Origin of the sequence: Trinickia violacea, from assembly GCF_005280735.1 — a bacterium.
GTDB classification, from domain to species: domain Bacteria; phylum Pseudomonadota; class Gammaproteobacteria; order Burkholderiales; family Burkholderiaceae; genus Trinickia_A; species Trinickia_A violacea.
Genome location: NZ_CP040077.1, coordinates 3,256,617 through 3,314,287 on the forward strand (window position 1 = coordinate 3,256,617; position 57,671 = coordinate 3,314,287).

A 57,671-nucleotide genomic window follows, 5' to 3' on the forward strand; every position below is an offset into this window, starting at 1 on the left:
AGGCCGGCAAAGCCGCGTCCATACGGCTTGACGTTCTCGCCGCGCAAGAAGGCTTTCAGGTCCATCCCGGCAGAAAAAGTCCCGCCGGCCCCCGTGAGGATCGCAACCTGGATGTCGTTGCGCCGGTCGATCTGGTCGGTCGCGTCGGCGATCGCGAGGGCCACCGCCGCGTTCACCGCGTTGCGGGCTTCCGGGCGGTTGATCGTGATGGTGGCGATGCCGTCAGCCACCTCGAAAACGACTTCGGACATGTGCGGGGCTCCTCAGCGCGGCGGCATGCGGATCGCGCCGTCGAGGCGGATCGTCTCGCCGTTCAGCATGGAGTTCTCGATGATGTGCGCGGCCGTGAGCGCGAACTCCGACGGCTTGCCGAGACGCGACGGGTGCGGCACGGCCTTCGCGAGCGACTCGCGCACCTCGGGCGCGACGCGCTCGAGGATCGGCGTGTCGAAGGTGCCGGGGGCGATCGTGCAGACGCGGATCTTGCGGCTCGCCAAGTCGCGTGCGGCGACGATCGTCATGCCCACGATGCCAGCCTTGGCGGAGGCATAGGGTATCTGCCCGATCTGCCCTTCGAATGCGGCGACCGATGCGGTCAGCACGATGACGCCGCGTTCGCCGTCGACTTCCTCCGTTTTCGCCATCTCAGCAGCAGCCAGCCGCAGCACGTTGAAGCTGCCGATCAGGTTGATGCGGACGATCGTCTCGTAGTGGTCGAGCGACCCGGGCACGCCGTTCTTGTCAACTACGCGCAGCGGGCCGCCGCGTCCGGCGCAGTGTACGGTCGCGCGCAACGGACCCAGCCCCGACGCTGCTTCGAAGACTTGCAGCATCTGTTCTTCGCTCGTGACGTCAGCCGGGACGAAGCGGCAGTTCGGGCCGAACTTGTCGGCCACGGCGGCGCCGTCGGAGGTCGGCAGGTCGGCAATCACCACCTTCGCGCCCTGCGACAGCAGCTTCTCGACCGTTGCCCGGCCGAGACCGGATGCACCGCCCGTGACGACGGCAGACATTCCCTGGATGTTCATATGGCTCTCGGCTTCCTTAGAGTCGTTCGATGATGGTGGCATTGGCCAGGCCGCCGGCCTCGCACATGGTCTGCAAGCCGTAGCGGCCGCCTGTCTGTTCGAGCGCATGGAGCATCGTCGTCATCAGCCGCCCGCCCGATGCACCGAGCGGATGGCCAAGCGCAATCGCACCTCCGCGCGGGTTGAGCTTCGCGGGATCGGCATCGAACTCGCGCAGCCAGGCGAGCGGCACGCTGGCGAACGCCTCGTTGACTTCGAAGTGGTCGATATCACTGACTTTCAGTCCCGCTTTCGCGAGCACGCGGCGCGTCGACGGAATCGGCGCCGTCAGCATCATGATGGGGTCATCGCCGATCACGTCGAACGCGACGAACCGCGCGCGCGGCTTCAGGCCGAGGCGCTTGGCCGTCTGCTCGCTCATCAAGAGCAGTGCCGAGGCGCCGTCGGCAAGCTGCGACGAATTGCCTGCGGTGACACTCCAGTTGATCTCCGGGTAGCGCGCCTTCATCTCATCGTTGACGAAAGACGGCTGCAGCGCGGCGAGCCCTTCGGCTGTCGTGCTGTCGCGAATCGTCTCGTCGGCACTCAAGAGAGCGCCGCCTTCGCCGATCGACACGATCTCGGCATCGAAAGCGCCGCTATTGCGCGCCGCGGCCGCGCGCCGGTGCGACTGTGCCGACAACGCATCGAGTTCCTCACGCGAAATCTTCCATTTCGCCGCGATGCGTTCGGCCGCAATGCCCTGCGAGATGAGTCCGTCGGGATAGCGTGCATAGAGCATCGCACCAAGCGGGTCCTTGCCGATGCGCGCAGTGAACATCGGGACCCGGCTCATCGATTCGACACCGCCGGCCACCACGATGTCGTAGGCGCCGGCCGCGATGCCCTGCGCGGCGAAGTGCACGGCCTGCTGGCTCGAGCCGCAACGACGGTCGACCACCGTTGAGGGCACGTGTTCGGGAAGCCCCGCGCCGAGCCACGCAATACGGCCCGGCGACCCGGACTGTTCGCCGACCTGGCTCACGCAGCCGACGATCACGTCGTCGACGCTGCCCGGGTCGACATCGTTGCGTGACATCAGCCTCTTGAACAACTGCCCCAAGAGATCGGTCGGATGCAGCTCCGACAACGCACCGCCCGCCTTGCCCCGGCCCATGGGTGTCCGGATGGCGTCCACGATTACCGCACTGTTCGTCGTCATATTTGTGCCTTGTATTGCTGAGAGTGCAGCCAGTATGTCGCCCGCTCGTAAGGCCGGGTTGTCCCTTGCCGCAATGGGACTAGCTGCAGTCCGGAAAGAATGCGGGAATCAGCGCAGCCCAAGTCCGCGCGAGATGATGCCGCGCAGGATCTCGCGCGTCCCGCCACGCAAAGAGTAGGAAGGCGCGTTCATGACCGACTGCGCAAGCACCGCGTAGAAGTCCTGGTTCAGAGCCGGGCCGGCAGCCTCGTGCGCGAAGAGTTCACGCGCGAGTTCGGGCAGCTCCTGCTCGAACACGGCGCCGAGATCCTTGACGATGGACGCCTGCAGTTGCGGATCCACGCCTTCCTCGAGCATCGCGGTCACGCTTTTGGACAGGTGCCGCAGCGTCACGAGGTGGGCAGCGAAGCGGCCGAGCGCCACCGCCGCACGATCGTCCGGCGCATTGCCGAGCACCCGCACCAACTCCACGAGCACCCGATATGACGAAAGGAAGCGTTCCGGTCCGCTGCGCTCGTAGGCGAGCTCGCTCGTCACCTGCGCCCAGCCATCGCCCTCCTTGCCGATCAGCGCGTCGGACGGCAGGAAGACGTCCTCGAAGACGACCTCGTTGAAATGGTGGCGACCCGTCATGTCAACGATCGGCCGAATCGTGATGCCGGGCGTCTTCAAATCGACGAGCAGCTGGCTCGTGCCGCCCTGCCGATCCTCGCGGCTGCCGCTCGTGCGACAGAACAGCACCATGTAATGGGCCTCGTGGGCATAGGTCGTCCATAGCTTCGTGCCGTTGACGCGCCATCCTCCGTCGACAGGCTGCGCACGGGTCTGCACCGCGGCAAGGTCGGAGCCCGAGTTCGGCTCGCTCATGCCGATGCAGCTGAAGCATTCGCCGCGCGCCATGCGCGGCAGGAGCCGGGACTTCTGCGCCTCGGTGCCGAACTTCAACAGCAGCGGTCCGGTCTGCCGGTCGGCGAACCAGTGGGCAGCTACTGGCGCACCGGCGGCGAGCAGTTCCTCGAGCACCACATAACGTTCGAACGCGGTGCGCCCGTGGCCGCCGTACTGCTTCGGCCAAGTCATGCCGATCCAACCGCGCTCGCCGAGCCGACGGCTGAAGGCCGCGTCGAAGCCGCTCCACGATTCGCCGCGCCGGAGCGCGGTCCAGGCCCGTCCCTCCTCGGCAATGAAGGCGCGCACCTCGTCGCGCAGTAGCTCGACAGCCGGCGAGCGATTGAGTCCGGAAAAAGAAAACTGAGGCATCATGGACGTCACCCGTCAAATCGCTGTGAGGAAGGACCAGAGCACATCGGCGCCGGTGCGCGCGACCCGCAGTCCGATCTGCCGGTTCCAGTACGCCTCCCCGCCGCCCTCGTCACGGCAGGACCAGAGCAGTTTGGTGAAGTAGTGCAGCCGGTGCTCGGCAGTGAAGCCGATCGCGCCGTGGATCTGATGCGCGAGGCCACACGCGATGCTCGCTGCTTCGCCGGCGCGCGCCTTGGCAATCGCGATCGGCAACACGTCGCCCCCGGCGGCGAACGCTCGGGCGGCGAGGTCCGCCGCGGCGGCGGCCGCGCATGACTGGCTCGCGAGCACCGCGAGGTTCTGCTGGATCACCTGGAACTTGCCGATCGGCTTGCCGAATTGCACGCGGTCCCGGGCGTAGTCGACCGTCAGCGACAGCACGCGTTCGAGCGCCCCGGCGATCGTCAGCGCCCGCGCGGCGGCCTCATCCGCCGCATAAATCGCACGCCCGTGCGGCGCCGGCAGGGCCGCGCCCGGCGCAAGGTCGGCATCGATGTGAAGCGTGTCGCGTGGTGCGCCGGCGATATTCGCACCGGGCTCGCTTGTCCAGCCGCCCGCGGGTGCCGAAACCAGATAAAGCCGATCTTCGTGCCGCGCCAATGCAGCAAGCCGAGCCGCGTGCCGCCCCCACGGAACGCGCGTGCACGTGCCGCGCAGCCGCCAACCGCGAGCCACGCGTTCGAGCGCCAGGACATCGTTGCCCACGCCAGGCACAAGCACGGTCACGCCTGCGCCCGGCTCGAAACCGGCTTCGCCGAGGCGGCGGTTGGCGATCATCGTTTCGGCCAGCGGCAGCGGCAGCGCGTGGCAGCCGGCCAGGCGCACCAGCGCCAGCGCGTCGAGCGGATCGACGCCGAAGCCGCCGGCCGCTTCGTCCGTCAGCGCAAGCGGAAGGCCGAGGTCCTCGACGGCCTGCCAGTGTGCCCCCTGCCATTCGCCCTGCTCCGCCCGCCGCAGCGCCTCGTCGGAGCACAGGTCGGAGAACAGGCGCGTCGCCGAGTCGAGCAACATCGGGTCGCCTGAGCTCATCGCTGTTCCTCGTAGTTAAAGGCTGCGTTGTCGAGGGAGAAGGGCTTGTTCAATTGAATCGCGGACATGTTGACGTGCTTTCCGGCTGGCTCTGGCGCTCCGTTGAGTCGATAGCGGCGAACGGCGCGGGGCCCGTCGCTGAAATCGAATCTAGCAAGCGCCTGGATCGCCAGCTTGTCCGCCTCGGCAATGGAAGTGGCCTTGAACACTTGGGCGCGTGTCCCGGGCGGGAGCGGGTCAGGCTCAAAAAGCGGATATCGATTGCGGTCGGCGTGCGACGAGCAAACCCTTGCGGCTCGATTGCATCACTTCCGCTGCATCGTCAAGCATCCGTCGACTGACACGACACGTGTATAGTCGATACTGTTTGACCGACCTATTGGCGACGCTTCCTCCGGCGTCGTGGCATAACGTTTCTGCTCCAGCGAGCACAGCCGAAAGAGAGCGTTTCTGGATGGATACTGACGAGATTCAAGAGCGGCAGCGTGCCGGTTCCGATGCAAACAAAAATGCCGGCCGCCCGTCGATCCGCGAAGAGCAGAAGCAGCGCACCCGCGACCGGATCCTCGACGCGGCCTTCGAGATATTCCAGGAGGTCGGGTTCCGCGCCGCCACCGTCGATGAAATCATGAAGCGCGCCGGGGCCGGCCGTGCGACGTTCTATCTCCACTTCAAGGACAAGATGGAGATTGCGGCCGGCATCGGCAGACGCTCGGGCGTAGTGGTTGCGGAACGATTCCGGCGCCTCGACAGCCTCGTTGCGCCGACTCGCGCCGACGTGCGGGCCTGGTTGGAGGAGGACGTCGCCGAAAGGCGAAACAACGACGTCCTCGTGCACGTGATCCATGAGGCGATGACGACCGATCCGGGTTTCGGGCAGGAATACCTCGATTATTGCGGGCGCATCGCGCAGCGCGTCATGGTCAATACCATCGCCCGCTGGCCTGAAGAACGGCAGGCGCTGGCCCGCTCGAGATTCGTGTGCCTTTTCATCATGCTGGATCGCGTCGAATTCCATATGCTTTGCCAGGGCCTCAACTTCGGCGGCTGCGATCCGCTGGACGCAGTCGCCGAGATTTTGTGGAACGAACTGTTCGGCAACGCAATGTGATTTGCCCGTGGAGGCTTTGGCCTCACGTTCGCCCTGGCCGCCGCATAGCGAGGCCAATTTCTGCCCTAGACTCCCAGCACCTTCTCTCACACCGACACAATCGGAAGGAGCCTAAATGGGACGTCTGCAAGACAAGGTCACGATCGTCACCGGCGCCGCGCGCGGACAAGGCGAGGCCACCGCCCGGCTGTTCGCGGCCGAAGGCGCACGCGTCGTGCTGACCGATGTGCTGAAGCACGAAGGGGAGCAGGTCGCGCGCAGTATCGGCGAGTCCGCCATCTTCCTCGAACACGATGTCTCCGACGAAGCCGCCTGGGCCGCGGTCGTGGAGTCCACGCTCGAGCGCTTCGGCCAAGTCGACGTGCTGGTGAATAACGCCGCAGTCTGCCTTTTCGCCCCGCTGATGAACACCGGCAAAGCCGACTTCGACAGGATGTTGTCGATCAACCTGCTCGGCTGCTTCCTCGGCATGAAGGCAGTGGTGCCGGCGATGCAGGCCGCCGGGCGCGGATCCATCGTCAACATCTCGTCGGTGAACGGCCTGCGCGGCACGATCGGCATGAGCGCCTACGACGCGGGGAAGTGGGCAGTGCGCGGCATGAGCAAGGGCGTGGCGCTCGAGCTGGCGCCGCTCGGCATCCGCGTGAACACCGTGCACCCTGGCGCGATCGACACGCAAATGCTCAACCCTGGCGATGCACTGGACACGAGCAAGATGGCCAAAGTCTTCGGCATCGCCTTCGGCCGTGTCGGGCGGGCCGAGGAAGTGGCGCATGCCAGCCTCTTTCTCGCGAGCGACGACGCCTCCTACATCAGCGGTGCGGAGCTGGCTGTCGATGGCACGTGGTCGGCAGGATTACTGACTAATATCACCGATATGTAATAGGCTATCGCGGCGACTTCGCCAGAATCGAGATCTGCTTTCCGTGCAGATCTCGACGTAACCTGGAACTCATGCCTTGCGCAGCGTGCGCAGCACCTCCTCCCCGAGCAACGTGGCGGAAATCTGGAAGTTGCCGTCCGACTCTGCCAGGCCCTGGTCGAGGATCGAATAGTAGGCCCACCAGACTTCATCCGGCATGTGGCCGCGGTCGTGAGCAGGCAGCGACCGTAGCGCAGTCCGCTCGTTGGCAGTCAGCCGTGCCGCGATATTTGAAGGATCAGGTTGGTTCATCTCGTCAAGTCTCCAGGTTTCCGGTGCGGTGCGGCTCTGCACCGTGCGGCGCGTCCTGCCATATCGGCTCGTCCGGGCCTCGAGTGCGGCAGGCCGGTGCGACAAGTACCGTTAGAGGAACTTCAGCAGGCGCTCGGGGTGATCCGTGAAGTCGCGACGCGTCCCTTCCAGGCGGACCGCAATCGCAATGCGTTCGTGGCCATAGCCAAAGCAGAGCCCGGTGTTGTGCTGCTGCTCGGCAGCGGAGAGCGGGCCGCTCTCCAACACGTAGCGGCGCGACTGCGCAACGAAGCAGCCCTTTTGCAGCACAAGGATCGCCTCCAGGTCGTCGCCCTCGAAGTTCTCCGCCGCCCAACTCGTGAAGCCACGGAAAAGATGACGGCCGGCGAAGGGTTCGGGGTCGAGGACGGTCGAATTCTCGAGCCGCCACTGCAGCACCACGTCGCCGTCGCGGTGCAGCGTCGACGGCCGGCATTCGGCGTTATCGTCAGGCATCTCCATGAGGTAATCCCGCACCGTCTCGCCGCGCGTGGCGTGGGCCACACCGAGCCGTGCGAGGTCGAACATGTGCGTGCAGTTCTGCCGCGCTCGCCCGCCGGCGTAGAAGTTGGCAAAGGGGCTGCCGATAGGCGTGCCAACGACGGCCTGCAACGGCTCGCCGGCTCCGGTGCACGTGTTCATCGGAATACGGCGGAACTCGGGCCTGAGCGCGGTGACACGTTGTCCATCATGCTCGACGACACAACGCATCCCATGCGCGAGATCTTCCATCTCCACCACGACCTGGTTCTTCCGGCCGATCATCCGGATACGCCGCCAGGCGGTCTGATGCCCGTAGTCGGCCGCCGGCGAAAAAACGCTGGAAAGACTCATGTGCGGGTCCCTTTCCGGTCAGGCCGCCGCGCCGGCGATATGGCCTTCGCGGATCGCCGCTTCCAGGAACCGCGGCGAATTGGCGTCGCCAACCACGCGCACATCGTGATGGCGCCCCGCCAACTCCACATGAAGCTCGCGGTTTGGCCGATTGTGGCTGACGAACACCACAGTGTCGGCCGGAACAAGCTCGGTGTCGGTCCTATCGTCGGTCAGGTGGGTCGGGCCGACGATGACGTTACGGCCCGTGACTCCGATCGCGCGGGTGCGAATCTTGAAACGGAAGGGCTTGCCCTGCATGCGGGTCAGGAACGGCTCGTTCATCAGCGCCAACTGGACCGCCGGTGCAAATTCCCGAAGCCGCGAGACATAGGTGACCGACAGCCCCTTGCTGATCAGATGCTCGGCCGCTGCCAATCCTTCGTAATGGCCAACGTCGTCGATCACTACGGCCGTCTTGCCGAGGTCTTCCGGCGGCGCCAGGAACAGTGCGGTCGACGAAATCACATGGCGCTGCTCGATGCCCTGTAGCGGCTGGCCCGGATGCGAGCCCTGGATGCCGTCCATGCGCGGCGTCGAACCCGTGGCGAGAATCACCGCATCGGCATTGGAGGCGAGCACGTCGTCGGCGTCCGTGTAGGTGCTCAGTCGCACGTCGACGCCGAGACGGTAGATCTCCGACTCGAGCCAGGTCAGGATGTCCCCGATGCCGTGTCGAGTGGGCGCCATTGCCGCAACGCGCAGCGAGCCGCCCAGGCGCGAGTCCGCCTCCGCCAGCGTGACATGGTGGCCCCGGGTCGCCGCGACCCGGGCCGCTTCCATGCCGGCCGGCCCGCCGCCGACCACCAACACCTTCTTTGGCGTGTCGACCTTGCTCAGTCGATGGTCGCCGCGCTCCAGCTCGTGACCGGTGCCCGCGTTGACGGCGCATTCCATACCCAGCCACAAGGCCCCTGCTCTTGCCACGCACGCCTGGTTGCAGCCGATGCAGGGCCGTACCTGGTCAGCCTTTCCGGCCAGGCTCTTCGCGACGAGGTCGGGATCCGCGATCATGGCCCTCACGAGGCCGACCATGTCGGCTTCGCCAGCGCGAATCACCTGATCGATTTCTTCCAGCGTGCGGTAGCGGCCGATCACGATCGTCGGCGACTTGACCGCCTTGGCGATCGGGACGCTCGTCGGCATTTCATAGCCCATGGGCTCGTGCATGCCGCCGACCATCTTGTTGAAGCTGTTGTAGTTGCCGACCGAGATGTTCACGTAGTCGATCAGGCCGCGCGCTTCGAGCATCTGCGCCACGCGCAGGTTTTCGTCGATGCCGAGGCCGCCGACCGTAAGGTCCGGCGCAACCCGTACGCCCACGACAAAACGCTTCGAGACAGCGCCGCGTATCGCAGTCAGCAATTCCATGATGAACCGGGCGCGGTTCTCAAAGCTGCCGCCGTATTCGTCTTCGCGCTTGTTGGTATTGGCCGAAAGGAATTGCGCGGGCAGATAGCCGTGTGCGCAATGCACGTCGACGCCGTCGAGGCCGCAGCGCTCCATGCGCAGCGCTGCATCGACGTAGGCCCCGATCACGGTGTCGATCATCATCTTCGTCATCGGCTGCGGCACGACGCCGACCTCTGGGCTGATCACGTCGGAGGGCGCCCAGGGCGGAGCACCGTCGGCCGGCACGATGTGGTGGCCGGCATGCCAGAGCTGCTGAAACAGCTTCATGCCATGCGGCGCCACAGCGTCGACGAGTTTGCGCATGCCGCCCTCGATCGACGGCTCGAAAATGTTGAGGCAGAACGCGGAGCTCGGGTGCACCGATCCCACTTCGAGAATCGACAGCGCAGCGCCGCCGCGGGCGCGGGCCTCGTGGTAGGCAATCAGCGCATCGTTCATCGTGCCCTTGCCGATGACGGTGCCATGGGCCGGACGCACGATGCGATTCTTCAACTCGATCGCGCCGATGCGGATCGGCTTGTCGACATGGGTATAAGCCAACGCTCGTCTCCTGTAGGTTGCGGTCTATGCGCCGTGTTCCGCCTGGCGCGGATTGGCGAACATCGCCACCGAAACGATAGTTCGACGCCGCTCGAACGAATAGCCCAGCCCTTGTCTGGGCCCGCACTGTCACATGTTCTGCCGCGCATCGCCAACGCCGCACCCGCCCCGCGCCACCGAAAATCGTTTGAAATCAGACTTCGACAAACCGGCAGAAGGAGGCGAAACACATGGGCACATTGACAGGCAAGGTTGCGCTGGTCACCGGCGCAGCCAGGGGCATGGGCAAGGCGATCTCGCTCTTGTTCGCGCGCGAGGGCGCTCGAGTCGTAATTGCGGCACGGCGTCTCGAGGATGCGCAGCGCGTGGCGACTGAGATCGGCGATGCGGCCTTACCGGTGGTGTTGGACGTGACCGACCGGGCTGCCTGGGACCGTGCGGTCGCGGCCGTCGACGCGCGCTGGGGCCGGCTCGACGTGCTGGTCAATTGCGCCGGCATCAGCGCATCGGCGAGTACCGAAGCGGTCACGGACGAGGCGTGGCATTGCCACATGCGGACCAACCTCGACGGCCCCTTCCACGGCTGCCGCGCCTGTCTCCCGCTGATGCGGCGCAGCGGCGGGCCGGGCAGCGTCATCAACGTCTCGTCGCTGTTCGGGCAGCGCCCGACGCCCGGCTTCGCCGCCTACTGCACTTCGAAAGCAGCGCTGACCTTTTTCACGAAAGTGTTCGCGCTCGAATGCGCCGCGGCGAAGCTGCCCATACGCGTCAACAGCGTGCATCCCGGCGGCACGGAGACAGACATGCTGGAGCAGGCGCTCGCCGCAACCGGCCTGCCGCGCGAGGAGGCCTACGCGTACTTCGCGCGTATCCACCCGATGGGCCGCATGGGCAAGCCCGAGGAGGTCGCGGCCGCCTGCCTGTGGCTCGCGTCCGATGCCTCGAGCTTCACGACGGGCACCGAGATCAACGTCGACGGCGGCGCGCTGATCCGGCCTTGATGAAATCCTTGCCCGGCTCGCCGCCGCCACTGCCGTCGATGCGTTCGACGGCAATGTCATCAAGCGAGCGAGCCGGCGCAAGTTCTCCCTTCACTGAGGTACGCGTTGAGGCCAATCACGCCATGAGTTCCTGGGCGTTCGTGTCGCCCGGTTCATCCATGGACGCAACGTCCGCAGGCTCCTGCAGCATCGAATCATCGCCGACAGTCGCGCGGACGGCCTTCCTGTCATGCAAGGACACAGCGCTCTTCCCGCCCGATTGACGAAATTCACGCGGCGAGCATCCCCAGTAGTTCTTGAAAAGACGGCTGAAATGCGCAGACGTCTTGAATCCGTTCATGTAAGCAATCTCGGCGATCGTGTAATGGCGCGTGTCAAGCGCAAGCAGCCATTTGCCGGTTTGCTTCAGGCGTTCTTCCCACAGCAACTCGGAAAATGATGTGCCCTTCAATTTCAACAAGTAACAGAGATAGCGGGGAGAAATGCCGCAGGCACGTGCCACGATGGATGCCGACAGATCAGGGTTCGACACATGCAGCGTGATGTAGCCGATGATGTCTTCGAGGCGCTTCTCGCAAATATGCTTGCGCGTGTCGATCTGCACGCACGCTTGCTTGGCAACCTCTTCTGCCTCCTTCAGCAAGGTGCCTACCAGCATCTCGACGACGTGCCGTTCGAAGTATTGCCCTTGGTCGTTCAGCAGCGAGAGCAATGACGGCATGGCCAGACAGCGGTCCAACGGCATCGAAAGGCAATCCTTCAGCGGAACTCCATCTGGAAAATGGCGAAGGACCAGATCGGGCGGCAACAGGATGGAGAAATATTCTGTCGGGCTCAGATCGTCGGCCAGGCTCTCCCAGCGAAATGGCACGTTGCACTTGCTGAACACGAATTGTCCGGCCTTGACCGTGAGCGTGGTGCCGCACTGTGTCAGCGAAAACGCCCCGGACTTCACGTACCGCAGGATCACGATGTTTTCCCGGTTATCGCTGATGTGGTTCCACGATCGCCAAAAGGCATAACGGCGACGCGAAGCCAGCAACGTGATTGGATACGGCGACGACATGCCCCTCCGAGCCACCAGGTCGAACTTCTTGTCGCCGCTAAGACTTTCGATATCGCAGTCGTAGTACTCGTAACGCAGAGAGTTGACCCACGGGACACCTTGCGCGACGAACGGTTTGGTCCAGGAAAAACCTTGCGAGTCGCCCTTGAGGGCTGCACTGCATACCGGCTCACAACTCGCTCCGGTCACTGACTCACTCATGGTGTCGTCTCCTTCATTTTTCCGATGTCGTCAAGGTTGACACGTGTCTCGTGTATAAGAATATGTATAGTTATATGACACGTGTTGCCAAATCATAGCGAGCGCTTCGCTCGAGTTCCAGTGGTTTCCCATAGTGGTTTTCCCACGGGACACGCGGGGTATTGACGGAGGCGGGAGAGCGCTGACCAAGGGTCAGATAACCGGCGCAGGGCGAGCGCCCGCGGTTGCACGGCCTCGAGGCCACCGTTTCGCAATCGTGTGAAGGAGTCGCCAGGCCGTCGTCGGGCGAGCTGGGCGCGCCCCGGCGCGCGCCCTCTTTCGTAGTAGGCTGTGACTATCGACTTCAGGCCGTGATGGCGGCGGAAATAGCCGTGGTGTCCCAATAGACCGGCTTGATGCTTGAGATCAGACCCTTATCGAATTCGGTGATCTCGGCAATCGGCATTGAGATCTTGCTTCCGGTGGACTTCGAGGTGCCGCTGAATTGGAGCACGCCCACCACGTAACCGCCGCCGCTGGTGATGGCTTTGACCTCGATATTCAAGTCGTCCCAGTAGCCCATGACTTTGGCAACCAGTGTTTTCAATTCTTCGAAGCCGCGGTATTCGCCGCGGTAAGGCATGCCATCCGCTTCGTAGACGATGAGATTCTTCGAGACAAGTGTCTCGACAGCCGCCCAGTCGCTCGAAAAGACGGCGTCGTAGAAACGCTTCATGACGGCGGCGTTTGCTTTGTCCAGTTCAGTGCTCATGAGGTAACTCCTTTCGATTGATCGACCCGATCAGTCCCAGTTCTGGCTGCTCGCCCACGTGCGCATGTCCGTCAGCTCGATCGGGATGAGCTCGAGGGCCGCCTGCACGTCGGCTTGAAACGGTTTCTGCGGGGCTTCGTTGTTGAAGGTGTAGAAGCTGTCGAACCCGTCGACAAAGTCCTTGCGGGTGGAACCGGTAGTCGGCCCCCAAAGGTCGTAGAAGAGTTCGCCGAACTGCCGCGGCGTCACATAGTCGTAGCGAAGCGGACGACCCATCGCCTCGGAGATGATTTCGATCACCTCTTGCGTCGTCAGCCGCTGGGGGCCGCCGATCTGGATCTTTTGGCCGATCAGTTCGGGGCGTTTCAGCGCGGCGATCATGAATTTCGCGACGTCCTCGAGACAAATCCAGTCGGACGCGAGATCCGGCTTGTGCGCGTACCGATAAACGCCCTTCTGCAAATTGGGCTTGATCCAGTCTCCAAGCAGGTTATTCATGAACAGCGTCGGCCGGAACGTGGTCACCGGGAATCCGTAGCTGCGGAACAGCTCTTCCATGCCCAGCACCCCGTCGTAGGTCACCTGACCGACAGGTACATCAGGCGCCCACATGCTCGAATTCAGCACGAAGAGCTGGACCTTGGACCGCTTGACAGCCTCAGCCAGGTTGCGGCAGTGGCCTGCGAGCCGCGAGACGTCGCCCATGGAGGGCGCCTGAAACAACACAGCGTCGACGTCCGAGAGCGCCGCATCCAGCGACGCCGCACTGTCGTAATCCGCCTGGACGATCTCGGCGCCCAGCGCGGCCTCCTGCGCGAGCGAGTCCGGATTGCGACTCACCGCCTTCACCTTGTAGCCCTGATTCAAGGCCTCGCGGACTTGCGGCCGGCCCTGAAAGCCGGTCGCGCCAAATACGATGATCTTCTCTATATTCATTCACACTCCTTGGCATCTGAACAACATCCTCGCAATCGCCGGGGGCTCGAAGACACCGGAACGATGAAGGTCACAACGCATGATGTGGCGAGTCACATCCTTCGAGCCGCCCTCTCTCAATCGCGATAGCGTTCCGGAATCGGGAAGCGGAACGCCTTGGCTGCATTGAGGCCAAGCAGCTTGGCGCGAGTCGTCTCCTTCAGCCCTTCGCCGAAGGTGCGCTCGATGGCCTCGGCCGAATGCGGCCACGACCCTTCGTGGTGCGGATAGTCGTTCGCCCACATGAAGTTGTCCTCGAGACCCAGCGGCTCCACGAGGCGCATCGCCGTATCGTCCTCTCCGAACGAGGCGAAACAGTTGCTGCGGTAGTACTCGCTCGGCAATTGCTTCAGCTTCGGACGGACCCAGAAGTGATGCTTCCGATACGCCTCGTCCATCTTGTGCATCATCCAGGGCACCCAGCCCGCGTCCGCTTCGATCGTGGCAACGCGCAGCTTCGGGAAGCGCTCGAACACGCCCGAGGAGCACATGCTCACGATCGGTTCGATTGTCGGCGCCAGGGCGTGAACGACGTAATTGATGATGGCGCCGCCGTTGCCGCGCGCCGCACGCGGGTCCTTGCCGGTCGCGACGTGGTAGGTGATCGTCAGGTCGGCATCCTGAATGGCGGCCCAGAGCGGGTCGAACACCGGCAGGTTGTAGTTGATGTGGGAAACGTCGTGCGCGCCCCAGATCGGCTTGCATGGCAGCGTCAGCAGGCGGAATCCCTTCTTCGCCACACGCTGCACCTCGCGTACCGCACCCTCGATGTCCGCCGTGCAGATCGCGGCCGCGGGGCTGCAACGATCGACGTAGGGGCCGCAGATTTCCCACGCCCAGTCGTTCCAGACGGCGCACTGCGCAGACACGAAATCGGTGTCGGTGGATGACCACATGAAAAGCGCCGGCCCGTTCGGGAAGATCACTTCACCCTCCACGCCATCCATCTCCTGATCGGCGATACGCTGCAGGCCGACGGCGCCCGAGCCCGGCGCGGACATGGTGTCCCCGCCGGCCCGCGAGCGCAGCAGGTCTTCACCTTCGAACTGGAAGTCGATGAGACGCTCCGGCCTTGCTCCTGGCATCACGACGTAGCGTTCGCCGTTCTCACGCTTCTCGACGCGCGGCAGGAGATCGTGCCACTTTGCATCGAGCCGATCGCGGAAGAGCGTCACCGGTGGGTTGAGGTGCGTATCGCAGGAAATCATGAAGTACTTCTTACTGTCTTCACGGCGGACGCCTTTTTGCCAATTCGCGGGCGGAGTCGATTTCAGACGCCACTCGTTCTCGGGATTGACGACGATTTCGTGTGCTTGAACCATTTCTGAAAGGTCTCCTGTCAGGACGGGTACGATTTCCCTCGCCGAAGAATAGGTTGTGCGGCTGCGGCACCTTGTCTGTAGATGCTCGCAAGCTTGCCCTCTTCGTGCATTGGGCAGCCCCCTCCCGGGACGTCGAAATGCCGACTGTCGCCGGTTCAATCCGAAGAGCCGATTCCCTTCGATCGCGACAACTCGCAGCGCCGCGCAAGACAAACCTCAGCCGGACCGAGCAGATAGATTGGAAACCCTGAACGCGACTTGCGGACTTTCAATCCGGCGAGGTCGTTCGCCGTCCTCTCATGCCCCGGGCGGTGCGGCCCGATCCCGACTGCGGCCTGCCTGTCGCCACATCGTTTAGAGGAGAAGCCCGTGAAAATTCTCGTTTCCGTCAAGCGTGTCGCGGACGCCAATGTCAAAGTTCGCGTCAAGTCCGACGGCAGCGGCGTCGACATTGCCAACGTCAAGATGAGCATGAACCCCTTCGATGAAATCGCCGTCGAAGAAGCGGTTCGGCTAAAGGAAAAGGGCTTTGCGACCGAAGTCATCGCCGTGTCTTGCGGCGTGGCGCAGTGCCAGGAGACGTTGCGCACCGCGATGGCAATCGGCGCCGATCGCGCGGTCCTGGTCGAGACCGCCGGCGAGCTTCAGCCGCTGGCGGTGGCGAAGCTACTGAAAGCACTCGTTGATAAGGAGCAGCCGGCGCTCGTGATCCTTGGCAAACAGGCGATCGACGACGACTGCAATCAGACCGGGCAGATGCTCGCCGCGCTGCTCGACCGGCCTCAAGCCACGTTTGCTTCGAAAGTCGAGCTAGCCGAGGGAACGGCCGCGGTCACTCGCGAAGTCGACGGCGGGCTCGAGAGGGTAAGGCTCATGCTGCCGGCCATCGTGACCACCGACCTTCGGCTGAACGAGCCGCGCTACGTAACGTTGCCCAACATCATGAAGGCCAAGAAGAAGCCGCTGGAAACGGTCACCCCGACCGACCTGGGCGTGGATATTGCGTCGCGTTTGCGAACGCTCAAGATCAGCGAGCCGCCCAAGCGCGCGGCCGGCGTGAAAGTCCCCGATGTGGCGACCCTCGTCGCCAAACTGAAGAACGAAGCCAAGGTAATCTGACCATGACCGCACTCGTCATTGCCGAACACGACCACAGCGGGCTCAAGGGCGATACGCTGAACACCGTCACCGCGGCCCAAGCGTGCGGCGGCGAGGTCCACGTGCTGATCACGGGCCACAACGCCGACGCTGCCGCCAAGGAGGCCGCACAGATCGCCGGTGTCACGAAGGTACTGCTGGCCGATGCGCCACAGCTGGCCGAGCAGCTGGCCGAAAACGTCGCCGCACAGGTGCTGGCTGTCGCCGCGGGATACAGCCACATCCTGTTCCCGTCCGCGGCCCGCGGCAAGAATGTCGCGCCGCGCGTGGCCGCCAAGCTCGATGTCGAGCAGGTCAGCGACATCACGAAGGTCGTCGACCCCGACACCTTCGAGCGCCCGATCTACGCCGGCAACGCCATTGCAACGGTGCAGAGCACCCACCGGGTGAAGGTCGTTACCGTGCGCACGACCGGCTTCGACGCCGCGCCGTCCACCGGCGCGAGCGCGGGTATCGAGAACGTGCCGGCAGTCAGCGACAGCGGCACGTCCTCCCTCATGGGAAGAGAGATCACGAAGAGCGATCGCCCCGAGCTCACTGCTGCAAGGATCGTCGTCTCCGGCGGCCGTGCGCTCGGCTCGGCTGAGAAGTTCAACGAGGTCCTCGCGCCGCTCGCCGACAAGCTCGGCGCCGCGATCGGCGCCAGCCGCGCCGCGGTTGACGCGGGTTACGCACCGAACGACTTCCAGGTGGGCCAGACGGGCAAGATCGTGGCGCCGGATCTCTACATCGCCTGCGGCATCAGCGGCGCGATTCAGCATCTGGCCGGCATGAAGGACAGCAAGGTCATCGTCGCGATCAACAAGGACGCCGAGGCGCCGATCTTCGCTGTGGCCGACTACGGCCTCGAGGCCGACCTATTCTCGGCTATTCCGGAGCTGATCAGGTGCATCGGATGAGAGCCGCCCCGATGAGCACGACAGACACCCCGGCCCGTCTGCGCACCCGCGTCACCGAGCTGCTCGGCATTCGCTACCCCATCGTGCAAGGCGGCATGATGTGGGTCGGTCGCGCCGAGCTGGCCGCGGCCGTTTCCAACGCCGGTGGCCTGGGCGTGCTGACCGCGCTGACGCAGCCATCCCCCGAAGCCCTGGCCGATGAGATTGCGCGCTGCCGCGGCATGACCGACCAGCCCTTCGGCGTAAACCTCACCTTCCTGCCGAGCACCAAGCCGCCGCCTTACGAGGATTTCCTCGACGTGGTGATCGATTCGGGCGTCAAGGTACTGGAGACCGCGGGCAACAATCCCAAGGTCTTCATCGACAAAGCCAAGGCGGCCGGTATCACCGTCTTGCATAAATGCACCGCAGTGCGCCATGCGCTCACGGCCGAACGCCACGGAGTCGACATCGTCTCGATCGACGGTTTCGAGTGCGCCGGCCATCCGGGCGAGGACGACGTGCCGGGCCTGGTGCTGATTCCGCTGGCAGTGCGCAAGCTGAAGATCCCGGTGATCGCCTCAGGAGGCATCGGCGACAGCGCCGGACTCGCTGCCGCGCTGGCGCTCGGGGCCGAGGGCGTGAACATGGGCACGCGTTTCTGCGCCACGGTCGAAGCGCCGATTCACGAGACGATCAAACGGATGCTGGTCGAGAGGACCGAGCGCGACACGAACCTGGTCTTCCGCACGATGAAGAACACCGGCCGCGTGTTGAAGAACAGCGTGTCGGACCAGGTAGTCGCAATGGAGCGGCGGCCGGGCGGCGTCGAGTTCAGCGAGATCCAGCCTCTCGTAAGCGGCGCGCGCGGCCGGGCCGCGCTCGAGGCCGGCGAACCCGATGCGGGCCTGATCTGGGCCGGCCAGGTGGTCGGTCTCATCGACGACATTCCCGATTGCCGAACCCTGATCGAACGCATGGTGCGGGAATGCCGGGAGCACCTGAACAGGGCGGCGCGAGTTTTCAATTGAGCCGGCCGGGATTTTTCGTTCACGCATCACCACAGAGCCTATCGATGACCTCATCGTCCGATCGGATTCGCACCGGTGCCGACTTTCGACGAGGCCTGGCTCGCCTACTGTGCATCGACACCCGACGCCCGCCGCCCTCGCGGCGCTCGAGGCCGGCCACGTCGAGCCGCGTTTGATGCTGAGCGAAACGATCCCCCTCGACGAGCTGCCAGGCCGGCTGGAATCGATGCGGCACGGCAGCTCCCGCGACAAGGTGATGGTCGCCGTCAGGAGGTGAGTCGAATAGGGACGAGGGCTACTAGTCGGACACAGACGTTAACGCCTGAGAGGTCAAACGCGCGGCGCGGGCATGTTCGGCGATGTCGTTTGCGGCGATGTAGCCGAACACCATCGCCGGCCCGATCGTACCGCCAGCGCCCGGGTAGCAGTTGCCGAACGGCGAGCCCGACGCGTTGCCCGCCGCATAAAGCCCAGGGATCGGCCGACCCTGCGTGTCGAGCACTCGTGCACGGGCATCGGCCTTGAGCCCACCTTTCGTGCCGAGATCGCCGAGATTGATCTGGATCGCGTAAAAAGGCGCTTGATCGATCGGTCCAAGGTTCGGGTTGGGCTTGACGGTAGCGTCCCCGAACGAGCGGTCGTAATCGGTGCTGCCGCGGCCGAATTCCGGGTCGACGCCGGTGCGCGCGTACTCGTTCATCTTCGCGACGACCTGCTGCAGTTTGCCAGGATCGAGTGCGATCTTCTTTGCCAGCTCGACCACGGTCGGCGCCTTGAAGATGTAGTGGTCCCAATGATCTGGCGCAATCTTTCGATCCGGCATGATCGGCGAGGGCATGTATCCGCCGGCCGTAAATTTCCTGCGAAACGCGGCGTCGAACACCAGCCAGCACGGCGCGTTCATGCCCGTCTTCAACTGGTCCTGTATCATCGCATTGCCAAAGCGATCGTAACCACACGCCTCGTCGACGAACCGGTCGCCATTGCGGTTCACGCAAACGCTGTGCGGCCGGCCCACGTCGAATACCGCTTGATGGATCTCGTCGAAATTCGAAACGCCGTCGATCGGCCGGCGCATCGTCGGCACCCACCAGCCGGTTTCCATGAATTCCACGTCGGCGCCTATATCAAGACCAGCCTGCAGCACCTCCCCGCGGTTGGCTTCCTCCGGCGTGCTGCTCCACGTCGTGTCGCCGGGCAGGCTGAAGTAATGGTTGCGCAGTTCCTGGTTCCACTCGAAGCCGCCTGCGCAGACGACCACGCCGTGGCGCGCGCCAATGATACGACGCTGGCCGAGGTGCTCGATCTCGACACCGGTCACGCGGCCGTGCGTCACCTCTAGCGCCTTCACCGTCGCACCGAGCCGCACCTCGACACCGCGGTCCAACAGCCGCTTGCGCATTGGCCCAATGAGGGCGCCGCCAAGGCTCAACAGGCGATCGCGCCGCGTGACGCCGCGCGTGCCCAGGTCGGCCCAGTACCGGCCAACGACGCACGCCAGCTGCCGCTTCCAACCCGGCGCTTTCGACGAAATGCCAAATGCCTCGCCGAAGTCCATCGTGTACCGGTTCAACAGCTTGAACCGCGTGAACTGTTCGCGCATCACGTGAAGCTCGCGGCCGAGCTTGCGGCCGTCATACATCGGGCAGACGAGCGAACGGTCGGCGCGAGCGCCAGCAGCTTCAGAGAAGTAGTCGGACCAGGGCATGACCTGCAGTTGCATGCCGATCGACTGCAGGTAGCGAACCATGTTCGGCCCTTCATCGACGAAGGCTTCGAGGCGGTCACGACGCACCGGGCCGCCGATGACCCCATCGAGGTAGCGCATCGTCTCCTCGCGACTGTCGTCGGTGCCGAGACCATGGTTCGGTATCCACAGCACGCCGCCGGACGTCGCGGAAGTGCCGCCGAACTTGTGCGCCTTCTCGAGAACAAGCACCGTCAGGCCAAGATCCTGCGCACGCACCGCGGCGGCCATGCCGGCCGCGCCCGAGCCGGCGATCACGACGTCATACGTCTCGCTCATGTCTGTCGCACTCCGTCTTTTCGTCAAGCCAGCACGGTCGTCGGCTCTTGCGTGAACGCGACGCCGGTGTCTCGCTCGTCGCAAAGAATCATCACGGTGGCCTTGTCGTCGAGGAACTTGCGTTCGTCGGCCTTCAGGACCGGCTGGATCGCCGGGTCGTTGAAGATGCGGCCGATCTCCTCGATCGCGGCCATGTCCTTGACGCGCATCTCGGTGATTGCGTCGTAGCCGATGTCATGCGGGCTCGGTTGCGTGCCGGCCGGCACGTTGCTCGGATCCAGCGCGGCGAACGTCGGGTAATTGCGCACATACCCGGTCAGCAGGTGGCCGATGTACTTCTGGGCAAGCCGGACGTGGCTGTTTTCGTAGTGCTCCCGGAACTGCTCGGGTGTGATGTCCGACTTGCGCTTGAGGAAGAAAACGAGCTTTGCCATGAGAGTCATCCATTTGATGGGTAGGCGCAGGCAGCTGGCACGGCGGCCACCTCGCATAGGTCAACCAGCACAGATGCAGACGAGTGTAGGCGGCGACCAAAGATCCGATTTGCCCCCGGCGGCATTCGGTTTTGCACGCCGCGCCTCGTTTTCGGACTGCAGGCACCAGCGCTCAGAGACACGGCGAACTTCTTGCACAAGCAAGTCGCCGCAGGGGGCCTGCACTAGGCTGCTGTGGAAATACGGCGGTCCCGGCTGCGGCGCTGAACCGGCATGTGCGGCAAGCCCGCCGCGACAGGTCCGCCCCTTCTCAATTTCTCACTGCTATAGGAGCACAGCATGCCCATCTACACCCACGTCGTTATCGGAACCAATGACATTGAACGGGCCCGCACGTTCTACGACGCCGCCCTCGGCGCGCTCGGCATCAAGCGTCTGGGCAATACGGAACAAGCATCGTTCTATGGCGCCGAAGCACCCGAGCTGATGGTCACGAAACCGTTCGATGGAAAGCCGGCGACGGCGGCCAACGGCGCCACCGTCAGCTTCGCTGCGGCGAGCCGTGACGCGGTCGACGCATTCCACAAGAGCGCGCTCGCCAACGGTGGCGAATGCGCAGGCGCTCCCGGCCCGCGCCCGGTGGCGCCGACAGCTTATGCCGCCTACGTACGGGATCCGGACGGCAACAAGATCGCGAGCTACTGCTTCGCGGCGGCTTGATTTCCTGTCACGCGAATCGCGCAGCGGCAAAAACGAATAGCGCTGGCATGATCCCGGCCAAGACGGTAGCGACGACTTCGTACTCGTAAAAAGAGAGGAGACATTTGATGATGAAGAGGACTACGACATTAGCTATCCCGTCCAGACGGGTAGCTCTTGTCGCCGCGCTGGCGGCCGTTTGCTGCCTCCCCGATGTGGTCGGTGCAGTTGAGATCGACACCGGCAATCCGGATATTTCAATGCGCTGGGACAACACGGTCCAATACAACTTGGGTATTCGCGCTGGAAACTGCGATGCCAATATTTGCGGAAACGGACAGGGCGCGGGTGATCCGACCGCCTCGGCCTCCGACAGGAAGTTCGGGAAGGCCGGCGACGTCGTCACGAACCGCATCAGCGATCTTTCGGAGATGGATTTCATCTACAAGGATCACTGGGGCTTTCGCGTCAGCGGCGATGCCTGGTACGACCAGGCATACCACAATGCTTCCGCGGCTCCCGATCCGTTTTTCCAGTCGCGAGGCCTGAGCCAACTGCCGAACAACCAATACACGAACTACATCAAGCGTTGGAACGAGGGGCCGTCCGGTCAGCTTCTCGACGCATTCGCTTTTGGCCGAGTCCATGTGGAGAATGTGCCGGTCGACATCAAGGTCGGCCAGCACAACATCTATTGGGGCGAGTCGATCTTCTCGACCGTAGGGGGCGTGGCTGACGGCCAAGGGCCCATCGACGTCCGCTCGGCGCTTTCGGCTCCCGGCACCGAAGCCAAGGCACTGTTCCTGCCGACGGACCAGGTCTCGTTCTCGGCCGCGCTGACCGATCGCGTCACATTGGCTGGCGAATACTATCTGGGCTGGAAGCCGTCGATGCTGCCCGACGGCGGAACGTATTTCGGTCCGGCGGATTTTTTCAGCTTGGGCGGTGGAACGCTCTTGCCATTCATCGGGCCGGGCGTGACGTTCAACGGCGAGCAGCGTCCGAAGAATGAGATGGGCGACTGGGGCATCGCGCTCAAGCTGCGGCCGGAATGGCTCGATGGCAGCGCCGGGTTTTATTTCCGCGACTACACGAGCAAGTTTCCGAATCTCGTGATGAACAGCCCGACTAGCGCGGTCCTCGATTACACGGCGCCGCGGACGCAAATGATCGGTTTCAGCTTGTCAAAGTCAATCGCCGGCGTGTCGGTTGGCACGGATATCACGTATCGCCGAAACGCCGCGCTGTCGACCTTTTCCTTTGCACCGGTATTTACGGATACCGGGCTCGGAGACTGGCATCCGCAGGGCGACGTCGTGACGGCGGTCGTCAACGGCATCGCCTATTTCGGCAAAACCCCCTTGTTCGATTCGGCCACACTGACTGCCGAAGTGAACTATTCGAATCTTCTCAAGGTCACCCACGATCCCTATCATCTTTTCCTAGGATTGCCGCAGAACTGCGGTGCAGGCACCAGCTCGCCTGGAAATGCCCTCGATCATGGCTGCCCGACCAAACAGGAGTATGCATTGGACGTTCAGTTCATGCCGATCTGGTATTCCGTTTTCGACGGCGTGGACCTGAAAATGCCGCTCTTCGTCGGCATCGGCCTGCATGGAAATTCGCCCGTTCCGTTTGGCGACAACCAAGGTCAAGGGAGTTATAGCATCGGGCTGACAGCCGACATCCGCCAAAAGTACACGGTCAGCCTCGCCTATAACGGCTTCATCGCGCGGCACAGCAACGATGCGGCCGGGGCCCTCAGCAACAGCAACTCGAGTCTCGGCAAATACTGGGACCGCAACTGGGTATCGCTGGTCCTGCAAACGACGTTTTGAGGTCGTTGTTCCGGTCGTCTGTTGAAAAACCTCCTGCCACCGTTATCGGGGCAGGAGGTTTTGACGTTACTGCAAAGCCTCAACGGATCGAGGCACCGGCCAGCGCGTCGGGCTGCCACTCGCGTTCCGGCAGCTTCTCACTGATGTTCGCGGCTCCCTTTATCGGCGTATAGGGCGATGGGTAGTTGTCCATCACCCATGCGCCCACCTGCAGATCGAAGTGCAACGTGGCCAGCCCCGACGTGCCCAGTTCCGGGTCGTTGTATGCAGGCGTGCCAATCTGGACATCGAAGCGATAGATCTTGCCCGACATGTCGTAATTGTCGTAGACGCCGACGTTGTAGGTGTCCTCATCGATATAGAAGACGCGCTTCGAGAAGATGTGCCGCTTGCCGTTCTTCAGCGTGCCCTCGACCACCCAGACGCGGTGCTGTTCCCAGCGCAGGCAGTCGGGGTTCGGGAAGCCCTTGCGGAAGAACTTGTCCAGCGAACACTCGGCACCGTACAGCTTGAAGTTGTTGTACGGAATGAGCATCTCCTTCTTGCCGACGATCTTGAAGTCGAACCGATCTGTCGGCCCGTAGAAGCCGTAGAGCTCGTCCATGGCGGCAACGCCCCCCGACTGCGGGTGTGGCGTGTCGTAGGACAAATCCGGCGACAGCCGGGTGCGGCGCTGGCCCGGTATGTATTGCCAGACGTTGTCCGAAGCATCCTCGATCTTGTAATGCAAAAGGATCTTCTCGCCTGCCACGCGTGCCGGCTCCTGATAGTCGTAGCGGATGCGTTCGAAATCGGTCACGTTGTTGCCGTTGTTGCTCGACAAATAGTAGGGATAGTCGAACCAGTAGTCGTTGACGCCCATCACGACGGGCGAGCCCGAAGCACCGGTGAAGACGGTCGCGCCGCGCCCACGGAAGCTCGCTCCCATGAAGGCGAGCTGGTGATCCCAGATCAGCTCGTTGCCGGTCTTGGGCATGGGGAACGGCAAGCCGCCGACGCAGTTGACCAGCTTCTCGCCGACCTCCTTGCACTGCGTCGCGTTCTTCAGCGTGTTGTCGACGACCCATTTCGGATACGCCGCGGTACGGTGGCTCGGGTACACGTCCAGCCGGGCATCAGGGTGCGCCGCGAGGGCGGCCTTCAGACCGTCGCTCAGCTTGTCCGCGTACTGGGCCATGTTCTTGGCATTCACTGAGTAGAGCGGCTTCTCGTCCGCGAACGGGTCGGTGAGGACGCCCTTTTTCGCCGGATCGTACGATGCCGGCGGGTTCGTCAGCCCGCCGGCGTATGCGGGAATGCTGCCGTCCTTGTTTGCGGCCTTTTCCGCGCCCCACGGCGTCAACGTATCGCCGAGCTGCCTGGCTTCCTCGGGGCTGACCGCGGCCGACGCCGACAGACATCCCGTGACGGCCAGCGCAACGGCGGTCAATTTGATAAGACAATTCATTGGTTAATCTCCTTTTCTTCGATGGGTCTCAGAACGATGCGTTAAAGTCGGGGAGTTCCAGTGCTTTCCGGGCGACGAGCGATTGATTGCTGGCGAGCGCGCTCCATTCTTCGCGGGCATCCTTGGCGCTGGAGTCGTTTTATTTCTGGTTGGTTGCGCGTCTGTTGAACGCCTCTGCCTTCGCAACGCTTGTGCGCGGCACGCTCGCAGTGATAGCGATGTGTACCGCCGCACGGGAGGTCGTCGGTATTGTCCCGGTCCCATGCGCCCCTTTCCGCTTGCGCTGCCTCCCGGGCCGTTCGCGCCGGGCTCCCCGTGTCGAGGATAGCCAAGGGCCCGGCGACGCATTTATCTACAGGTGGCCGTGAATTTGCCCCGCCCCACCCGCCTCGGACCCGACCCCTCTGCGTGGGCAATTGGCTTTGACTGCAGCGGCAATGCCGGGCAAATGCCCTTCCGCGCAGCCACTTGCTTCTCTATATTGCTTCGCAGCGGCCCTGCGTCCCGAGCAGCGGGGCAGTCGTATATGACTGGCGCACCGAAAGCGTCACTTCAACAGGAGACAAGGCAAGTCATGGCCACGATCGAAATTCCGCCCGCCGAATCCATCCTGGCGAGCCCGCCGGAACGCTCGTCCTATTGCCCGGGGCCGCGTGATACCGTCGTCCATGCTCTGGCGAGGGCGGAGGCGAAGAACCCGGATCGCATCTTCATCGACCTTGCCGGCACGAAGTACAGCTACCGCGAAATCGACCGCCTCTCGACCCGCCTCGCCCATGCGCTGGCCGCGCTCGGCGTGCAGCACGGGGACCGGGTGGTCTCCCTCCTCGACACCTCGATCGACGTCTTCACGACCTGGTTCGCGGCCAACAAGCTCGGCGCGATCTGGGTGCCCATCAATACGGCCTACCAGGGCGAGTTCCTGCGCCACCAGATCTCGGATTCCGGCACGAAGCTGATCGTGTGCGATGCGCACTACCTGGAGCGCATCGTGGCTATCGCCGATCAACTGCCGGAGGTACAGCTCGTCCTGAGCCGCGGCCCAGGTCCGTTCCCATCGTGCCCGATCGCGATCGCCCCGCTCGACGAGCACCGTGGGAACGACGAAGCGCCGCTGCCTGTCGTCGTGAAGCCGGCCGATCTGGCCACGCTGCTCTACACGTCGGGCACGACCGGGCCGTCGAAGGGCTGCATGATGAGCCACAACTACCTGTGCATGCAGGGCCGCCAGCAAAACCGGTGCGTGCAGATGACGGCCGAAGACGTCCAATGGACATGTCTGCCGGTGTTCCACGGAGCGGCCCTGATCAGCGTGCTCGGCTGCCTCGTCGAGGGCCTGCGCTGCGCAATCTGGCCGCGTTTCTCGGTGTCCAGCTTCTGGTCCGACCTCGAACAGGCAGGTGCAACCAAAGCCTTGCTGATGGCCTCGATCTTCCCGCTAGTGGCGCATGCCCCCGATACCGAGGCGATGAAGCGCTACTACGGGCGGCTCGACATGATCTCGGGCGTGCCGATCACGCCCGAGGTGCGCAAGATCTGGAAGGAACGCTTCGGCGTGCGGGTCGTGTCCTCCTGGTCGTATGGCCAGACCGAAGGCGTGCGATTGTCGATGGTCGGCCCGGATGAGATCCCACCCGAAGGCTGCGCTGGCCGCGTCGCCGACGAATTCGAGGTCATGATCTTCGATGCCGACGACAATCCGCTGCCCGACGGGCAGGTCGGAGAAATCGTGTTCCGGCCGCGCGAACCCAACATCATGTTCGAGGGGTACTGGAAGCGTCCCGAAGAGACGCTCAAGGTCTGGCGAAATCTCTGGATGCACACCGGTGACCTAGGCCGGCTCGAGAACGGCTACCTGTACTTCGTCGATCGCGCGAAGGACTACCTGCGCTGCCGCGGTGAGAACATCTCGAGCTTCGAAATCGAACGCGCCTTCAGCGCGCATCCCGATATCGCGGAACTCGCCGTCCACGCGGTCGGCAGGCAGAGCGGCGAGGACGAGGTCAAGGCCACGATCGTGCTGCGCGAAGGCGCGACGGTGACACATGTGGAGATGTGTCATTGGGCCATCGAAAAGCTGCCGTACTTCGCGGTGCCGCGCTACTTCGAGTTCCGTGCGGAGCTCGTCAAGAACCCGACCGGCAGGGTGTTGAAATACCGCCTGCGCGAAGAAGGCGTGACGTCCGGCACCTGGGACCGTGAGGCGGCGGGCATCGAAGTGCGGCGGCGCAAGTAGCAGCAGCAACGCCGCAGCCGACGATTATTGAACATCCATAGGACGACGAAAAACATGAAATCCTGGACCATCGCGGGCCAGACGGGCACCGACGACCTGAGACTGATCGAGACCGACAAGCCCCGCATCAGCGGCACCGAAGTCCTCGTGCGCATGACGACCCCCGGCGTCGTGCCCTTCGACCACGCCATCATCAACAACGAGAACGAGGCGAACTTTCCGGCCGCGGTGCTGCCGATCCAGCCCGGCAACCAAGGCGCGGGCGTGGTCGAGGACCCCGGCGGCTCGTCGTTTAAAAAGGGCGAACGCGTCATGTTCGGCGCCTTCGTCTATGGCTTCATGCGCCCGGGCAGTTGGGCCGAATACGTCGCCGTCGAGGCCGACCACCTCGGCCGTGTTCCCGATTCCGTACCGGACGGCGCCGCGTCGCAGGCTGCGGTCGCCTATCCGACTGCCTATTTCGCACTGAAGGAAGCCGGCATGGCCCCCGGCAAGACCGTGCTGGCCACGGGCATCGGCGGCTCGGTCGGCAACGCCGCATACCAGCTCGCCAAGGCGCTCGGTGCAAAAAAAGTCTTTTCGACCGCGGGCTCCAGCGCAAAGGCCGACGCCGCGGCGCAGGCCGGCTTCGATAACGTGATCGACCTGTCGAAGGAATCGATGATGTCGGGCATACACGCGCGCAATGGCGGGGAAGGCGTCGACATCGTGATCGACTCTGTCGGCGGCCAGGTCATCGCAGAGGCGATCAAGTGCGTGCGGCGCTACGGCAAGACGATCACGCTCGGCTTCGCCGCCGGCCGCACCTCGACGATCACGCTGGCTGATCTGATCCTGCACCGGGGCAGCATCCAGGGCTACGGCGCCTACACCAGCACGCCGGCTGAATGGCGCGAGGCCTGGGACGTGTTCAACACGTTCGCCGACGAAGGCAAGATCAAGGTCCTGTTCGACCGCAGTTTTCCGTTCGAGCAGGCGCCGCAGGCGCTGCGCTATATGGCGACGCAGCGGCCCTTCGGCGCCGTCGCGCTGCATTTCTGAAGGAGCCGATGCGATGCGGCGTTTCAACGTTGCGAGCGGGCTCTCAGTGGCGGCGGATGTGGGCGGCGATCCGGCAGGCTCGGCGGTCGTGCTGCTGCATGGCGGCGGCCAGACGCGCCATAGCTGGAAGAGCGCGTTCGACGCGCTCGTGGCTGCGGGCCATCACGTCGTCGCGCTCGACGCGCGCGGCCATGGCGAGAGCGACTGGGATCCGGCGGGCGACTATTCGATCGACGCGCTGGTGTCCGACCTGCGCTCGGTCCTCATGCACACGCCGCCGCTGCCGATACTTGTGGGCGCCTCGATGGGCGGCATGACGGCGCTCGCGGCAGTCGGCGAGACGGCGCAGCCGATCGCCAGAGCGCTGGTGCTCGTCGACGTGACGCCGATGATCGATGTCGAGGGCAGCGCACACATTACCGCCTTCATGCGTGCCAATAGCGACGGCTTTGCGAGCGTGGAGGACGCGGCCGTTGCCGTGGCCGGCTACCTGCCCCATCGGCCGCGGCCGCGCGACGTATCCGGTCTCGAACGGAACCTGCGGCAGCGCGACGGCCGCTTCTTCTGGCACTGGGATCCACGACTGGTCTCGGACAGTCGGTTCGACCGGCTGGCGGTGCAGTCGCGCCTCGAGGCCGCGACGCGCCGGCTGCGCGTGCCCACGCTGCTCATCCGCGGTGCGCAGAGCAACATCGTGGGCGATGAGCAGGTCGCCCATTTCCGCACGCTCGCCCCGGAGGCCGAATACGTCAACGTCGACGGAGCCGGCCACATGGTCGCCGGCGACCGCAACGATGCCTTCAATCACGGCATCCTCGACTTCATCGCCCGCGTCGATCAAGGCGGCGTGTCGCCGCCCCATGACCGCGCTCACGCGAATTCATCGACCTGATATCAAGGACAAGGAGTTCTCTCTTGGCAAGCGGACCTCTGCAAGGCCTCAAAGTCATCGAGTTCGCCGGCATCGGCCCCGGGCCCTTCTGCGGCATGCTGCTCTCCGATATGGGAGCCGACATCTTGCGCATCGAACGCAAAGGTGCCGACGCCGGCCGCGACCCGCGTGTCGAGATCGATCGCCGCGGTCGCAGCTCGGTGTCGCTCGACCTGAAGCGGCCCGAGTCGGTGGCTGCCTGCCTTGCGCTGTGCGAAAAGGCGGACGTGCTGTTCGAAGGCTACCGCCCGGGCGTGATGGAACGGCTGGGCCTCGGACCCGACGCGGCGCTCGAGCGCAACCCGCGCATCGTCTACGGGCGCATGACCGGTTGGGGCCAGCATGGCCCCTACGCGCCACGCGCCGGCCACGATATCAACTACATCGCGATCACCGGCGCGCTCCATGCGATCGGCACGAAAGGCAAGCCCGTGCCGCCGCTCAATCTAGTCGGCGACTACGGCGGCGGTGCGATGATGCTCGCTGTCGGCCTGCTGTCGGCTGTGCTGCATGCGCGTGCCACCGGGCAGGGCCAGGTGGTGGACGCGTCGATCAGTGACGGCACGAGCTACCTCACGGCGATCTTTTACAGGCTGCGTGCGCTAGGTCAGTGGCAGGAGGAGCGCGCCGCGAACCTGCTCGACGGCGGCGCGCCGTTCTATGACACCTACCGCTGCGCCGACGGCAGATTCGTCGCGATCGGCGCGATCGAACCGCAGTTCTACGCCCTGCTGCTCGAGAAGATGGGCCTGGCCGGCAAGCTGCGGCACGATCAGATGGACCGCGCAGCCTGGCCTGCGATGAAGGCGACGTTCGCCGAGGTTTTCGCAAGCAAGACCCGCGACCAATGGGTGGAGATCATGGGCGATGCCGACACCTGCTTTGCGCCAGTGCTGACAGCGCAAGAGGCAGCGCACGACCCGCACAACATCGCGCGGTCGACCTTTGTCGAGATCGACGGCATCCGTCAGCCGGCCCCGGCGCCGCGCTTCTCGCACACTCCGGGTGCGATCCAGGCCTCGGGCACTGGCGCGGCTGTCCGCGAGGTCTTGCAGAGCTGGGGACTATCCGCCTCGCATGTCGGTGAACTGGTGGACGCCGCAGAAGCCTGACAGCTGACAAATCACATGGGGCGCGATCTCGGCGGCCCAGGAGTAATGCAAATGACAGTAGACCTACGTGGCGCAATACAGGATCCCGAGGCACCCGACGGCACATGGCCGCACGATTCGCTGGTGCTTGGACGCCTGCTCTCGCAGCGCTTCAGTTGTCGAGCCTACCGGCCCGATCCCGTACCGCGCCATGTGATCGAACGCATGCTGAGCCTCGCGCAGCTCTCGCCCTCATGGTGCAACTCGCAGCCCTGGCAGGCGATCGTCACCGAAGGCAAAGGCACGGAACGCCTGCGCGAGGCGCTCTTCGCACACGCGACGGCCGACGCCGGCGTGAGCGGCGGCGTGCCTAGCCTGCAGCCCGACTTCCCCTTCCCCGCCGCTTATCGCGGCGTGTACAAGGAGCGCCAGCGCGAGGTCGGCTGGCAGCTATACGAGAGCGTCGGCATCGCATACGGCGATCGCGCGGCCTCGGCAGTCCAGGCCATGAAGAACTTCAGGCTGTTCGACGCACCGCACATGCTGCTGATCACGTCCGAGCGCGATCTCGGCACCTACGGCGCGATCGACTGCGGCGTCTATCTGTCCAGCCTGCTGCTGGTGGCACAGAGCCTTGGCATTGCAAGCATCCCGCAGGCCGCACTGGCGAGCTATGCGCCCTTCATGCACGCGCACTTTGACATTCCGGAGCACCGCATGATCGTGGCCGGCGTGTCGTTCGGCTATGCCGACGGCACACATCCGTCCAACTCGTTCCGTTCCAGGCGCGCACCCCTCGATGACGTCGTACATTGGGTCACGGAATAGCGGGCCGCACGAATCGACGAGGGCGCCGAGGCGCCCTTTCCCTTCACTGGCCTGTGAATGCCGGCGGCCGCTTCTCCCGGAAGGCCGCGACTCCCTCGGCAAAGTCTCTTGTCTGGCCGGCGAGGCGCTGGTGGCGACGCTCCAGCGCGAGCGCCTCGGTCAATGAATGGTCCAGCGCGAAACGGATACCGTGGCGGATCAGTGCATAAGCGTGCGTCGGACCGCCGGCCAGCTTGCGTGCGAGTTCCAATGATTCGGCCGCCAGCGCGTCATCGTCCACGACCTTGTAGAGCATGCCCCAGGCCTCGGCGCGCTCGGCGGCGATGCGCTCGCCGAGCATCATCATCGCCTGGGCGCGAGCGCGTCCGATGAGCCGCGGCAGAAGCCAGCTGCTGCCGACGTCCGGCACGAGCCCGATGTTCACGAAGGCCTGCAGGAAGTAGGACGAACGCGCAGCGAGGACGATGTCGCCCGCCAGCGCCAGCGCGCAGCCGGCGCCGACAGCAGGTCCGTTGACAGCGGTCACGAACGGCAGCGGCAGTGCGAACAGTCGCTCGAGGATGGGGTTGTAGTAGCGCTCCACCTTGACCCCGAGATCGCCGCCGGAACCGCCGGCTGCCAGGTCGGCACCCGACGAGAACGCGCGTCCCGCACCGGTCAGCAACAGCACGCGAGCGCTGCCGCCATCGCGCACCGTGTCCAGCGCGTCGACGATCTCGTCAAGTGTCTGAGTCCGCAAGGCGTTGAGCGATTGCGGACGATTCAGGACCAGCGTTGCGATGCCCTCTTCTTCCTTCAGCGTGATGTCTTCGTAGGCGCTCATGGCCGGGCCTCTCCAGCGAATAAAAAACGGACATGAGGATTATGTTGACCCGCTGCCTCGCGCGGCAGGTTCCGTACCGCAATGGGAATTGCTTGTGCACGAAGGCGTGCGCCGCTCGTGCCGCCAGGCCCATAGAATGGCCCACAGACAGCATTCACCAGTACGAGGAGACCCTATGTACGCCGCGACATCGACCGAGGCCGGGACACCCGCCGAGACCAGGACACACGCCTTTCCCTGCTCCAACCGCGACTTCGACTTCTATTACGACGGCCTGGAAGCGCGGCGACTATTGGTTCAGAAGTGCTGCCGCTGCGGGACGATGCGCAATCCGCCCGGCCCGGCCTGTCCCGCATGCCGCTCGCTCGAGTGGGCTGCGTTCGAGCTGCGCGGTACCGGGACGATCTTCAGCTACACGGTCCATCACCATCCGAAGCTGCCGAACTTCGAAGTGCCGCACCCGGTAGTGCTCGTCGAGATGGACGAAGGCATCCGTGTTTTCGCCGCGATGGACGGCGGCGTCGAGCCGCCGCAAATCGGCGCACGCGTGCAAGTGGAGTTCCTGCGGCGCGGCGCAGTTGCCAGCTTTCGCTTCAAGCCGGCTTGACCCAACATTACCGAGGCCTTTGCATGTCGACTCTCAAGGATAAGACAGCCATCGTGGGCTACGGCGCCACGGAGTTTTCGAAGAAGTCCGGCCGCAGCGAGCTGCAACTCGCCATCGAGGCCGTCACTTCCGCGCTGGCCGATGCCGGCATCGACCCCGCGGAAGTCGATGGAATGGCGACTTACACGCTCGACAACAACTCCGAGTTCGAGATCTTCCGCAACATCGGCGGGCGCGACCTGAAGTTCTTCAGCCGCATCGCCGGAGGGGGTGGCGCGGCCTGCGCGCCGCTGCTGCATGCGGCGATGGCGATCACGAGCGGGGTGGCCGAAGTCGTCGTCTGCTACCGGGCGATGAACGAGCGCTCCGAGTACCGGTTCGGCACGCCGATGCTGCCGTCGACTCCGACCAGCGATAACGTGCTGTTTGCGTATCTAAGCGGACAGGGCCTGCAGACGCCGGCCGCGATGATTGCGATGACGATGCGCCGCTATATGCACGAGACGGGCGCGACCAGCGAGGACTTCGCCAACGTCGCGATCGCCGCGCGCCGCCATGCCGCGACGAATCCGAACGCGTTCTTCCACGGCAAGCCAATCACGCGCGACGACTATTTCAACTCGCGCATGATCGCTGACCCGCTACGTCTCTTCGACTGCTGCCAGGAAAGCGACGGCGCCGTCGCTCTCGTCGTGACCAGCGCCGAACGGGCGCGGTCGCTACGCCACAAGCCCGTGCTGATCCGTGCCGCCGCACAAGGCTCGCCCGACGGCACGATGTCGCTCGGCAGCTACTACAGGAAGGACATCGCTCCGCGCGGCGAATGCGAGCTCGTCGCGCGCCAACTTTACGAGGCGGCGCGATTGACACCGAAGGACATGCAGGTCGCGATCCTCTACGATCACTTCGGGCCGACCGTGCTGCCGTCGCTCGAAGCCTACGGCTTCTGCGACTGGGGCGAAGCCAAGGACTTCGTCAAGAACGGCAACATCGAGATCGGTGGAAGCCTGCCGGTCAACACTCACGGCGGCCAGCTCGGCGAGGCCTATATTCACGGGCTCAACGGCGTCGGGGAGGCGGTCCGGCAATTGCGCGGCACGGCGGTCAACCAGGTCGCAAACGTCGAGAACGTTCTGGTGACAGCCGGCAGCGCCGTGCCCACGAGCGGCGCAATCCTTGGCGTGGCGGACTGAGCGGAAGCACGCGCCCATGCTCGATTTCGCCCGCATGCGAACTCTGCCGGACCTGCTCGCGTATCACGCCGAGGTTCGGCCGGACGACGTGGCGCTCGACTTCGAAGGGCGCTCGACGTCCTATGCCGAATTCCACCGCCGCACCGACCGGCTCGCGGCGTCACTGAGGCGGCTGAGCCCCGAGCCGGGCCGCCGCATCGGTTACCTGGGCAAGAACAGCGACCGATACGTCGAGCTCGTGTTCGCCACCGCCAAGGCCGGCCTGGTGCTCGTGCCGCTGAACTGGCGTCTCGCGCCCGATGAATGGGCCTTCATCCTGGGGGATGCGCAGGCGACCCACCTCTTCGTCGACGATGCCTTCGAAGCTCAGGGCCGCGCACTGGGTCAGCGGCTCGCGCTTGCCTCCGTGATGTCGCTCGCCGACGAGGCCAGCTGGGCGGCGCTGCTCGATTCATACGACGGCGCCACGCCGCCCGTGCGCGCAGATGTGCACGACATCGTGCTGCAGATCTACACGTCGGGCACCACCGGCACGCCCAAGGGCGTGATGCTGACACACGAGAACGTGCTCGCGCTGCGCGAACCGGGGCTGCGCGCCGGGCTTGCCTGGTTCCCGGGCCCGGGCGACGTGAGTCTTGTCGCGATGCCCGTGGCCCACATTGCCGGCACCGCCTATGGCCTGTTCGGGCTGCACAGCGGCGGGAGACTCGTGATCGCACGCGAATTCGACGCCGGCGAGGTCTGGGCGCTCCTGGCAAGCTCCCGCGCAAGCCACATGCTGCTCGCGCCGACTGCCCTGCGCATGTTGCTCGAGCACCCGGCCGCCGCTGCGACACGGGTGCCGCACCTGCGCTACATCACGTACGGCGGCTCGCCGATCGCGCCGGCACTGCTCGCGCAGGCGGTCGCGCGGCTGAACTGCGGCTTCACACAGATGTACGGCATGACCGAGGCGTCCGGCGGCGTAGTCGCGCTGACACCTGATGACCATCGCAAAGCGAAACCGCATCGCCTCGCGTCCGCCGGTCGCGCGATGCTCGGCGTCGAGCTCGGCATTGTCGACCGCGCCGGCGCGCGGCTGTCCGCGGGCCAGAACGGCGAGATCGTCGTGCGTTCGCGCGCGGTGATGGCCGGTTACTGGCAGCGGCCCGAAGCCACTGCAGAGACGATCGACGCCGACGGCTGGCTGCACACCGGCGATGTGGGCGTGCTCGACGAGGATGGCTACCTCACTGTGCTCGACCGTGCGAAGGACACGATTGTGTCCGGCGCCGAGAACGTCTACCCATTGGAGGTAGAGAACGTGCTGTCGCGCCACCCCGATGTGGCGGAGGTCGCAGTCATCGGCGTGCCCTCGGCGCGCTGGGGCGAGGAAGTCAAGGCGGTGATCGTGCCCCGGCCGGGCATGACGATCGACGCGGCCCGGCTCATCGACTGGGCGCGCGAGCGCATCGCGGCATACAAGGCGCCGAAGTCGATCGACATCGTCGACGCGTTGCCGCGCAACCCCAATGGCAAGGTACTCAGGCGCGTACTGCGCGATCCTTACTGGCGCGACCAGGAACGGAACGTCGGCTGAGCGAACAGACGAACCCACTCAACGGAGAACCCTTGGAAGACTTGCGACTCGACGGTAAAACCGCCCTCGTCGTCGGCGGATCGAGCGGCATCGGCAACGGCATCGCGCAGCGCTTTCGCAAGCAGGGTGCGGAAGTCCATGTCTGCGGCACCCGCGCCAGCGCCGCCGATTACGCGGGCGAGGACGGCTCCGATCTGACGGGCCTCGCCTACGCGCAGCTCGACGCGAGCGATGCGGTTGCAGTCGATGCCTGGCGGCCGCCCTTCGACCGCCTCGACATCCTTGTGCTCGCGCAGGGTGCGGTGGCGTACCGGCGCAAGGAGTTCGAAATCGAGACCTTTCGTCACGTCGTGAACGTCAATCTAGTGAGCGTGATGCATCTGGCGACGCGCTTCTACCCGATGCTCAAAGAGCGCCAAGGCTCGATCGTGATCATCGGCTCGATCGGCGCATTCAAGTCGGTCGTTGGCAATCCGGCCTACGCGGCCTCGAAGGCCGGCGTGTTCGGGCTCACGCGCACGCTCGGCGATGCCTGGGGCCGTGAAGGCGTGCGCGTCAATGGCATCGCGCCAGGCATGATCGCGACAAAGATGACGAAAGTGACGACCGACCGTCCCGAGCGCCTGCAGGCAGCGCTCGACACCATCTCGCTCGGCCGCCTCGGACAGCCTGAGGACGTCGCCAACATGGCGTTGTTCCTCGTCTCGCCGCTCGCCAGCTACATCACTGGCCAGACCGTCGTGGTCGACGGTGGCCGCATCCTCTAGCACGGGCCCGCGATGAACTCCCTCGACACGCTGCGGTGGGCCGATGAGATCCGCGAACTGAAGGCTCGCTACTTCCGCCTAATGGACGCCAAATGCTGGGACGACTACGCCACGCTGTTTCTCGACGATTCGGTGTTCGACGTGAGCGAGGCATTCAACGACCCCGAGAGTGGCGAGGCGAGCGGCATGGCGGCTGCAGTGAGCGAGCCGATCATCGGCCAAGACGCCATCGTCGCCTACGTGAGCCGCGGCCTGAATGCGCGCGTGCGCAGCTTCCACATCGGTTTCATGCCCGAGATCGAGATCCTGTCGGAGACCCGTGCCCGCGCCGTCTGGGCGATGGAGGACCGGGTCTGGCTGCCGGACAGCCCCGTCGCACAGATGCACGGCTGGGGGCACTATCACGAGACCTACACGCGGCGCGACGGGCGCTGGCACATCCAGACGTTGAAGATCACGCGTATCCGCGTCGAATTCGTTCCGCGGGAATCCCCCGCTGCAGCTTGATAACCGACCACGCCAATCCATGGACTACCAGAACATCCAGTACGAATCGCTCGAGCGCGTCGCGCGGATCTCTCACGCCCGGCCGCAACGCCGCAACGCACAAAACGTGGAGCTGCTCGATGAGTTGGACCACGCGCTCCAGCGGGGAGTGGCCGACCCGGACATTCGAGTGATCGTGATCGCCGGCCAGGGCGACCACTTCAGCGCTGGCCATGACCTGAAGGACGCGGCGATGCATCGCCGCCAGATCACACCGGAAGACCGCTACGAGTTCGAGGACGAACGCTATCTCGGCTATTGCCTGCGCCTGTGGGATGCACCGAAGCCGGTGATCGCGCAAGTGCAAGGTGCCTGCATTGCGGCCGGCTTCATGGTTGCCAACATGTGTGACCTCATCGTCGCCGCCGACGACGCGTTTTTCGCCGACCCGGTGGTCAACTCCTTCGGTGCGGCGGCGGTCGAAGTGCTGGTCCATCCGTGGGCGATGGGGTTGCGTCAGGCCAAGCAGTTCCTCTATACGGGCGGCCGCATGTCAGCGCAGGAGGCGCACGCAATCGGCATGGTCAACCAGGTCGTGCCGCGTGCGGAGCTCGAGACGGCCACGCTCGCGCTGGCCGGGAAGATCGCCGAGTCATCGTCCTTCGCGCTGCGCCTCATCAAGCGCTCGCTGAACCGCACGGCCGACATCCAGGGCTTCCGCGCCGCGCTCAACGCTCACTTCGACACGCATCAGCTCTCGCACATGAGCACCGAAGCACAGCAGCGCCAGGCAGCCGGTTTCGACGCGACGATCCAGAGCGCGAAGGCGCGTGTCGCGTAAAGGCAGATTGCCACGGCAAGCGGGAGTGTCCGCAGTCCCGCCGCGCCCGCACCGCCGACGCGGGCGCGGGCGCGGCCCTAACGGCCGGTGAAGCGGGCAGCGCGTTTTTCAGTGAAAGCGGCGGTGGCTTCCTTGTAGTCGTCGGTCATCGACGCGAGGATTTGCGACCGGTTCTCGAGTTCGATCGCCGCGCGAAAACTTGCGGCGTCGAGGTTCTCCCATAGGATGCGCTTGGTGTGCTGCGTCGCGAACGGACTGTTGGCGAGCATGCTGCGGGTCCACTGCTCGGCCACGGGCAGCAGTTCGGCGTCGTCGACGAGACGTGCCGCGAGGCCGACGCGCTCAGCTTCGTCGGCCTCGATCGGCCGGCCGGTCAGCAGGATCTCGAATGCTCGCGAAGCGCCGATCAACCTCGGCAGCAGGTAGCTGATGCCGCTCTCGCCCGCAGTCAGCCCAAGTCGCACCGCACCTGGGAGGAAACGCGCCGAGCGAGCGACGATTCTCACGTCGGCCGCCAGCGCGATCGCCATGCCGGCGCCGACGCAAGGGCCATTGACCGCCGCAACCACGACCTGCGGCAGCGCGCGAATGCGTTCGCTCATGCCGGCGAACTGCTCCTGCCAATACATGCGCTCGACGAGGCCGCTCGGCGCATGACGGTTACGCTCGTCGGCCGCGGCCACATCCTGGCCGGAACAGAAGCCGCGTCCGGCGCCGGTGAGGATCAGCGCACGACATTCGCGGTCCTCGGCCAATGTGTCGAGATGGCGGTTGAAGTCCGCCACCATCTCACGAGTGAAGGCGTTCAAACGCGCGGGACGATTGAGGCGCAGCAGGCGGATCTGCGGTTCGCGCTGCTCCAGTATCAGCGCATGGTCTTCGGCATTTGTCATCGACGTCAGTCGCTCTCGAACACGCCGGTTATCTTGAGCCGCGTGGCAAGCTGCCCGTCGGCCTTGTGCAACGTGGCGCACATCGTGACGAGGCCCAGGCCTGGCTTCGAGGCGGAGACCCGGACCATCTCGATCTCCATCTCGCCGTGCAGCGGCTCGCCTGCGTAAACCGGCGTTGCCCATTTGATTTCGCTCACGCCGGCGCCGGCAAGGCCGCGCAGCTTCGTGCGTTTCCAGAAGTCGGCGATGAACAGATGGAGAACCAGCGCCGAGTGCCACCCGCTCGCGGACATACGCTCGAACAGCGGATGCTCCCTTGTCGCGGCGTCCTCCAGATGGAAGGGCTGCGGGTCGTACTTCGACGCAAATTCGATCATCTCCTCGCGCCTCAACGTGCGCTCTCCGAGGTGGAACCGGTCGCCGACCTTCAGCTCTCGGAAGCGGAGCTGGCTGACATCCTTGCGAGACAAGATACGTACTCCTTAGATCGAAGATGGCACGTCGACTTCCATCTGGCCGTCCACTTCACGCACCGCGAAGGTCTGCAACGGCGCATAGTTCAGCTTGCGGAACAGGCATTCGCCGGTCGAAAGCTGGAACTTCGCGCCGTGCAGCGGGCAGGTGATGACGCCGTCACAGACTTTGCCGCCCACCAGCCGGGAGCCGGCGTGCGTGCAGCGGTTGCTGACGGCGTAGAGCCGGCCGCCCGAACGGCAGACGAGAATCGAGCGGCCGTTGACCTCCACGGCCACGCCCTCCCCTTCCGCGAGGGCGGAAGCAGCCAGCCGTTCAGGGGCGATCATGTCCATCGCTCAATCGTGTTTCGGTACGATGGGCGCCGTCGCCGCGCCCGGTTCCGTCGTTGCTTGCGCATCGAGGCCGAGCAGCCGGTCATACAGTTCGTAGAAGTGGCGGATCTTCGCTTCGTGCTCGTTGGCAAGCGTCAAGTACGCCGTGCCCGGTGCCGCCGCCTTGAATCCCTGCTGAACGGCGAGCATGTTGGCCAGGTCCTGGTCGATGATGTGGCCCATCGCGCCCAATTCCGGCCGGTCCGAGGCCTTCTCGTCAAAGTCGAGCTCGATCGGCTCGGGTACCGGCGGCCGCTCTCCGTTGGCGGGGATGGGCAGCAGGATGCGGACTTCCATCAACGAATGATCGGGGTTGTCGCCGATCGGCGTGAAGTTGTACCACCACGGCAACCCTTCCCCCCACCACGGATGGAAGTTGGGGAACATGAAGTACTTCGCCATGTCGATGAAATAGCTGACAGGCTCGCCGGAATAATCGCGGCCGGTCTGCGCCTCCAGCTGGGCCCGCTTTGATTCCGCCGCATAGCGGCGCGCGTCGACGGCCGTCAAACCCCGGTCCTCCGGCGGCAGCGGCAGTTCCTGCGCGTGGCAATACAGCACCAGGCCCTCGCGCGGCGTCACGCGGTCCGCGATGTACGCGTCGGTCGTCATCCCAGGCGTGCACAAACGGCTGACGTAGCCCCTGCCGTCTTTCCAGATGTCGATCTGCGTCGCCGCCGAGCCGAACATCGGCATGCCGTCGGCATGCGTCTCCACGACGTGATAGCCCTCCATGAAGGCTTCCTGAGCAGCCTTCCAGTTACAGCGCACCTTGATGAGGATGCGCATCGCCGTGTAGCGCTCTTCGATCGGGTAGTTCTTGAAGTGGTCGACGAGGATGCCCAGCGACTCCTCGAGCGGAGCAGCGGCCGGGTCCGGATTGATGAACACGTTGCCACCCCAGGTCGCCACGTTTACAGGCACGAGGCTGTTGTGCTCGGAGTCGACGTGCGGGAATTCCTGCGCCAGCGGAATCCACTCGAGCTTTCCGTCGAGACCGTACACCCAGCCATGAAACGGGCACTGGATGTGCTTACTGTTCGACTTGCCGCTGCAGAGCTTGCGCGCGCGATGCCGGCAGCTGTTGTAGTAGGCCTTGATCTCCGTCGCGCTGGTGCGCACCACGAGAAAGGACTTGTCGACCACATCGTAGGTGGTGCGGTCGCCGACGTTCGGGATGTCTTCCTCGCGACACGCGAGCTGCCACTGCTTGTTCCAGATATGCTCGACTTCCAGCGGCACATACCTCGGATCGAGATAGCGATCGTAAGGGATCAGGCGCGGCTCCGGGCGGTAGTCGCCACGTCTCTTGAGGGGAACGGCCCGCTCCTCGTCGTCGGCGTCGAGAATTGACTCAAGTGTCGGCGGGTCGACGATCACGCTGCCCGGCTCTGGCTTGCCATAGTCCTTCCAGTAGGTCGCTTGAGCTTCCATCCGTTGTCTCCAGTTATTCAAGGGGTCTGCCTCGGCGCTATCCGTTGACCTGTCGAGAGCCAGCGCCTGAAAGGACATTAGCAAGCGAATACCCGGCTCACGCCTCCCGCTGCGCACCCAGACTTGCTCATATGCGCAGCCCTCCGGCGATCGGAAACCGCAACGCCGGCGCGAAACATCCCGATGCATCATGCCGAGCCGCAACGACCAAAGGCGTCACCGTCGTGACACTGCGATATTTGATTTATGCCGATCCCAGGTTGTCTCGGTCACGCCTTGACTTCTAAGTTCGAATTTTTGGACTCGGCCCGTGGCGGTTCTTGGCAATTGAGCCCTGAATTCGATGAATCTGGGAATCGCAAAATGCGGAAGGTGGTCCAGCGACCAGCGGCACAGCGCCTCTTCGGTCAACGAGACATCAGGCTTGAGGACTGCCGTAACCTTCAATTCATCTTCCGCGACGGCAGACAACACCGCATGAACCGCCACCTCAGCGACGTCTGGATGAGCGAGGAAGGCAGACTCGACTTCGAAGCTTGAGATATTTTCCCCGCCGTATCGCAGGTAGTCCTTTTTTCTATCAACGAAGTAAAAGAACCCCTTCTCGTCGAACTTGCCGATATCGCCCGTATGAAACCAGAAGTTGCGGCTCACGGCGAGCGTCTCGTTGGGGCGGCGCCAATAACCTTGGAACATGATGTCCGGCTTGCGAGGGCGCAAAATGATTTCCCCTGGAACGCCAGGCGGACATTCCTCGCCGTCGTCATCGACGATTCTGACGTCGAAATCCTCGATACGCCCACCTGACGACCCCGCGGGCACGTCCGGGGTATCGACAGGCGTAGCAACGATGAGGCCGGCTTCCGACATGGCATAGCTCGGGCACGCAACCTGTCGCACACCGAAGCGCTCTTTCCACGCCGTTATGAGTTGCGCGTTGAGCGGCCCACCCCAGACGAGTCTGAGTTGCCCACGGCAGCGCCGCGAAGCCTCCGTATCCGGAGCATTCGGGACGAGGGACAGCATGACGCTGATCAACAACGTGACCGTAGCGCGGCTTCTTTCAATCTCCGGCCAAAAATTGGAAACCGAGAAGCGCCGATAAACCGACGCGGTTGCGCCGGTGAGCATAGCGCTGATGACAATGCAGCTTGCGGCTGCCATGTGAAATAACGGGCACGGCGTCCACAGGACGTCGTCCGGGACGAGACCGATAGCCCACGCGGTTCGTGCAGCAAAATTGCATACGTAATTGTGGCTTACCATGCACCCTTTCGACGGCCCCGTTGTGCCGGACGTATAGATCAGCAGCGCCAGATCGCCAGGCCTGCACGAATGCTCGACGGGGGTCAAATTGTCCGAGCGGATCGAATCGAGATCGTGAATCACAAGCCGTGACGGCGTGTCCGGAAGCGGCCCGCGACAAACAAGCGTGTGTACTCCGGGTATGCCGTTCTCGATGGCCAGGATACGACCTGCATAGTGACCTTCGGCGATGACCACCTCCGGTTCCGCGTCCGCCAGCTGGTGACGCAGAAACTCACCCTTCATGTCGGTGTTGATCGGCACGAAGATCGCCCCGAGCTTGTTGACGGCAAACCAGGTGAAGACGGCATCGCTGCCGTTGTCGAGCATGGAACACACTCGATCACCCGGGGCGATACCCAATGCCATGAGGCCGTGGGCGATTCGCGTCGAGGCCCGGTCAACCTCCGCATAGGTGTACGTTTCGCCGGAAAAATCGAGAAAGACCTTGTCAGGCCATCTCGCACATGCCTCGCTTAACGCAGACGGTATCGTTATCGAGCCGCAATTGGACCACCGATACTCCATGAACTCCTCCACTCTCGCGACTTGGTTGGCTAGATGTGCTTGCACGACGAATTTCCGGCGGCGAGGCGCTCGGAACCGGGCGACCGCACGCCACCAGTCGATGCGGCCGCCCGCCCGCCCGCAATCAGCTCATGTTGTTAGTGCTTTTCAGTCCATCCAATTGAATTGCCGCGGCCGGTTGAGTACGACGAACATCGCTGAGCAGGAAGTACGAAAGTGCCGGAATCAGTACGAGCGCACCGACCATGTTCCAGAGGAACATGAAGGTCAGCATGATCCCCATGTCAGCCTGGAACTTGATGGGAGACCAGGCCCAGGTCACAACGCCCGCAGCCAGCGTCACGCCCACCAGGCCCACTACCTTTCCGGTGAACCCGACCGCCTGCTTGTAGGCTTCCGACAGACTCAGTCCCCGCCGCTGACAGGCTAGCTGCACACTGAGCAGGTACAGGGCGTAATCGACACCGATCCCTACGCCAAGCGCCACGACGGGCAGTGTTGCCACTTTCACGCCGACGCCGAGGGCCGCCATGACCGCTTCCGCGAGAAGGGAGGTCAAGGCCAGAGGCAGGACCGCAACCACTACCGCGCGCCAGTTCCGGAAGGTCAGCGCGCACAACAGGATCACCGCACCGTACACATAGAACAGCATCGTCTGGTTGGCCTGCTTGACGACAATGTTCGTTGCTGCGTCCACACCCGCATTGCCGGCCGCGAGCAGGAACTTGCGCTCGCTCGTATCGTGCTTCGCCGCGAACGCACTTGCCGCCTGCGTCACCCGATCCAGCGTCGCGGCTTTGTGGTCCGACAAGTACGCGATGACAGGCAGTAGCGAACAGTCCCCGTTGAGATATTCCGAACTCCAGGAGACGGCATTGTTGATCTGCGGATCGATCAGGCCTTGACTCTCGCTGACCGTCATCCATTTCGGATTGCCTTCGAATGAACCCATCGTGTAGGAGCGGACCGTGTCAGCGAGCGAAGCCGTCCTTTGCACGCCCGGCACCTGGGCGAGCGTCCATGCCAGCCGATCGGTCTCGATGAGATTCTCGAACGAGCTGCACTTGTTGGCCGGTGTCTTGACCATGACCGCGAATTCGTCGCTCGAAATCCCATAGTGGCCGGTGATGAACGCGTTATCGAGGTTGTATCGCGAGTTCGGGCGTAGCTCAGGTGCGCCAGCATCCAGGTCGCCCACTTTCAGTCCGAGGCCGCCGACATAACCCACGACGGCAAGGATGCCCGCGAGCACTACGGTTCCGATCGCCCATCGCCTTTCCGTAAAGCGATCGAGGAAGTGCCAGATCTGCCCCATCCCCTTGCCGCCCGCTTCGTCCTGATCCTGTATCAACGAGCGCTTCGCCGCCGACTTGCTGACACCTACATAGGAAAGCAGCACAGGCAACAGAATGAGGTTGGTAAAGATCAGGACACCGACTCCGAGGCTGGCGGTAATCGCCAAATCGCGAATGACCGGAATGTCGATAACGGTCAATACCGCGAAGCCCACTGCATCGGCGAGCAACGCCGTCATGCCGGCCAGAAACAATCGGCGATAGGTATAGCGTGCCGCCACCCATTTGTGCGTTCCACGCCCGACATCGAGCATGATGCCGTTCATCTTCTGCGCGCCGTGGGATACGCCAATGGCGAATACGAGGAACGGGACAAGAATCGAAAACGGGTCGATACCCTGGCCCAGCATTGCGACAATGCCAAGCTGCCACACCACGGCAATCAGCGAACACGCAACCACCAGAACGGTACTGCGAATGCAACGTGTGAACAGGTAAATGATGATGCTTGCCACAGCCGCGGCCGCAAGGAAGAAGTACATGACCTTCACGAGGCCATCGATCAGGTCGCCGACCAGTTTGGCGAAACCGACGATATGGATTCGAACCTGAGGCTTGCCGTCAAGCCCGACCTTGCTGTACTTGGCGCGAATCTTGTCCAAAGCGGAAGACAACGCCTCGTAATCAATGGGCTTGCCCTCTGCATTCGTCGCGAGAAGCGGGACTACGATCATGCTCGATCGATAGTCGTTCCCCACGAGGCTGCCCACTACGCCGGCTCGCGCGATATTGATGCGAAGCTGGTCGATCGATTGCGACGAGCCGTTGAACGTATCGGGTAACACGGGGCCACCGACGAACCCGTCCTCCGTGACCTCGGTCCAGCGCACGACGGGGGTGAAGATCGACTTCATCCATGCTCGGTTGACCCCGGGCAGCAAGAAAACCTCGTCATTGACCTTGGCCAGAGTCTTAAGGTAATCCGGATCAAAGATATCGCCTCTCGGGTTATCCACGGCGATGCGGACCGTATCGCCGAGTCCCCGCAACTCGCCCCGGTTCTCCAGGAAATTCCTGATGTACGGGTGGGTGTGGGGCAGCATCTTCTCGTAGCTTGCGCTGATGACCAATCCCCGCAACTGGAACGCAAAAAATGCGGTGAGCAATGCGCAGGCGATGACCACCCAGACTCGGTTATTGAATATCAGCCTTTCCAGGACATTTCCGGATTTCTCGTCAAATTGATACGGATCGCGAACAACTTCCATCGGCTCCGACCTTTTAATTTCGACCATGGTATTCAAACCCTCCTCGTCGGATTCGATCAGTGCTGCGCCGCGACTTCATGACCGGAAGTCTGAGGCAAAGGCTCCACCCGCACTCCCTCGGAGCCCACCAAGGCGACCCGGCTGCCGGAAGCCGCGCCAATGCCAAAGTAGGACATCGGTCGCACCAGCTTGACGGACTGAAAGGACTTCCCGCCGTCGTGACTTAGCAGGGCAATGCCCGCTTGATTGACCAGCAGCACGCCGTCATCGGCAAGCGCAATGCCGCCCGTGACCCCGGCCAGGCTTGGCACATCGATCCTGACCCAGGTCTTGCCGTCATCGGAACTGCGAAAAAGGCTTCCCCTCATGCCAAAGACGTAGAGGTTGTTCCCTGCTTCCACTGAGCCGAACAGCGTGCCCTTGTACGGCGTCGGCTTCGGCTCAAAAACCTGCTGTGCCCGATTCAGTTCCCACACCATGCCTTGCTCGCCCGTCAGCAAGATGCGCCCACCGCCGCCATGTACCGAATAGAAGTGCAGCTCGTGCGGATTGTTCGTCCGATCCATCCAGGGAGTCCATGTCTTCCCGCCATCCTCGGTATGGAATATCCGGTTGAAAGCGCCAACGACAAACCCGCTCGTGTCGTTCTCGAAGTAGACGTCAAGCAACGCCCGGGTACTGTCAGCGCTCGACAGCGCCTTCGCCTGCTCATAGATAGGCGTCAAGTTGGCGGAAGGCTTCTCCGCGGTCGCCTTTTGGTAGTAATTGAGCGCGAGCGCCGAAAACTGCTTGCCGTCCATCTGCTTGACCCACGTCGCACCGCCGTCACTCGAATGAATGACGACGCCTCCATGACCCACCGCCCAGCCATCTTTCGCGGTCGGAAACGAAACCGCGACAAGATCCGTACTCACGGGAACGCTTGCCTGCGCCCAGGTCTTCCCCTCATCGTCGGAAAACACGACGTCTCCGCGAAGCCCTACCGCCACGATGCGCTGACCCGCACGCGTAACGGCAATGAGCGGCACACGCGCAGACAGTGCGCTGGGCACGGCCGGCACGTCCGCCGGCCCTTGAAATGCCTGCACCACCGGCGGCGTGAGCAGAGCGAGAAGCAACACGGCCAAGCGCAGACGCCGCGGGCGGCGGCCGGATCCAGACCGAATGACGTTGCGCTGACTCTTGGAACCTAACACTGACCACCTCTTTCGCCGTAAATTTGCAGCCGGGCACCCACCGTTGGCCGCGCCCGTAGAGATCGCGGTCCTCAACACCATGGCTGGGCCTGCCGGGAATCGTCACGCACGCAGATTGCGCAGAGAATGTCCCGGCGGGACGCCGGGACCAAGACACCCTCGACTCATGTGCTCAACGTATGCCTTCGCCTGCCAGCGCGTCGGGGCTGAAAAACACATTCGACTTCGGTTCCACCGGCCAGTAGCCGGCGCCCGGCACGCCGACGGTTCCTTGCGCTACGTACGCTCCGTTTGCGAGGTCGAGGATGACGATGGTGCCGTCGTCACCGCCGTCTTTTTCCCAATAAGGGAAGAAATTGTTGTACACGCCGCGATAAAGATTGCCGGAGGCATCGTAGCTTTCCGTGAATCCGGCGCCCCAGCTATCCTCATCGAAATAAAACGTGCGCTTGTGGTAGATGTGACGGAATTGCGGCTTCAGTGTGGCGTCGACCTCCCAGACCCGGTGCAACTCCCAACGCGTGCAATCAGGATTCGGGAAGTGTTTTGTGCTGACCAGCTTGTCTTCGGGACAGGTTTTGTAGTCCGTCGCACCGAATGTGTTGTAGGCGAGGTATTTTTCCGTCTTGCCGATCAATTTGAAGTCAAATCGGTCTTGAGGCCCCATAAAAAGCTTGGCGTCGTCGATTGTGCCCACACCTCCGGAACTCGGTGAGGGGGTATCGTAGGCCAAGTCGGGCGACAGCTTGACGCGACGCTGGCCAGGCAAGTATTGATACGCTTCGCGGCGATCAGGGTCGATCGCATTACTCAACACCACCTTCTCGCCCGCCATGCGTGCCGGCGCGTACTCGTCGAGTCGCACGCGCCAGTAGATGTCTCTGTCCTCGAGCGGCGTCTTCCTATTGGGATCGTAAATGGGGAAAGCCTCATAGCCGTGATGCCCAGTGGCCAGAAATGGCGCCCCGGACGCGGGGACGTTCCACGTGCGCGCACTTTCGTAGTTCGACGGCGTGCCGTAGAACAACAGGTGGTTCCACATGACCTCGTTGCCGGTCTTCGGAATCGGAAACGGGACACCCGCGTAGCAACCTTCCAAGCGCAGCCCGTTATCAGCCGTCTTGCAGGCAGTGGCGTTCTTCAAGGTGTTGTCGAGCACGTACTTCGGAAAGACAAACGACCGGTGCGTTGGATACACATCCATCCGGTAGTCCGGATACCGTTTGAATAATTCCTGCTGGAACTCGGTCAGCTTGTCCGCATACTTTTGCCAATTTTGCGCAGTGATCGAGAACAAGGGTTTTTCGTGAAACGGATCCGGACGGCGTCCTGGCTCCTTGGGGTCCCAATCGCTGGGGGGCGCAATGCCCTTGCCGTCATATGCAGGAATGGTCCCATCCTTGTCGCCGGCTCTTTCCGCGCCAAACACCGTCAGAACCGAACCGCCCAGCTGCTTCGCCTCTTCCTGGCTCACGGCGGCGAAAGCCGAGCTGGCGAATACCAAAGCCAAAACCGCTGGCACAAAGCGCGTCTTGCTGATCATAGGTACTTCCCTCCTCAAACTTAGAATGTCGTGGCGGACGTCGGAGACACCCACTTCCGGCGCCCAACTTTGCCCAGGCTCTCACCGCCACCTAGTCTCCGTTATCGTTTTCCGCATCTGCGGCGTGTGTTTGTGTTTGTGTTTGTGACGTTACCAAGAGACGGCCCGGGGGACGCCTCTTGCTCTGCACCCGAACTTGCTCATACGCGCAGCCCGCCGGGGAGCAGAACCGGCGAAGCCGGCGAGAAGCGTCATGTCCGTATCCACCGCAGACGGGACATGCCGCCGCTTGCCGGCGTCAGTACGACTTGGGCAGCCCGAGCGCCTTCTCGGCGATGTAGCTCAGCACGATCTGGTTGTTCACGGGCGCCACCGTGTTGTTCTGCGCGGCGATGTAGAAGGGCAGGATGTCCTGGCTTGCATCGACACCCGCGCCGCCGAACGTGGTCATCGCGATTTCGGCCGCCATCTTGAACGCCTCCGACGACAGAATCTTCACCATGTTGGCTTCGAGCCCGACCGGGTCGCCCCGGTCATGTTTTTCGCAGGCAACGTAGAGCATCGTGCGGGCCGACTCGACGTAGGTCTTGGCTCGCGCCATCGGGTGCTGGATCGACTGGTAGGCGCCGATCGGCGTGTCGAACGGTGCGCGAATCTTGGCGTAGTCCGCCGCCCGCTTCAGCACGTAATCGGCTTGCCCGACGTTCATGGCCGCCACCAGCAGACGCTCCGAATTGAGCGAGTCGAAGAGAATATTGAGCCCGCGCCCTTCCTCGCCGACCAGCGCGTCGGCCGGCAGCACGACGTTGTCGAAGTAGGTCTGGTAGTTCTTTTCCGGCAGGTACATGCCGATGTTCATCGGCGTAGCCGAGATGCCCGGCAGCTTGGTGTCGACGATGAACAGCGAGATGCCATGCTTTCTGTTCGCGGCGTCGAGCGGCGAGGTTCGCGCGACGAGCAGGCAGTGCGCCGACTCGACGAAGGCGGTCTGGAAGGTCTTCTGTCCGTTGAGCAGATAGGTTCCGTCGGGCTGTCGGATCGCCGTGGTCTTGATCTTGAACGTGTTGGTGCCCGAATCGGGCTCGGTGATGCCGAAGCTGAAGAACTCCTCGCCGGTGGCCGTGGGCGGCAGATAGCGCCGCTTCTGTGCCTCGCTGGCGTGGCGCAGCAGAGGCTCACGCGACATGAAGTTGGGCACTGCGACAGGCAGCAGCAGCGCCTCCCGGTGCAGCAGGTCGAGGGCGAGCACGATGTCGTGCAGCGAGCCTCCCGCGCCGCCGTACTCCTCGGGCAAACCCATCGCGAGCAGGCCGGTGTCGACCCACAGGTCCCATAACTTCTGCGGGAATGCATTCTTGAGCCCGCATTCGGCGACATACGCGCGGTCGACGCGCTTGGTGATGGCGGCGCAAATTTCGCGAACCGCATCGGTCGTATCTGACATATCGAACTCCTACGCAAAATCATGCGCTCGGCATCAGCCGGCGCGGGAGGGCAACAACAGGGTGGTCTCCACGTCGCAAACCGTCGCGTTCTGCGTGCGAAGCACAATCGCAAGTTCGATCCGGCGGCGACTTCCTTGGTGGGCCGCGCTGACCACGCGGCCCGAGCCGGTCAGCACGTCGCCGGGGTACACCGAGGCTTTCATGACCATTTTGCGGCGCGCGATGAAGGCGGCAGGCCCGGCCCAGTCGGTTGCGACCCGATCGGCGAAGCCTTGCAGCACGACCGTGTTGAGGTAGATCGACTTCTGGCCTTGCCGTTGGGCGTAGTACGGATCGCAGTGTCCGGGGAAAAGGTCCCAGGTCGCGAGCGGCGTCATCGCCACCTTCTGGTAGGTGACGGTCAACGTGATCTGCGGAAGTTCGAGGCCCTCGGTGATGTCGGTATCGGTTGGCACGGCCATCATGCGCTCCTCGGCTCAAAGCGGAACTGGACATTGGTGCAGGTCGCGACCGTCTCGCCTGCCTCGCTCTGATAGGTCGCCACTGTCGTGACGAAGTGGCCGATGCCGAGCCGCGTTTCTTTCTGCTCGGAGAGCTCGGTCGCGACGTCCCAGAAGTTCAGCGTTTCGCCGATGTATACCGGGCGGTGATAGACCGTTTCGGTGGATACGTTGATGATGCTGCTTCCGGGCAAGGGGAGCTTCATCAGCATGAAGTCGGGGCCGACCTCGCGGTCGGGCAGCCACGGCAGCGGCAGTGTCCAGCTCTGCAGCATCGCCGGAGGCGCCACGGGCCGGCCCCACAGCCGCGCCGAGGCCGCGGCATTCCAATAAGACAGGTTGCCGTCCTCGATCACCGTGCAAAACTGCGCGATACGCACTTCACTGACAGGATGCGTACCGAAATTGACTGGCGAGCGCTGGCCCAGCATCGCCTTGCCTTGCTCGTAGGTGCCGGTCGCCGGGCCAGTGCGCTTGCGCGTGGAATCGTCCATGTTGTCGTCCATCTCCTTGGTCTTACGTGCCAAGTTTGGGGCGTGACAGATGCGCCTCCTTATCCACTCCGGCACCCTGAGTTGTCTGGCGACCGGCGCCGCCACGACACCGGTATTGCTTCAACGCAACAGGAGCGGCAGACCCGACGCGGCATGGCAGGCTGACGGCGAGCATCCTTGCCCGCGCAGGTGCTTGCCTTGCGATTGACCCGCTATTGCGCGTGTCGCAGGTTTTCGAAGACTGCCGCGATCCCCTGCCCTCCGCCGATGCACATGGTCACCAACGCATAGCGTCCGCCGATGCGCTTCAGTTCATGCAGAGCCTTGACGGTAATGATGGCGCCCGTCGCGCCGATCGGATGACCGAGCGAAATGCCCGAACCGTTGGGGTTCACCCTTGCCGGATCGAGCTGCAGTCCCTGCATGACGGCGCATGCTTGTGCAGCGAAGGCTTCGTTTGCCTCGATCACGTCGAGATCCTCGATGCGCAGGTTCGCGCGTTGCAGCGCCAGCCGTGTCGCGGGCACAGGTCCTATTCCCATGTATCGCGGATCGACGCCGGCGTGCGCGTACGAGACCAGCCGCGCAAGGGGCGCAATGCCGCGCGTTTCGGCTGTCTCGCGGGCCATCAGGACCACGGCAGCCGCCCCGTCGTTGATGCCTGACGCATTGCCGGCCGTGACCGTTCCATTGTCCTTGCTGAACGCGGGGCGAAGTGAGGACAGCTCGCCGGGATCAAGATCGTGTCGAACGTGCTCATCGGTATCGACGACGATCTCGCGTCCCTTGGCCCTGTAGGTCACCGGAACGATCTGCTCCTTGAAACGGCCCTCGACGATCGCACGCTGCGCACGCCGATGCGATTCAACGGCCAGCGCATCCTGTTGCTCCCGCGTAATGTCGAACCTCTGGGCGACGTTCTCCGCAGTCAACCCCATGTGGATGTCATGGATCGGGTCGGTCAGTGCGCCGAGCATTGCATCGATGAGCCGCGTATCGCCCATTCGAGCTCCGAAACGCGCGGCAGTCGAGATATAGGGTGCGCGGCTCATGTTTTCGGCGCCTCCGCCGATCGCAACGTCGGCATCGCCCAGCATGATCGTTTGTGCCGCGGAGAGAATCGCCTGCAAGCCGGAACCGCAAAGGCGGTTGACGGTAAGAGCCGGTGTCTCCTGAGAGACGCCCCCGCCGAGTGCGGCGACCCGCGCGAGATAGAAATCCTTCGGCTCAGTCGCAATCACGTTGCCGAAAACGACATGCCCCACGTGATCGCCATCGATTCCAGCACGTGCTAGCGCGTGACGGATAACCAATGCACCAAGTTCCGTCGGTGGAAAATCCTTGAGGCCGCCGGCGAACTTCCCTATCGCCGTTCGAACGCCGCCCACGATCACCACGTCCCTTTGCCGTTGACCTTGCATTTCATGCTCCTGGAATTAGATGCATTCGCGAAGTGCTCTCGCGAGCCATGCGTCACATATTCGAATAGTTCGGCCCGCCGCCGCCCTCGGGTGTGACCCAGACGATGTTCTGCGTCGGATCCTTGATGTCGCAGGTCTTGCAGTGCACGCAGTTCTGCGCGTTGATGACGAGCCGGTCGCCGCCTTCGTCGCCCGTCACGAACTCGTACACGCCCGCCGGGCAGTAGCGGCTTTCCGGCCCCGCGTAGGTCCGCAGGTTCACATTCACCGGCACGCCCGCGTCCTTCAGCGTCAGGTGCGCCGGCTGGTTCTCCTCGTGGTTCGTGTTCGAGATGAACACCGACGAGAGCCGGTCGAACGTCAGCTTGCCGTCCGGCTTCGGATACTCGATCGGCTTGCACTGCGACGCCGGCTTGAGCATCTCGTGATCGCGGTGCTGGTGATGCAGCGTCCACGGCACGTTGCCGCCGAACACCTTCTGCTCGATGCCCACCATCAGCGTGCCGAGGTACAGGCCCTTGCTCATCCACTGCTTGAAGTTGCGTGCGCGGTTCAGTTCGCCGTGCAGCCACGAGGCCTTGAACGACTCCGGGTAGGCGGCGAGCTCGTCGCCCTGGCGGCCGGCCTGTATCGCGTCGAACGCGGCTTCCGCGGCCAGCATGCCGGTCTTGATCGCGGCGTGGCTGCCCTTGATACGCGAGGCGTTCAGGAAACCCGCGTCGTCGCCGACGAGCGCGCCGCCAGGGAACACGAGCTTCGGCAGCGACAGGAGGCCGCCGGCCGTGATCGCGCGCGCGCCGTACGAGACGCGCTTGCCGCCGTCGAGATAGGAGCGGATCGCCGGGTGCGTCTTGTAGCGCTGGAACTCCTCGAATGGCGAGAGGTACGGGTTCGTATAGCCGAGGCCCACGACGAAGCCGATCATCACCTGGTTGTTGTCGATGTGATAGAGGAACGAGCCGCCGTAGGTCTGCGTGTCGAGCGGCCAGCCGGCCGTGTGGATCACGAGGCCGGGCTTGTGCTTGGCCGGGTCGATTTCCCAGAGTTCCTTGATGCCGATGCCATAGACCTGCGGATCGGCGTCCTTGTTGAGCTGGAATTTCTCGCTCAGCTGGCGGCCCAGGTGCCCGCGTGCGCCTTGGCAGAACAGCGTGTATTTCGCGTGCAGCTCCATGCCGAGCTGGAAGTTCTCGGTCGGCTCGCCGTCGCGGCCAATGCCCATGTTGCCCGTGGCGACGCCCTTGACCGAGCCGTCCTCGCGGTAGAGCACCTCAGCCGCCGGAAAGCCCGGGAAGATCTCCACGCCGAGCGCCTCGGCCATTGTCCCAAGCCAGCGCGTCACGTTCGACAGGCTGATCGCGTAGTTGCCGTGGTTCTTGAAGTTCTCCGGCAGCGCCCAGTTCGGCGTCTTGAAGGCGCTCTTCTCGGAGAGGAACAGGAACCGGTCTTCGGTGACCTCCACATTGAGCGGCGCGCCTTTTTCCTTCCAGTCCGGGATCAGCTCGTTCAAGGCGCGCGGGTCCATCACGGCGCCCGAGAGGATGTGCGCGCCGATCTCCGACCCCTTCTCGAGCACGCACACGCCGATTTCCGCGCCTTTTTCCGCCGCGAGCTGCTTCAGGCGGATCGCCGCGGACAGGCCCGCGGGGCCGCCGCCGACGATCACGACGTCGTATTCCATCGACTCGCGTGGGCCGTATCCGTCAGAAATTCTGTCTTCCTGCATGTTCGAGCTTTACCTGACCTTTTTGATTGCGATCATCACGGCAGCAGGTGCCATGTCGACTCCGAAGGCAAGCTTCGAATTTGATATTGCCGGGCACACCTCAACCGAAGACTTTCACGGTTCGGCCAATTCCGGCGAATCAGAACACGTTCTTCCAGTCCCGCAGAGCCGAAAACACTTCAGCGTCGCCGAGCAACTCGCCGCCGCTGTATCCCACTGCCGCGGCAATGACTTCCGGCGACTTCACACGCAAGAAAGGATTCGTTTCCAGTTCGACCGCGATGGTGCTAGGTACGGTCGGCAGGCCTGCCGCACGCAGTTGATCCACGGCTTGTGCACGCTGCTGGAGCGCCGCGTTGGCGGGTTCGACGGCCAGCGCGAAACGCAAATTCGCGGCGGTATATTCATGCGCGCAGTAAACCTGGGTATCCCCCGGCAGCGTCGCGAGCCGCGTGAGCGAATTCCACATCTGGGACGCGGTACCCTCGAAAATGCGGCCGCACCCACCGGCAAAAAGCGTGTCGCCGCAAAAGAGCGCGCCCTGCCCGCTATACGCGATGTGTCCGAGCGTGTGTCCGCCGACGTCCAATACGACGAAGTCGACGTCGACATCGGGCAAGCGCACGCGGTCCCCGTGAGTGACTGGATGGTCGACCACGTTGATCGATTCGGCGGCGGGTCCATACACGGGCACAGGCCACGACGCCAGTAGCTCATCGACGCCTCCGACATGATCAGCGTGATGATGGGTCGTCAAGATGGCGGTCAGCGTCAGACCGAGACGCGTAATCGCCTCTTTCACAGGGCCAGCGTCCCCCGGGTCGACAACGGCGGCGGACATGCCTTTGCGAATCACCCAGATGTAGTTGTCGTGGAAGGCCGGTATGGCAAAGATTTCTCTCATGGCAAAGATCGGCGATTCGCGCCTGAAGAAGAGCAAGGACAATTGCGACGGGTCCAGTTTTTCATAGCATCGGGCTCCCCGGTTATCTGCAATGGAAGACACGATGGTCCAGATCGGCGGTCGATAACGGCGTGTGTACATGCGTGGCGCCTGTTCTTTCATGGACACCGTATTCAACAAAAACACAGTTCCGGGAAGGACAAGTTTGTCCGGCATCGTCTGATAGCTTGGCCAACACTGTGCCTAGGTGGCAGTCATTCCGCGAACTCTGAAGACCGCACGGCAGATGCGCTCGCGCATGGCGGTGCCTCAATGGCGGATTGACTCGTCGCTCCTAGGGAACCAACGTACGCGGAGATCCGGACGGAACCATGACAAAGAGCGTAACGACACTGGAAGACAAGTATCTGCTGGAGACCGGCCGCGTCTTCATCTCGTCGAACCAGGCATTGGTGAGATTGCCTCTGGACCAGGCACGCCGGGATCGCCGTGCAGGCCTCAATACCACGGGATACATATCGGGCTATCGTGGATCGCCGTTGGGCGTGTACGACGCGGCCCTTTGGGGCGCGCAAAAACTGCTCGATCAGCACGCGATCCGTTTCCAGCCCGGCCTGAACGAAGAGCTCGCCGCTACTGCGGTGCGCGGCACTCAGGAACTCGATTGGTTCGGCAAATCAGCTTATCAGGGCGTATTCGGACTCTGGTACGGCAAAGGGCTCGGCGTCGATCGCGCGTGTGAATCGCTCAAGCTCGGCAATCTCGAAGGGTCGTCCGCCTATGGCGGGGTTCTCGCGGTGGCAGGAGACGATCATGGCGGGAAATCTTCCGCCAGTGCGCATCAATCGGAACACACGCTGATAGCCGGCTTCCTGCCGGTGCTCTATCCGTCGACGATCCGCGAAATCCTCGAGTTCGGCACGTTCGGTTGGGCACTATCGCGATTCAGCGGGCTCTATGTCGGACTGAAATGCGTCACCGACACGCTCGACCTTGCCGCATCGGTCGAATTGCCCGATGCCTATCGCACCTTCGCACCGCCCAGCGATATCGAGCTGCCGCCCGAGGGGCTCAATCTCAGGCCGAAACTGCCTCCGCTCGTCCAGGAGGACTGGGTCGTCAACAAGCGCCTTCCGGCAGCCGCCGCCTTCGTGCGCGCCAACGGAATCGACCGGACGGTCATGGATTCGCCCCGCCGGAACCTTTCCATCGTCGGCGCAGGAAAGGCCTATCTGGATCTGCGCCAGGCATTGTCCGACCTCGGTCTCGACGAGGAGCGCTGCCGTACGCTGGGAATCCGCGTCTACAAGCCAGGGATGATCTGGCCGCTCGAACGAGAGAACGCCGTAGCGTTCGCGCAAGACAGCCGGGTCGTCCTGGTGGTCGAGGAAAAACGGCCCCTCATTGAGGAACAAATGGCCCGTTACCTCTACGGGGTGAGCGCCGAGCGCAGACCGGCCCTGGTGGGCAAGCAGGACCAGCGAGGGGCCCCGCTGCTCCCGCTCAACGGCGAACTTACGGCAGCCGCAATCCGTCGCGCGATCAGGGTCACACTCGAACAATTCGGTCTGGCCGACCCTGACATCGTGTCGCGAGCCGATCAATTGGCCCTTCTCGAGCAGCGCGCAACGACGGTGGGCGGGAGCACCTATCGACCGCCCTTTTATTGCTCCGGTTGCCCCCATAACACCAGTACGAAAGTGCCCGACGGCAGCATGGCGATCAGCGCCGTCGGATGTCACGGCCTCGCGGCTTACGTGATGCCTGAACGGCGGACCATGCAACCGATGCCGATGGGCGGCGACGGCATGCCGTGGGTGTCGGTCGGCCCGCTCGTCGATGTCCCGCATATTTTCCAGAACGTGGGGGACGGAACCTACTCGCATTCGGGCATTCTCGCGATTCGGGCCGCAGTCGCCGCCAAGGCGAACATGACGTTCAAGATCCTCTATAACGACGCGGTGGCGATGACAGGCGGGCAACCCATCGAAGCCGATATCGGACCGGTCGACATCGTCAAGCAACTAGTCGCCGAAGGCGTGTGGCCGGTGCTGCTGGTCACGGACGATCCGCAAAAATTCGCGGGCATGAAGCTTCCCGACGGGGTCGACGTGCATCATCGGGATCGCCTGGATGCACTTCAGTGCGACTTGCGCGAAGGCAAGGGCGTATCGGCGATCGTGTATGAACAGACCTGTGCCACAGAAAAGCGGCGGCGCCGCAAGCGCGGAAACTATCCCGACCCCGACAAGCGCGTGTTTATCAACCCCGATGTCTGCGAAGGCTGCGGCGACTGTTCCGTTCAATCGAATTGCGTCAGCATTCAGCCGCGCGACACCGAGTTCGGCCGCAAGAGAACGATCGATCAATCCACCTGCAACAAGGATTTCAGTTGCGTCAAGGGCTTCTGCCCGTCATTCGTCACTGTCACCGGCGCGAAGGTTGCGCGGCGCGCCGGCGTCGACGACGGCAAGTTCGCCGCGCAGATTGCCGCCCTGCCCGAACCGAAACAGGTCGCCGTCGACCAGCGCGAATACAACCTGCTCGTCGCCGGCATCGGCGGCACCGGCGTGCTCACGGTTGGCGCGCTGATCGGCATGGCGGCGCATCTCGAGGGTAAAGGCTGCTCGATTCTCGATATGACGGGCATGGCGCAAAAAGGCGGTGCCGTGACCAGCCACATCCGGATCGGCGCTCATCCCGACGGCATTCAGAATTCGCGCCTTGGCGTAGGCATGACCGACCTGCTTCTCGCTTGCGACATGATCGTTGCATCGAGCCCGGACGTGCTGAAGACCTCAAGACCCGGTGCATGCAATGCGGTGCTCAACACGGATGTCACGCCGACCGGCGAGTTCCAGCGCAACCGCGATCTCGAGATCGACGCTGGACAGCTCGAATCCACCATCCGTGCAGGACTTGGCGGCGGCGACATATCGGTCTTCCACGCGACCCGCCTGGCGACCGAACTAACCGGCGACAGCATCGCTACCAATATGCTGATGATCGGTTACGCGGCCCAGAAAGGATGGTTGCCTGTCTCGACGGCGTCGCTCGAACAAGCGATACGGCTCAATGGGACGTTTGTCGAAGGGAATCTGCGCACCTTCGCGCTGGGGCGTCTCGCCGCGCACGCGCCCGAGGTGCTCGCAGCCGAGCCGCGCGCTGGCGAAGACATCTCGCCGCTAAAGACCGTCGATGATGTCGTGGAAAGCCGCAAAAGGCTCCTTGCCGCGTATCAGAGCGCTGCTTATGCCGAACGCTACGAAACATTCGTGCGCGACATCCGGCGCCGCGTCGATGCCCGCAAGCTCGACGGCACCGAACGGTTTGTACGTGAAGTCGCGCTCACGCTGGCTCGCCTGATGGCCTACAAGGACGAATACGAAGTGGCTCGCCTGCACTCCGACCCGAAGTTCTGGAATCGTCTGCACACCCAGTTTTCAGGAGACTTCAAGGTCACGTTCCACCTTGCCCCGCCGATGCTCACGCGACGCAGATCGGCAACCGGCCACCCTGAAAAGCGCGCCTTCGGACAATGGATGTTGCCGGTTTTTCGTGTGCTCAGGTCGTTCAAGGGTCTGCGCGGGACACCGTTCGACCCGTTCGGCCATACGCAGGAGCGCAAGATGGAAAGGCAACTCATCGACGAATATCGCGAGCTGATCGACACGGCTGTCGACAAACTGGCTGAACATAACGTGCCTGCCGCCATCGAGCTTGCGCGCGCCCCAAGCGAAATTCGTGGATACGGCCACGTCAAGCTCGCGGCGTTCGAGGCTTGGCGCACGCGCAAGGCGCAGCTGTTAGCCGCCCTGGACGCGCGTGCGCCTGCCCCGCTCAAGTCGGGCAAGATCCACGTGATCGCAGCCGCACGCTGAACGCCTCGCCGAATAACCTGGCCGTGCCAG

51 protein-coding genes (1 of these 51 only partly in view) are annotated in these 57,671 nt (G+C 63.6%); 20 read left to right on the forward strand and 31 right to left on the reverse strand.

Annotated features, from left to right (window positions below; genetic code table 11):
• From FAZ95_RS14890 to FAZ95_RS14915, 6 genes are all read right to left on the reverse strand, one after another.
• Positions 1-251 carry the 5' end (the start) of a crotonase/enoyl-CoA hydratase family protein gene (locus FAZ95_RS14890; RefSeq protein WP_137333160.1) on the reverse strand. Its footprint begins 511 nt before the window's first position, so only the first 251 of its 762 coding nucleotides appear in the window; the start codon lies at positions 249-251; its stop codon lies beyond the left edge, outside the window.
• 12 nt (positions 252-263) lie between these two features.
• Positions 264-1,028 (reverse strand): SDR family NAD(P)-dependent oxidoreductase, encoded by a 765-nt coding sequence (locus FAZ95_RS14895; protein WP_137333161.1) that lies wholly within the window; start codon positions 1,026-1,028, stop codon positions 264-266.
• Positions 1,029-1,044: 16 nt separating this feature from the next.
• Positions 1,045-2,229, reverse strand: a complete 1,185-nt coding sequence (locus FAZ95_RS14900; RefSeq protein WP_137333162.1) for a thiolase family protein — start codon at positions 2,227-2,229, stop codon at positions 1,045-1,047.
• A 108-nt stretch (positions 2,230-2,337) separates the two neighbouring features.
• On the reverse strand, positions 2,338-3,501 hold the full coding sequence (locus FAZ95_RS14905; protein WP_437437703.1) for an acyl-CoA dehydrogenase family protein: 1,164 nt from the start codon (positions 3,499-3,501) through the stop codon (positions 2,338-2,340).
• A 3-nt stretch (positions 3,502-3,504) separates the two neighbouring features.
• Positions 3,505-4,560, reverse strand: a complete 1,056-nt coding sequence (locus FAZ95_RS14910; protein ID WP_137333163.1) for an acyl-CoA dehydrogenase family protein — start codon at positions 4,558-4,560, stop codon at positions 3,505-3,507.
• Positions 4,557-4,769: a hypothetical protein gene (locus FAZ95_RS14915; protein ID WP_137333164.1), complete on the reverse strand. Its 213-nt coding sequence runs from the start codon at positions 4,767-4,769 to the stop codon at positions 4,557-4,559. Before FAZ95_RS14915 ends, FAZ95_RS14910 begins: the two co-directional genes overlap by 4 nt.
• A 245-nt stretch (positions 4,770-5,014) precedes the next feature.
• Between FAZ95_RS14915 and FAZ95_RS14920 the strand changes: the two genes are divergently transcribed.
• Together FAZ95_RS14920 and FAZ95_RS14925 are read left to right on the forward strand one after the other, a co-directional pair.
• On the forward strand, positions 5,015-5,671 hold the full coding sequence (locus FAZ95_RS14920) for a TetR/AcrR family transcriptional regulator (RefSeq protein WP_137333165.1): 657 nt from the start codon (positions 5,015-5,017) through the stop codon (positions 5,669-5,671).
• 115 nt (positions 5,672-5,786) lie between these two features.
• Positions 5,787-6,554 carry an SDR family NAD(P)-dependent oxidoreductase gene (locus FAZ95_RS14925; RefSeq protein ID WP_137333166.1) on the forward strand — a complete coding sequence of 256 codons (768 nt, stop codon included), beginning with the start codon at positions 5,787-5,789 and terminating at the stop codon, positions 6,552-6,554.
• 69 nt (positions 6,555-6,623) lie between these two features.
• On the opposite strand, the gene FAZ95_RS14930 is transcribed toward FAZ95_RS14925, so the two are convergent.
• From FAZ95_RS14930 to FAZ95_RS14940, 3 genes are all read right to left on the reverse strand, one after another.
• Complete coding sequence (locus FAZ95_RS14930; protein ID WP_137333167.1) at positions 6,624-6,845, reverse strand: hypothetical protein; 222 nt, start codon at positions 6,843-6,845, stop codon at positions 6,624-6,626.
• A 111-nt stretch (positions 6,846-6,956) separates the two neighbouring features.
• Complete coding sequence (locus FAZ95_RS14935) at positions 6,957-7,718, reverse strand: DUF2889 domain-containing protein (RefSeq protein WP_137333168.1); 762 nt, start codon at positions 7,716-7,718, stop codon at positions 6,957-6,959.
• Between the two features lie 18 nt (positions 7,719-7,736).
• Positions 7,737-9,647: an oxidoreductase gene (locus FAZ95_RS14940; RefSeq protein WP_254699920.1), complete on the reverse strand. Its 1,911-nt coding sequence runs from the start codon at positions 9,645-9,647 to the stop codon at positions 7,737-7,739.
• Between the two features lie 293 nt (positions 9,648-9,940).
• Here FAZ95_RS14940 and FAZ95_RS14945 point away from each other — a divergent pair, with 293 nt between their 5' ends.
• A complete protein-coding gene (locus tag FAZ95_RS14945) occupies positions 9,941-10,711 on the forward strand; it encodes an SDR family NAD(P)-dependent oxidoreductase (protein WP_137333170.1) in 771 nt (256 codons plus the stop codon).
• Positions 10,712-10,826: 115 nt separating this feature from the next.
• Here FAZ95_RS14945 and FAZ95_RS14950 read toward each other — a convergent pair whose 3' ends face one another.
• From FAZ95_RS14950 to FAZ95_RS14965, 4 genes are all read right to left on the reverse strand, one after another.
• Positions 10,827-11,978 (reverse strand): helix-turn-helix transcriptional regulator, encoded by a 1,152-nt coding sequence (locus FAZ95_RS14950; RefSeq protein WP_137333171.1) that lies wholly within the window; start codon positions 11,976-11,978, stop codon positions 10,827-10,829.
• A 343-nt stretch (positions 11,979-12,321) separates the two neighbouring features.
• Positions 12,322-12,729 carry a nuclear transport factor 2 family protein gene (locus FAZ95_RS14955; RefSeq protein ID WP_137333172.1) on the reverse strand — a complete coding sequence of 136 codons (408 nt, stop codon included), beginning with the start codon at positions 12,727-12,729 and terminating at the stop codon, positions 12,322-12,324.
• Positions 12,730-12,759: 30 nt separating this feature from the next.
• The gene (locus FAZ95_RS14960) at positions 12,760-13,596 is read right to left on the reverse strand and encodes an SDR family oxidoreductase (protein ID WP_254699714.1); all 837 of its coding nucleotides are present in this window, start codon (positions 13,594-13,596) and stop codon (positions 12,760-12,762) included.
• A 185-nt stretch (positions 13,597-13,781) separates the two neighbouring features.
• Positions 13,782-15,026 carry an amidohydrolase family protein gene (locus FAZ95_RS14965; RefSeq protein WP_137333174.1) on the reverse strand — a complete coding sequence of 415 codons (1,245 nt, stop codon included), beginning with the start codon at positions 15,024-15,026 and terminating at the stop codon, positions 13,782-13,784.
• A 369-nt stretch (positions 15,027-15,395) separates the two neighbouring features.
• Between FAZ95_RS14965 and FAZ95_RS14970 the strand changes: the two genes are divergently transcribed.
• From FAZ95_RS14970 to FAZ95_RS14980, 3 genes are read left to right on the forward strand one after another with little or no spacing between them, the layout of a single operon-like run.
• Complete coding sequence (locus tag FAZ95_RS14970) at positions 15,396-16,145, forward strand: electron transfer flavoprotein subunit beta/FixA family protein (RefSeq protein WP_137334563.1); 750 nt, start codon at positions 15,396-15,398, stop codon at positions 16,143-16,145.
• A gap of 2 nt (positions 16,146-16,147) precedes the next feature.
• A complete protein-coding gene (locus tag FAZ95_RS14975) occupies positions 16,148-17,083 on the forward strand; it encodes an electron transfer flavoprotein subunit alpha/FixB family protein (protein ID WP_137333175.1) in 936 nt (311 codons plus the stop codon).
• A gap of 38 nt (positions 17,084-17,121) precedes the next feature.
• Positions 17,122-18,093: an NAD(P)H-dependent flavin oxidoreductase gene (locus FAZ95_RS14980; protein ID WP_137334564.1), complete on the forward strand. Its 972-nt coding sequence runs from the start codon at positions 17,122-17,124 to the stop codon at positions 18,091-18,093.
• A 298-nt stretch (positions 18,094-18,391) separates the two neighbouring features.
• Here FAZ95_RS14980 and FAZ95_RS14985 read toward each other — a convergent pair whose 3' ends face one another.
• Positions 18,392-20,119 carry an FAD-dependent oxidoreductase gene (locus tag FAZ95_RS14985; protein ID WP_137333176.1) on the reverse strand — a complete coding sequence of 576 codons (1,728 nt, stop codon included), beginning with the start codon at positions 20,117-20,119 and terminating at the stop codon, positions 18,392-18,394.
• A gap of 23 nt (positions 20,120-20,142) precedes the next feature.
• Complete coding sequence (locus tag FAZ95_RS14990) at positions 20,143-20,553, reverse strand: EthD domain-containing protein (protein ID WP_175425614.1); 411 nt, start codon at positions 20,551-20,553, stop codon at positions 20,143-20,145.
• 339 nt (positions 20,554-20,892) lie between these two features.
• On the opposite strand from FAZ95_RS14990, the gene FAZ95_RS14995 reads away from it, so the two are divergent.
• Together FAZ95_RS14995 and FAZ95_RS15000 are read left to right on the forward strand one after the other, a co-directional pair.
• The gene (locus FAZ95_RS14995) at positions 20,893-21,273 is read left to right on the forward strand and encodes a VOC family protein (protein ID WP_137333178.1); all 381 of its coding nucleotides are present in this window, start codon (positions 20,893-20,895) and stop codon (positions 21,271-21,273) included.
• Between the two features lie 110 nt (positions 21,274-21,383).
• A complete protein-coding gene (locus FAZ95_RS15000) occupies positions 21,384-23,090 on the forward strand; it encodes a DUF1302 domain-containing protein (protein ID WP_175425615.1) in 1,707 nt (568 codons plus the stop codon).
• Positions 23,091-23,169: 79 nt separating this feature from the next.
• Here the strand turns inward: FAZ95_RS15000 and FAZ95_RS15005 are convergent, their stop codons facing one another.
• Complete coding sequence (locus FAZ95_RS15005) at positions 23,170-24,537, reverse strand: DUF1329 domain-containing protein (RefSeq protein ID WP_137333180.1); 1,368 nt, start codon at positions 24,535-24,537, stop codon at positions 23,170-23,172.
• Between the two features lie 574 nt (positions 24,538-25,111).
• On the opposite strand from FAZ95_RS15005, the gene FAZ95_RS15010 reads away from it, so the two are divergent.
• The 5 genes from FAZ95_RS15010 (at position 25,112) to FAZ95_RS15030 (ending at position 30,664) form a co-directional block, all read left to right on the forward strand.
• Entirely contained in the window at positions 25,112-26,773 is a 1,662-nt protein-coding gene (locus tag FAZ95_RS15010; protein WP_137333181.1) for an AMP-binding protein, read from the forward strand.
• 54 nt (positions 26,774-26,827) lie between these two features.
• Positions 26,828-27,814 carry a quinone oxidoreductase family protein gene (locus FAZ95_RS15015; protein ID WP_137333182.1) on the forward strand — a complete coding sequence of 329 codons (987 nt, stop codon included), beginning with the start codon at positions 26,828-26,830 and terminating at the stop codon, positions 27,812-27,814.
• Between the two features lie 13 nt (positions 27,815-27,827).
• On the forward strand, positions 27,828-28,706 hold the full coding sequence (locus FAZ95_RS15020; protein WP_137333183.1) for an alpha/beta fold hydrolase: 879 nt from the start codon (positions 27,828-27,830) through the stop codon (positions 28,704-28,706).
• A gap of 95 nt (positions 28,707-28,801) precedes the next feature.
• Complete coding sequence (locus FAZ95_RS15025; protein WP_254699716.1) at positions 28,802-29,857, forward strand: CaiB/BaiF CoA transferase family protein; 1,056 nt, start codon at positions 28,802-28,804, stop codon at positions 29,855-29,857.
• A 51-nt stretch (positions 29,858-29,908) separates the two neighbouring features.
• Positions 29,909-30,664, forward strand: a complete 756-nt coding sequence (locus tag FAZ95_RS15030; protein WP_137333185.1) for a nitroreductase — start codon at positions 29,909-29,911, stop codon at positions 30,662-30,664.
• Positions 30,665-30,707: 43 nt separating this feature from the next.
• Here FAZ95_RS15030 and FAZ95_RS15035 read toward each other — a convergent pair whose 3' ends face one another.
• A complete protein-coding gene (locus FAZ95_RS15035) occupies positions 30,708-31,487 on the reverse strand; it encodes an enoyl-CoA hydratase-related protein (RefSeq protein WP_137333186.1) in 780 nt (259 codons plus the stop codon).
• 175 nt (positions 31,488-31,662) lie between these two features.
• Between FAZ95_RS15035 and FAZ95_RS15040 the strand changes: the two genes are divergently transcribed.
• From FAZ95_RS15040 to FAZ95_RS15065, 6 genes are read left to right on the forward strand one after another with little or no spacing between them, the layout of a single operon-like run.
• Positions 31,663-32,094 (forward strand): Zn-ribbon domain-containing OB-fold protein, encoded by a 432-nt coding sequence (locus FAZ95_RS15040; RefSeq protein WP_175425616.1) that lies wholly within the window; start codon positions 31,663-31,665, stop codon positions 32,092-32,094.
• A 23-nt stretch (positions 32,095-32,117) separates the two neighbouring features.
• A complete protein-coding gene (locus FAZ95_RS15045) occupies positions 32,118-33,287 on the forward strand; it encodes a lipid-transfer protein (RefSeq protein WP_137333188.1) in 1,170 nt (389 codons plus the stop codon).
• A gap of 16 nt (positions 33,288-33,303) precedes the next feature.
• The gene (locus tag FAZ95_RS15050) at positions 33,304-34,866 is read left to right on the forward strand and encodes a long-chain-fatty-acid--CoA ligase (protein WP_137333189.1); all 1,563 of its coding nucleotides are present in this window, start codon (positions 33,304-33,306) and stop codon (positions 34,864-34,866) included.
• Between the two features lie 32 nt (positions 34,867-34,898).
• Positions 34,899-35,633 carry an SDR family NAD(P)-dependent oxidoreductase gene (locus tag FAZ95_RS15055; protein WP_137333190.1) on the forward strand — a complete coding sequence of 245 codons (735 nt, stop codon included), beginning with the start codon at positions 34,899-34,901 and terminating at the stop codon, positions 35,631-35,633.
• A 12-nt stretch (positions 35,634-35,645) separates the two neighbouring features.
• Positions 35,646-36,140 carry a nuclear transport factor 2 family protein gene (locus tag FAZ95_RS15060; RefSeq protein WP_137333191.1) on the forward strand — a complete coding sequence of 165 codons (495 nt, stop codon included), beginning with the start codon at positions 35,646-35,648 and terminating at the stop codon, positions 36,138-36,140.
• Between the two features lie 19 nt (positions 36,141-36,159).
• Complete coding sequence (locus tag FAZ95_RS15065; protein WP_137333192.1) at positions 36,160-36,960, forward strand: enoyl-CoA hydratase; 801 nt, start codon at positions 36,160-36,162, stop codon at positions 36,958-36,960.
• A gap of 77 nt (positions 36,961-37,037) precedes the next feature.
• Here the strand turns inward: FAZ95_RS15065 and FAZ95_RS15070 are convergent, their stop codons facing one another.
• The 14 genes from FAZ95_RS15070 to gloB all read right to left on the reverse strand — a co-directional run bounded on the left by FAZ95_RS15070 (position 37,038) and on the right by gloB (position 53,760).
• Positions 37,038-37,853, reverse strand: a complete 816-nt coding sequence (locus FAZ95_RS15070; protein ID WP_137333193.1) for an enoyl-CoA hydratase/isomerase family protein — start codon at positions 37,851-37,853, stop codon at positions 37,038-37,040.
• Between the two features lie 5 nt (positions 37,854-37,858).
• Complete coding sequence (locus tag FAZ95_RS15075) at positions 37,859-38,323, reverse strand: hotdog family protein (protein WP_137333194.1); 465 nt, start codon at positions 38,321-38,323, stop codon at positions 37,859-37,861.
• A gap of 12 nt (positions 38,324-38,335) precedes the next feature.
• Positions 38,336-38,662, reverse strand: a complete 327-nt coding sequence (locus tag FAZ95_RS15080) for a Rieske (2Fe-2S) protein (RefSeq protein ID WP_217497406.1) — start codon at positions 38,660-38,662, stop codon at positions 38,336-38,338.
• Between the two features lie 3 nt (positions 38,663-38,665).
• Positions 38,666-40,135 carry an aromatic ring-hydroxylating oxygenase subunit alpha gene (locus FAZ95_RS15085; protein WP_175425617.1) on the reverse strand — a complete coding sequence of 490 codons (1,470 nt, stop codon included), beginning with the start codon at positions 40,133-40,135 and terminating at the stop codon, positions 38,666-38,668.
• 216 nt (positions 40,136-40,351) lie between these two features.
• Positions 40,352-41,968: an AMP-binding protein gene (locus FAZ95_RS15090; RefSeq protein WP_137333196.1), complete on the reverse strand. Its 1,617-nt coding sequence runs from the start codon at positions 41,966-41,968 to the stop codon at positions 40,352-40,354.
• Positions 41,969-42,092: 124 nt separating this feature from the next.
• Complete coding sequence (locus FAZ95_RS15095; protein WP_137334566.1) at positions 42,093-44,558, reverse strand: efflux RND transporter permease subunit; 2,466 nt, start codon at positions 44,556-44,558, stop codon at positions 42,093-42,095.
• A gap of 29 nt (positions 44,559-44,587) precedes the next feature.
• Positions 44,588-45,652, reverse strand: coding sequence for a WD40/YVTN/BNR-like repeat-containing protein (locus FAZ95_RS15100; protein WP_254699924.1), 1,065 nt, complete (start codon positions 45,650-45,652; stop codon positions 44,588-44,590).
• 247 nt (positions 45,653-45,899) lie between these two features.
• Positions 45,900-47,270 (reverse strand): DUF1329 domain-containing protein, encoded by a 1,371-nt coding sequence (locus tag FAZ95_RS15105; protein ID WP_137333198.1) that lies wholly within the window; start codon positions 47,268-47,270, stop codon positions 45,900-45,902.
• 298 nt (positions 47,271-47,568) lie between these two features.
• A complete protein-coding gene (locus FAZ95_RS15110) occupies positions 47,569-48,714 on the reverse strand; it encodes an acyl-CoA dehydrogenase family protein (RefSeq protein ID WP_137333199.1) in 1,146 nt (381 codons plus the stop codon).
• Between the two features lie 33 nt (positions 48,715-48,747).
• A complete protein-coding gene (locus FAZ95_RS15115; RefSeq protein ID WP_137333200.1) occupies positions 48,748-49,179 on the reverse strand; it encodes a hotdog family protein in 432 nt (143 codons plus the stop codon).
• Positions 49,176-49,709 carry an FAS1-like dehydratase domain-containing protein gene (locus FAZ95_RS15120; RefSeq protein WP_175425618.1) on the reverse strand — a complete coding sequence of 178 codons (534 nt, stop codon included), beginning with the start codon at positions 49,707-49,709 and terminating at the stop codon, positions 49,176-49,178. The genes FAZ95_RS15115 and FAZ95_RS15120 overlap by 4 nt, the downstream gene beginning before the upstream one ends.
• A gap of 212 nt (positions 49,710-49,921) precedes the next feature.
• Positions 49,922-51,130: an acetyl-CoA C-acyltransferase family protein gene (locus FAZ95_RS15125; RefSeq protein WP_137333202.1), complete on the reverse strand. Its 1,209-nt coding sequence runs from the start codon at positions 51,128-51,130 to the stop codon at positions 49,922-49,924.
• A 52-nt stretch (positions 51,131-51,182) separates the two neighbouring features.
• The gene (locus FAZ95_RS15130) at positions 51,183-52,856 is read right to left on the reverse strand and encodes an electron transfer flavoprotein-ubiquinone oxidoreductase (protein WP_175425619.1); all 1,674 of its coding nucleotides are present in this window, start codon (positions 52,854-52,856) and stop codon (positions 51,183-51,185) included.
• Between the two features lie 139 nt (positions 52,857-52,995).
• Positions 52,996-53,760, reverse strand: coding sequence for a hydroxyacylglutathione hydrolase (gene gloB / locus FAZ95_RS15135; protein ID WP_137334567.1), 765 nt, complete (start codon positions 53,758-53,760; stop codon positions 52,996-52,998).
• A 371-nt stretch (positions 53,761-54,131) separates the two neighbouring features.
• Here gloB and FAZ95_RS15140 point away from each other — a divergent pair, with 371 nt between their 5' ends.
• Positions 54,132-57,641: an indolepyruvate ferredoxin oxidoreductase family protein gene (locus tag FAZ95_RS15140; RefSeq protein ID WP_137333204.1), complete on the forward strand. Its 3,510-nt coding sequence runs from the start codon at positions 54,132-54,134 to the stop codon at positions 57,639-57,641.
• Positions 57,642-57,671 lie beyond the last annotated feature (30 nt).

Coding starts and splice junctions, on each gene's coding strand:
- FAZ95_RS14895 (WP_137333161.1), bottom strand. CDS start 1,028: ATGAACATCCAGGGAATGTCTGCCGTCGTCACGGGCGGTGCATCCGGT.
- FAZ95_RS14900 (WP_137333162.1), bottom strand. CDS start 2,229: ATGACGACGAACAGTGCGGTAATCGTGGACGCCATCCGGACACCCATG.
- FAZ95_RS14910 (WP_137333163.1), bottom strand. CDS start 4,560: ATGAGCTCAGGCGACCCGATGTTGCTCGACTCGGCGACGCGCCTGTTC.
- FAZ95_RS14920 (WP_137333165.1), top strand. CDS start 5,015: ATGGATACTGACGAGATTCAAGAGCGGCAGCGTGCCGGTTCCGATGCA.
- FAZ95_RS14925 (WP_137333166.1), top strand. CDS start 5,787: ATGGGACGTCTGCAAGACAAGGTCACGATCGTCACCGGCGCCGCGCGC.
- FAZ95_RS14930 (WP_137333167.1), bottom strand. CDS start 6,845: ATGAACCAACCTGATCCTTCAAATATCGCGGCACGGCTGACTGCCAAC.
- FAZ95_RS14935 (WP_137333168.1), bottom strand. CDS start 7,718: ATGAGTCTTTCCAGCGTTTTTTCGCCGGCGGCCGACTACGGGCATCAG.
- FAZ95_RS14945 (WP_137333170.1), top strand. CDS start 9,941: ATGGGCACATTGACAGGCAAGGTTGCGCTGGTCACCGGCGCAGCCAGG.
- FAZ95_RS14950 (WP_137333171.1), bottom strand. CDS start 11,978: ATGAGTGAGTCAGTGACCGGAGCGAGTTGTGAGCCGGTATGCAGTGCA.
- FAZ95_RS14955 (WP_137333172.1), bottom strand. CDS start 12,729: ATGAGCACTGAACTGGACAAAGCAAACGCCGCCGTCATGAAGCGTTTC.
- FAZ95_RS14965 (WP_137333174.1), bottom strand. CDS start 15,026: ATGGTTCAAGCACACGAAATCGTCGTCAATCCCGAGAACGAGTGGCGT.
- FAZ95_RS14975 (WP_137333175.1), top strand. CDS start 16,148: ATGACCGCACTCGTCATTGCCGAACACGACCACAGCGGGCTCAAGGGC.
- FAZ95_RS14985 (WP_137333176.1), bottom strand. CDS start 20,119: ATGAGCGAGACGTATGACGTCGTGATCGCCGGCTCGGGCGCGGCCGGC.
- FAZ95_RS14990 (WP_175425614.1), bottom strand. CDS start 20,553: ATGGCAAAGCTCGTTTTCTTCCTCAAGCGCAAGTCGGACATCACACCC.
- FAZ95_RS14995 (WP_137333178.1), top strand. CDS start 20,893: ATGCCCATCTACACCCACGTCGTTATCGGAACCAATGACATTGAACGG.
- FAZ95_RS15000 (WP_175425615.1), top strand. CDS start 21,384: ATGAAGAGGACTACGACATTAGCTATCCCGTCCAGACGGGTAGCTCTT.
- FAZ95_RS15005 (WP_137333180.1), bottom strand. CDS start 24,537: ATGAATTGTCTTATCAAATTGACCGCCGTTGCGCTGGCCGTCACGGGA.
- FAZ95_RS15010 (WP_137333181.1), top strand. CDS start 25,112: ATGGCCACGATCGAAATTCCGCCCGCCGAATCCATCCTGGCGAGCCCG.
- FAZ95_RS15015 (WP_137333182.1), top strand. CDS start 26,828: ATGAAATCCTGGACCATCGCGGGCCAGACGGGCACCGACGACCTGAGA.
- FAZ95_RS15020 (WP_137333183.1), top strand. CDS start 27,828: ATGCGGCGTTTCAACGTTGCGAGCGGGCTCTCAGTGGCGGCGGATGTG.
- FAZ95_RS15025 (WP_254699716.1), top strand. CDS start 28,802: ATGCTGCTCTCCGATATGGGAGCCGACATCTTGCGCATCGAACGCAAA.
- FAZ95_RS15030 (WP_137333185.1), top strand. CDS start 29,909: ATGACAGTAGACCTACGTGGCGCAATACAGGATCCCGAGGCACCCGAC.
- FAZ95_RS15035 (WP_137333186.1), bottom strand. CDS start 31,487: ATGAGCGCCTACGAAGACATCACGCTGAAGGAAGAAGAGGGCATCGCA.
- FAZ95_RS15040 (WP_175425616.1), top strand. CDS start 31,663: ATGTACGCCGCGACATCGACCGAGGCCGGGACACCCGCCGAGACCAGG.
- FAZ95_RS15045 (WP_137333188.1), top strand. CDS start 32,118: ATGTCGACTCTCAAGGATAAGACAGCCATCGTGGGCTACGGCGCCACG.
- FAZ95_RS15050 (WP_137333189.1), top strand. CDS start 33,304: ATGCTCGATTTCGCCCGCATGCGAACTCTGCCGGACCTGCTCGCGTAT.
- FAZ95_RS15060 (WP_137333191.1), top strand. CDS start 35,646: ATGAACTCCCTCGACACGCTGCGGTGGGCCGATGAGATCCGCGAACTG.
- FAZ95_RS15065 (WP_137333192.1), top strand. CDS start 36,160: ATGGACTACCAGAACATCCAGTACGAATCGCTCGAGCGCGTCGCGCGG.
- FAZ95_RS15070 (WP_137333193.1), bottom strand. CDS start 37,853: ATGACAAATGCCGAAGACCATGCGCTGATACTGGAGCAGCGCGAACCG.
- FAZ95_RS15080 (WP_217497406.1), bottom strand. CDS start 38,662: ATGGACATGATCGCCCCTGAACGGCTGGCTGCTTCCGCCCTCGCGGAA.
- FAZ95_RS15085 (WP_175425617.1), bottom strand. CDS start 40,135: ATGGAAGCTCAAGCGACCTACTGGAAGGACTATGGCAAGCCAGAGCCG.
- FAZ95_RS15090 (WP_137333196.1), bottom strand. CDS start 41,968: ATGGAGTATCGGTGGTCCAATTGCGGCTCGATAACGATACCGTCTGCG.
- FAZ95_RS15095 (WP_137334566.1), bottom strand. CDS start 44,558: ATGGTCGAAATTAAAAGGTCGGAGCCGATGGAAGTTGTTCGCGATCCG.
- FAZ95_RS15105 (WP_137333198.1), bottom strand. CDS start 47,270: ATGATCAGCAAGACGCGCTTTGTGCCAGCGGTTTTGGCTTTGGTATTC.
- FAZ95_RS15110 (WP_137333199.1), bottom strand. CDS start 48,714: ATGTCAGATACGACCGATGCGGTTCGCGAAATTTGCGCCGCCATCACC.
- FAZ95_RS15115 (WP_137333200.1), bottom strand. CDS start 49,179: ATGATGGCCGTGCCAACCGATACCGACATCACCGAGGGCCTCGAACTT.
- FAZ95_RS15120 (WP_175425618.1), bottom strand. CDS start 49,709: ATGGACGATTCCACGCGCAAGCGCACTGGCCCGGCGACCGGCACCTAC.
- FAZ95_RS15125 (WP_137333202.1), bottom strand. CDS start 51,130: ATGCAAGGTCAACGGCAAAGGGACGTGGTGATCGTGGGCGGCGTTCGA.
- FAZ95_RS15130 (WP_175425619.1), bottom strand. CDS start 52,856: ATGCAGGAAGACAGAATTTCTGACGGATACGGCCCACGCGAGTCGATG.
- gloB (WP_137334567.1), bottom strand. CDS start 53,760: ATGAGAGAAATCTTTGCCATACCGGCCTTCCACGACAACTACATCTGG.
- FAZ95_RS15140 (WP_137333204.1), top strand. CDS start 54,132: ATGACAAAGAGCGTAACGACACTGGAAGACAAGTATCTGCTGGAGACC.